The sequence below is a fragment of the Kitasatospora sp. NPDC001540 genome (genome assembly GCF_042894345.1).
Taxonomy (GTDB): Bacteria; Actinomycetota; Actinomycetes; order Streptomycetales; family Streptomycetaceae; genus Kitasatospora; species Kitasatospora phosalacinea_C.
Genome location: NZ_JBIAVO010000018.1, coordinates 57,091 through 112,033 on the forward strand (window position 1 = coordinate 57,091; position 54,943 = coordinate 112,033).

At 74.7% G+C, this 54,943-nt stretch carries 56 protein-coding genes, 2 tRNA genes and 1 pseudogene (2 of these 59 running past the window's edge); 33 read left to right on the forward strand and 26 right to left on the reverse strand.

What is annotated here, in order from left to right:
* The 5 genes from ACFY00_RS21500 to ACFY00_RS21520 form a co-directional block, all read right to left on the reverse strand.
* On the reverse strand, positions 1-493 hold the 5' portion of the coding sequence (locus tag ACFY00_RS21500) for an SDR family NAD(P)-dependent oxidoreductase (protein ID WP_388033049.1). It extends 986 nt beyond the left edge of the window; the window shows 493 of its 1,479 coding nt (coding positions 1-493); the start codon lies at positions 491-493; its stop codon lies beyond the left edge, outside the window.
* A gap of 40 nt (positions 494-533) precedes the next feature.
* Positions 534-607, reverse strand: a tRNA-Ser gene (locus tag ACFY00_RS21505).
* A gap of 11 nt (positions 608-618) precedes the next feature.
* A tRNA-Ala gene (locus ACFY00_RS21510) sits at positions 619-693 on the reverse strand.
* Between the two features lie 92 nt (positions 694-785).
* Positions 786-2,522, reverse strand: a complete 1,737-nt coding sequence (locus tag ACFY00_RS21515) for an AMP-binding protein (RefSeq protein WP_388033050.1) — start codon at positions 2,520-2,522, stop codon at positions 786-788.
* Positions 2,523-2,713: 191 nt separating this feature from the next.
* Positions 2,714-3,079, reverse strand: a complete 366-nt coding sequence (locus ACFY00_RS21520; protein WP_388033141.1) for a VOC family protein — start codon at positions 3,077-3,079, stop codon at positions 2,714-2,716.
* A gap of 434 nt (positions 3,080-3,513) precedes the next feature.
* On the opposite strand from ACFY00_RS21520, the gene ACFY00_RS21525 reads away from it, so the two are divergent.
* Complete coding sequence (locus tag ACFY00_RS21525; protein WP_388033051.1) at positions 3,514-5,610, forward strand: SpoIIE family protein phosphatase; 2,097 nt, start codon at positions 3,514-3,516, stop codon at positions 5,608-5,610.
* Positions 5,611-5,617: 7 nt separating this feature from the next.
* On the opposite strand, the gene murQ is transcribed toward ACFY00_RS21525, so the two are convergent.
* The gene (gene murQ, locus ACFY00_RS21530; RefSeq protein ID WP_388033052.1) at positions 5,618-6,607 is read right to left on the reverse strand and encodes an N-acetylmuramic acid 6-phosphate etherase; all 990 of its coding nucleotides are present in this window, start codon (positions 6,605-6,607) and stop codon (positions 5,618-5,620) included.
* 193 nt (positions 6,608-6,800) lie between these two features.
* Between murQ and ACFY00_RS21535 the strand changes: the two genes are divergently transcribed.
* The 3 genes from ACFY00_RS21535 to ACFY00_RS21545 are packed head-to-tail and all read left to right on the forward strand — an operon-like array spanning position 6,801 to position 7,959.
* The gene (locus ACFY00_RS21535) at positions 6,801-7,220 is read left to right on the forward strand and encodes a phage holin family protein (RefSeq protein ID WP_388033053.1); all 420 of its coding nucleotides are present in this window, start codon (positions 6,801-6,803) and stop codon (positions 7,218-7,220) included.
* Positions 7,217-7,696: a DUF3618 domain-containing protein gene (locus ACFY00_RS21540; RefSeq protein ID WP_388033054.1), complete on the forward strand. Its 480-nt coding sequence runs from the start codon at positions 7,217-7,219 to the stop codon at positions 7,694-7,696. The genes ACFY00_RS21535 and ACFY00_RS21540 overlap by 4 nt, the downstream gene beginning before the upstream one ends.
* Complete coding sequence (locus ACFY00_RS21545; RefSeq protein WP_285733137.1) at positions 7,693-7,959, forward strand: DUF4235 domain-containing protein; 267 nt, start codon at positions 7,693-7,695, stop codon at positions 7,957-7,959. Before ACFY00_RS21540 ends, ACFY00_RS21545 begins: the two co-directional genes overlap by 4 nt.
* 70 nt (positions 7,960-8,029) lie before the next feature.
* Here the strand turns inward: ACFY00_RS21545 and ACFY00_RS21550 are convergent, their stop codons facing one another.
* On the reverse strand, positions 8,030-8,893 hold the full coding sequence (locus tag ACFY00_RS21550; protein WP_388033055.1) for a hypothetical protein: 864 nt from the start codon (positions 8,891-8,893) through the stop codon (positions 8,030-8,032).
* Positions 8,894-9,053: 160 nt separating this feature from the next.
* Here ACFY00_RS21550 and ACFY00_RS21555 point away from each other — a divergent pair, with 160 nt between their 5' ends.
* Entirely contained in the window at positions 9,054-10,031 is a 978-nt protein-coding gene (locus tag ACFY00_RS21555; RefSeq protein ID WP_388033056.1) for an aldo/keto reductase, read from the forward strand.
* Positions 10,032-10,253: 222 nt separating this feature from the next.
* A complete protein-coding gene (locus ACFY00_RS21560; protein WP_388033057.1) occupies positions 10,254-11,771 on the forward strand; it encodes an ArnT family glycosyltransferase in 1,518 nt (505 codons plus the stop codon).
* 12 nt (positions 11,772-11,783) lie between these two features.
* Here ACFY00_RS21560 and ACFY00_RS21565 read toward each other — a convergent pair whose 3' ends face one another.
* Positions 11,784-12,635: an alpha/beta fold hydrolase gene (locus ACFY00_RS21565; RefSeq protein WP_388033058.1), complete on the reverse strand. Its 852-nt coding sequence runs from the start codon at positions 12,633-12,635 to the stop codon at positions 11,784-11,786.
* Positions 12,636-12,741: 106 nt separating this feature from the next.
* On the opposite strand from ACFY00_RS21565, the gene ACFY00_RS21570 reads away from it, so the two are divergent.
* Complete coding sequence (locus tag ACFY00_RS21570; protein WP_388033059.1) at positions 12,742-13,152, forward strand: winged helix-turn-helix transcriptional regulator; 411 nt, start codon at positions 12,742-12,744, stop codon at positions 13,150-13,152.
* 34 nt (positions 13,153-13,186) lie between these two features.
* Here the strand turns inward: ACFY00_RS21570 and ACFY00_RS21575 are convergent, their stop codons facing one another.
* The 7 genes from ACFY00_RS21575 to ACFY00_RS21605 all read right to left on the reverse strand — a co-directional run bounded on the left by ACFY00_RS21575 (position 13,187) and on the right by ACFY00_RS21605 (position 20,074).
* Positions 13,187-14,137 (reverse strand): DUF5996 family protein, encoded by a 951-nt coding sequence (locus ACFY00_RS21575; RefSeq protein WP_388033060.1) that lies wholly within the window; start codon positions 14,135-14,137, stop codon positions 13,187-13,189.
* A gap of 149 nt (positions 14,138-14,286) precedes the next feature.
* The gene (locus ACFY00_RS21580; RefSeq protein WP_388033061.1) at positions 14,287-15,048 is read right to left on the reverse strand and encodes a DUF6193 family natural product biosynthesis protein; all 762 of its coding nucleotides are present in this window, start codon (positions 15,046-15,048) and stop codon (positions 14,287-14,289) included.
* A gap of 48 nt (positions 15,049-15,096) precedes the next feature.
* Positions 15,097-16,761 carry a condensation domain-containing protein gene (locus tag ACFY00_RS21585; RefSeq protein WP_388033062.1) on the reverse strand — a complete coding sequence of 555 codons (1,665 nt, stop codon included), beginning with the start codon at positions 16,759-16,761 and terminating at the stop codon, positions 15,097-15,099.
* A 4-nt stretch (positions 16,762-16,765) separates the two neighbouring features.
* Positions 16,766-17,644, reverse strand: a complete 879-nt coding sequence (locus ACFY00_RS21590; RefSeq protein WP_388033063.1) for an aminoacyl--tRNA ligase-related protein — start codon at positions 17,642-17,644, stop codon at positions 16,766-16,768.
* Positions 17,645-17,695: 51 nt separating this feature from the next.
* Positions 17,696-18,568, reverse strand: coding sequence for a hypothetical protein (locus ACFY00_RS21595; protein WP_388033064.1), 873 nt, complete (start codon positions 18,566-18,568; stop codon positions 17,696-17,698).
* Between the two features lie 5 nt (positions 18,569-18,573).
* Positions 18,574-18,903: an acyl carrier protein gene (locus ACFY00_RS21600; protein WP_388033065.1), complete on the reverse strand. Its 330-nt coding sequence runs from the start codon at positions 18,901-18,903 to the stop codon at positions 18,574-18,576.
* A 238-nt stretch (positions 18,904-19,141) separates the two neighbouring features.
* On the reverse strand, positions 19,142-20,074 hold the full coding sequence (locus ACFY00_RS21605) for a 3-oxoacyl-[acyl-carrier-protein] synthase III C-terminal domain-containing protein (RefSeq protein ID WP_388033066.1): 933 nt from the start codon (positions 20,072-20,074) through the stop codon (positions 19,142-19,144).
* 230 nt (positions 20,075-20,304) lie between these two features.
* Here ACFY00_RS21605 and ACFY00_RS21610 point away from each other — a divergent pair, with 230 nt between their 5' ends.
* The 3 genes from ACFY00_RS21610 (at position 20,305) to ACFY00_RS21620 (ending at position 23,497) form a co-directional block, all read left to right on the forward strand.
* Positions 20,305-21,510 carry a glycosyltransferase gene (locus ACFY00_RS21610; RefSeq protein ID WP_388033067.1) on the forward strand — a complete coding sequence of 402 codons (1,206 nt, stop codon included), beginning with the start codon at positions 20,305-20,307 and terminating at the stop codon, positions 21,508-21,510.
* A gap of 227 nt (positions 21,511-21,737) precedes the next feature.
* Entirely contained in the window at positions 21,738-22,694 is a 957-nt protein-coding gene (locus ACFY00_RS21615; protein ID WP_388033142.1) for an ATP-binding cassette domain-containing protein, read from the forward strand.
* A 38-nt stretch (positions 22,695-22,732) separates the two neighbouring features.
* Complete coding sequence (locus ACFY00_RS21620) at positions 22,733-23,497, forward strand: ABC transporter permease (protein ID WP_388033068.1); 765 nt, start codon at positions 22,733-22,735, stop codon at positions 23,495-23,497.
* A 76-nt stretch (positions 23,498-23,573) separates the two neighbouring features.
* On the opposite strand, the gene ACFY00_RS21625 is transcribed toward ACFY00_RS21620, so the two are convergent.
* The 4 genes from ACFY00_RS21625 to ACFY00_RS21640 are packed head-to-tail and all read right to left on the reverse strand — an operon-like array spanning position 23,574 to position 27,942.
* Complete coding sequence (locus ACFY00_RS21625; protein ID WP_388033069.1) at positions 23,574-24,893, reverse strand: PLP-dependent aminotransferase family protein; 1,320 nt, start codon at positions 24,891-24,893, stop codon at positions 23,574-23,576.
* Positions 24,890-25,864: an alpha/beta hydrolase gene (locus tag ACFY00_RS21630; protein ID WP_388033070.1), complete on the reverse strand. Its 975-nt coding sequence runs from the start codon at positions 25,862-25,864 to the stop codon at positions 24,890-24,892. The genes ACFY00_RS21625 and ACFY00_RS21630 overlap by 4 nt, the downstream gene beginning before the upstream one ends.
* The gene (locus ACFY00_RS21635) at positions 25,864-26,772 is read right to left on the reverse strand and encodes a class I SAM-dependent methyltransferase (protein WP_388033071.1); all 909 of its coding nucleotides are present in this window, start codon (positions 26,770-26,772) and stop codon (positions 25,864-25,866) included. Before ACFY00_RS21635 ends, ACFY00_RS21630 begins: the two co-directional genes overlap by 1 nt.
* A gap of 51 nt (positions 26,773-26,823) precedes the next feature.
* A complete protein-coding gene (locus tag ACFY00_RS21640; protein ID WP_388033072.1) occupies positions 26,824-27,942 on the reverse strand; it encodes an alpha-hydroxy acid oxidase in 1,119 nt (372 codons plus the stop codon).
* A gap of 188 nt (positions 27,943-28,130) precedes the next feature.
* Here ACFY00_RS21640 and ACFY00_RS21645 point away from each other — a divergent pair, with 188 nt between their 5' ends.
* The 12 genes from ACFY00_RS21645 to ACFY00_RS21700 all read left to right on the forward strand — a co-directional run bounded on the left by ACFY00_RS21645 (position 28,131) and on the right by ACFY00_RS21700 (position 39,945).
* Complete coding sequence (locus tag ACFY00_RS21645) at positions 28,131-29,537, forward strand: class I adenylate-forming enzyme family protein (protein WP_388033073.1); 1,407 nt, start codon at positions 28,131-28,133, stop codon at positions 29,535-29,537.
* A 145-nt stretch (positions 29,538-29,682) separates the two neighbouring features.
* Positions 29,683-29,952, forward strand: a complete 270-nt coding sequence (locus tag ACFY00_RS21650; protein WP_388033074.1) for an acyl carrier protein — start codon at positions 29,683-29,685, stop codon at positions 29,950-29,952.
* The gene (locus ACFY00_RS21655) at positions 29,949-30,275 is read left to right on the forward strand and encodes an acyl carrier protein (protein ID WP_388033075.1); all 327 of its coding nucleotides are present in this window, start codon (positions 29,949-29,951) and stop codon (positions 30,273-30,275) included. Before ACFY00_RS21650 ends, ACFY00_RS21655 begins: the two co-directional genes overlap by 4 nt.
* Positions 30,272-31,384 carry a beta-ketoacyl-[acyl-carrier-protein] synthase family protein gene (locus ACFY00_RS21660; protein ID WP_388033076.1) on the forward strand — a complete coding sequence of 371 codons (1,113 nt, stop codon included), beginning with the start codon at positions 30,272-30,274 and terminating at the stop codon, positions 31,382-31,384. The genes ACFY00_RS21655 and ACFY00_RS21660 overlap by 4 nt, the downstream gene beginning before the upstream one ends.
* 102 nt (positions 31,385-31,486) lie before the next feature.
* Positions 31,487-32,083 (forward strand): hypothetical protein, encoded by a 597-nt coding sequence (locus ACFY00_RS21665; RefSeq protein ID WP_388033077.1) that lies wholly within the window; start codon positions 31,487-31,489, stop codon positions 32,081-32,083.
* Positions 32,084-32,173: 90 nt separating this feature from the next.
* Positions 32,174-33,826: a class I adenylate-forming enzyme family protein gene (locus ACFY00_RS21670; RefSeq protein WP_388033078.1), complete on the forward strand. Its 1,653-nt coding sequence runs from the start codon at positions 32,174-32,176 to the stop codon at positions 33,824-33,826.
* A complete protein-coding gene (locus ACFY00_RS21675; RefSeq protein ID WP_388033079.1) occupies positions 33,823-35,091 on the forward strand; it encodes a beta-ketoacyl-[acyl-carrier-protein] synthase family protein in 1,269 nt (422 codons plus the stop codon). Before ACFY00_RS21670 ends, ACFY00_RS21675 begins: the two co-directional genes overlap by 4 nt.
* A complete protein-coding gene (locus ACFY00_RS21680) occupies positions 35,088-36,089 on the forward strand; it encodes a VOC family protein (protein WP_388033080.1) in 1,002 nt (333 codons plus the stop codon). Before ACFY00_RS21675 ends, ACFY00_RS21680 begins: the two co-directional genes overlap by 4 nt.
* 16 nt (positions 36,090-36,105) lie before the next feature.
* A complete protein-coding gene (locus ACFY00_RS21685) occupies positions 36,106-37,101 on the forward strand; it encodes a phytanoyl-CoA dioxygenase family protein (protein ID WP_388033081.1) in 996 nt (331 codons plus the stop codon).
* Positions 37,098-38,090, forward strand: coding sequence for a thiamine pyrophosphate-dependent dehydrogenase E1 component subunit alpha (locus ACFY00_RS21690; protein ID WP_388033082.1), 993 nt, complete (start codon positions 37,098-37,100; stop codon positions 38,088-38,090). The genes ACFY00_RS21685 and ACFY00_RS21690 overlap by 4 nt, the downstream gene beginning before the upstream one ends.
* Positions 38,087-39,049, forward strand: a complete 963-nt coding sequence (locus ACFY00_RS21695) for an alpha-ketoacid dehydrogenase subunit beta (RefSeq protein WP_388033083.1) — start codon at positions 38,087-38,089, stop codon at positions 39,047-39,049. The genes ACFY00_RS21690 and ACFY00_RS21695 overlap by 4 nt, the downstream gene beginning before the upstream one ends.
* A gap of 113 nt (positions 39,050-39,162) precedes the next feature.
* On the forward strand, positions 39,163-39,945 hold the full coding sequence (locus ACFY00_RS21700) for a DUF3050 domain-containing protein (RefSeq protein WP_388033084.1): 783 nt from the start codon (positions 39,163-39,165) through the stop codon (positions 39,943-39,945).
* A gap of 85 nt (positions 39,946-40,030) precedes the next feature.
* Here the strand turns inward: ACFY00_RS21700 and ACFY00_RS21705 are convergent, their stop codons facing one another.
* Both ACFY00_RS21705 and ACFY00_RS21710 read right to left on the reverse strand, forming a co-directional pair.
* Entirely contained in the window at positions 40,031-41,224 is a 1,194-nt protein-coding gene (locus ACFY00_RS21705; RefSeq protein ID WP_388033085.1) for a globin domain-containing protein, read from the reverse strand.
* A 112-nt stretch (positions 41,225-41,336) separates the two neighbouring features.
* The gene (locus tag ACFY00_RS21710; RefSeq protein WP_388033086.1) at positions 41,337-41,867 is read right to left on the reverse strand and encodes an RrF2 family transcriptional regulator; all 531 of its coding nucleotides are present in this window, start codon (positions 41,865-41,867) and stop codon (positions 41,337-41,339) included.
* 224 nt (positions 41,868-42,091) lie between these two features.
* Here ACFY00_RS21710 and ACFY00_RS21715 point away from each other — a divergent pair, with 224 nt between their 5' ends.
* Complete coding sequence (locus tag ACFY00_RS21715; RefSeq protein WP_388033087.1) at positions 42,092-43,624, forward strand: carboxyl transferase domain-containing protein; 1,533 nt, start codon at positions 42,092-42,094, stop codon at positions 43,622-43,624.
* A 93-nt stretch (positions 43,625-43,717) separates the two neighbouring features.
* On the opposite strand, the gene ACFY00_RS21720 is transcribed toward ACFY00_RS21715, so the two are convergent.
* The gene (locus tag ACFY00_RS21720) at positions 43,718-44,164 is read right to left on the reverse strand and encodes an aldo/keto reductase (RefSeq protein WP_388033088.1); all 447 of its coding nucleotides are present in this window, start codon (positions 44,162-44,164) and stop codon (positions 43,718-43,720) included.
* Here ACFY00_RS21720 and ACFY00_RS21725 point away from each other — a divergent pair.
* From ACFY00_RS21725 to ACFY00_RS21735, 3 genes are read left to right on the forward strand one after another with little or no spacing between them, the layout of a single operon-like run.
* Positions 44,070-45,065: an AAA family ATPase gene (locus tag ACFY00_RS21725; RefSeq protein WP_388033089.1), complete on the forward strand. Its 996-nt coding sequence runs from the start codon at positions 44,070-44,072 to the stop codon at positions 45,063-45,065. The genes ACFY00_RS21720 and ACFY00_RS21725 overlap by 95 nt on opposite strands.
* A 10-nt stretch (positions 45,066-45,075) precedes the next feature.
* Complete coding sequence (locus tag ACFY00_RS21730; RefSeq protein ID WP_388033090.1) at positions 45,076-45,543, forward strand: DUF6183 family protein; 468 nt, start codon at positions 45,076-45,078, stop codon at positions 45,541-45,543.
* The gene (locus ACFY00_RS21735; protein ID WP_388033091.1) at positions 45,534-46,304 is read left to right on the forward strand and encodes an SAM-dependent methyltransferase; all 771 of its coding nucleotides are present in this window, start codon (positions 45,534-45,536) and stop codon (positions 46,302-46,304) included. Before ACFY00_RS21730 ends, ACFY00_RS21735 begins: the two co-directional genes overlap by 10 nt.
* Positions 46,305-46,429: 125 nt before the next feature.
* On the opposite strand, the gene ACFY00_RS21740 is transcribed toward ACFY00_RS21735, so the two are convergent.
* Both ACFY00_RS21740 and ACFY00_RS21745 read right to left on the reverse strand, forming a co-directional pair.
* The gene (locus ACFY00_RS21740) at positions 46,430-46,957 is read right to left on the reverse strand and encodes an HAD domain-containing protein (RefSeq protein WP_388033092.1); all 528 of its coding nucleotides are present in this window, start codon (positions 46,955-46,957) and stop codon (positions 46,430-46,432) included.
* A 373-nt stretch (positions 46,958-47,330) separates the two neighbouring features.
* Positions 47,331-48,449: an alpha/beta hydrolase family protein gene (locus ACFY00_RS21745; RefSeq protein WP_388033093.1), complete on the reverse strand. Its 1,119-nt coding sequence runs from the start codon at positions 48,447-48,449 to the stop codon at positions 47,331-47,333.
* 214 nt (positions 48,450-48,663) lie between these two features.
* On the opposite strand from ACFY00_RS21745, the gene ACFY00_RS21750 reads away from it, so the two are divergent.
* The 5 genes and pseudogenes from ACFY00_RS21750 (at position 48,664) to ACFY00_RS21770 (ending at position 52,079) form a co-directional block, all read left to right on the forward strand.
* Entirely contained in the window at positions 48,664-49,110 is a 447-nt protein-coding gene (locus ACFY00_RS21750) for a MarR family winged helix-turn-helix transcriptional regulator (protein ID WP_388033094.1), read from the forward strand.
* A 188-nt stretch (positions 49,111-49,298) separates the two neighbouring features.
* Entirely contained in the window at positions 49,299-50,648 is a 1,350-nt protein-coding gene (gene cbiE, locus ACFY00_RS21755; protein ID WP_388033095.1) for a precorrin-6y C5,15-methyltransferase (decarboxylating) subunit CbiE, read from the forward strand.
* A complete protein-coding gene (gene cobM / locus ACFY00_RS21760) occupies positions 50,645-51,385 on the forward strand; it encodes a precorrin-4 C(11)-methyltransferase (protein WP_285733053.1) in 741 nt (246 codons plus the stop codon). The genes cbiE and cobM overlap by 4 nt, the downstream gene beginning before the upstream one ends.
* A gap of 68 nt (positions 51,386-51,453) precedes the next feature.
* Positions 51,454-51,573: pseudogene (locus ACFY00_RS21765) on the forward strand (DUF5959 family protein); the annotation flags it as partial.
* 116 nt (positions 51,574-51,689) lie between these two features.
* A complete protein-coding gene (locus ACFY00_RS21770) occupies positions 51,690-52,079 on the forward strand; it encodes a DUF5959 family protein (RefSeq protein ID WP_388033143.1) in 390 nt (129 codons plus the stop codon).
* Here the strand turns inward: ACFY00_RS21770 and ACFY00_RS21775 are convergent.
* A complete protein-coding gene (locus ACFY00_RS21775; RefSeq protein ID WP_388033096.1) occupies positions 51,970-53,115 on the reverse strand; it encodes an FAD-dependent oxidoreductase in 1,146 nt (381 codons plus the stop codon). The genes ACFY00_RS21770 and ACFY00_RS21775 overlap by 110 nt on opposite strands.
* Positions 53,116-53,244: 129 nt before the next feature.
* Here ACFY00_RS21775 and ACFY00_RS21780 point away from each other — a divergent pair, with 129 nt between their 5' ends.
* Together ACFY00_RS21780 and ACFY00_RS21785 are read left to right on the forward strand one after the other, a co-directional pair.
* Positions 53,245-53,898 (forward strand): TetR/AcrR family transcriptional regulator, encoded by a 654-nt coding sequence (locus tag ACFY00_RS21780; protein WP_388033097.1) that lies wholly within the window; start codon positions 53,245-53,247, stop codon positions 53,896-53,898.
* 155 nt (positions 53,899-54,053) lie between these two features.
* The gene (locus tag ACFY00_RS21785) at positions 54,054-54,473 is read left to right on the forward strand and encodes a hypothetical protein (protein ID WP_388033098.1); all 420 of its coding nucleotides are present in this window, start codon (positions 54,054-54,056) and stop codon (positions 54,471-54,473) included.
* Between the two features lie 154 nt (positions 54,474-54,627).
* On the opposite strand, the gene ACFY00_RS21790 is transcribed toward ACFY00_RS21785, so the two are convergent.
* Positions 54,628-54,943: the 3' portion of a carboxymuconolactone decarboxylase family protein gene (locus ACFY00_RS21790; protein WP_388033099.1), read on the reverse strand. Its footprint extends 134 nt past the window's final position; 316 of the gene's 450 nt are visible here — the last part of the coding sequence; its start codon lies beyond the right edge, outside the window; it ends in the stop codon at positions 54,628-54,630.

Consider the following 54,943-nt stretch of genomic DNA (forward strand, 5'->3'; position numbering starts at 1 on the left):
CCAGGTCGGTGCTGAGCGCGCGGCGGGCGGTGTGGTCCTGCGCGCAGTCGGGGCACAGCCGGTGGTAGAAGGCGTCGAGTTGCCGGTAGTGCTGCTTGCAGACGTAGCAGCGCTGCGGGCGGCTGAGTTCGCCGATCGGGGCGGGTTCGGCGGCGGTGGGCAGCGGGGCGTCCTCGCGGCGGCCGGTGCCGCCGGTGGCGGTGGCGCCGACCAGGGCGGCGTCGGCCCGGGCGGTCTCGGTGCGGCGGCTGCGGCGGCGGGCGTGCCGGCCGTCGCGGACGAAGGACTCGGCGCCGCGCTCGGCGCGCAGCCGGACCGGGTGGTCGGCGGGCAGCTGCCACAGGCGCCCCAACGTCCGCTCGAAGGCGTCGAGTTCGGCCTCGTCCGGCGCCTCCGGCAGGCTCGACGGCCGGTGCGACGACTGGCTCGGCGGCTGGCTCGGCGGGGGACTCGTCGGGGAGTCCGGCGAGAGGCTCGACGGGGGCGTGCTCATCGGGCGGTCCTCCGGGGCGGCGGTGCGGGGGCGACGGGGGTGGGCCCGGCCGGATTCGAACCGGCGTGTTCCGCATGAGCAATGCGGCGCGTCCGCCTCTGCGCTACGGGGCCCGTCGTCGGGCCTCCCGGGGGCCGGATTCGAACCGGCGTGATCCGCCATGCCATAGCGGCGCGTCTGCCTCTGCGCCCACGCCCGGGAGGTGCAGTGATCCTAACCGCGCGCCCGGGGCGGGCGGAAACCCTTTTCCGCCCGCCCCGGCCCGGCCGTCCTCGGCCCGCCCCGACCGTCCTCAGCCCTGGCGCAGTTCCGGGAAGTCGGTGTCCCAGTACTCGTTCGGGTTGCGGCCCTCGCCGCGCTGCGCCTCGTGGGTGCGCAGTTCGACCCGGCGGATCTTGCCGGAGATGGTCTTCGGCAGTTCGCCGAACTCCAGGCGGCGGATCCGCTTGTAGGCGCTGAGCTTCTCGCGGGTGAACTTCAGGATGTCGCGGGCGAGTTCGGGGCTCGGCTCGCGCCCGTCGACCAGCAGCACGTACGCCTTGGGGACGGCCAGGCGCAGCGGGTCGGGCGAGGGGACGACGGCGGCCTCGGCGACGGCGGGGTGCTCGATCAGGACGCTCTCCAGCTCGAACGGGGAGATCCGGTAGTCGCTGGCCTTGAAGACGTCGTCGCTGCGCCCGACGTAGGTGATGTAGCCGTCGGCGTCCCGGGAGGCGACGTCGCCGGTGCGGTAGTGGCCGTCGCGCATGGCGTCGGCGGTGCGTTCGGCGTCGCCCTTGTAGCCGCGCATCAGGCCGAGCGGGCGGCGGTCCAGGTCGAGCGTCAGCTCGCCCTCCTCGGCGGGCTTGCCGTCCGGGTCGAGCAGGGTGACGTGGTAGCCGGGCAGCGGGCGGCCCATCGAGCCGGGCTTGACGGGCTGGCCGGGGCTGTTGCCGATCTGGCAGGTGGTCTCGGTCTGGCCGAAGCCGTCCCGGATGGTCAACCCCCAGGCGGCGCGGACCTGTTCGATCACCTCGGGGTTCAACGGCTCGCCCGCGCCGACGAGTTCGCGCAGTTCGGTGCGGTGCGCGGCCAGGTCGGCCTGGATCAGCATCCGCCACACGGTGGGCGGCGCGCACAGCGTGGTGACCTTGCAGCGGGCGATCACGTCGAGCAACTGCTGGGCGTCGAAGCGGCCGTAGTTGAACACCAGGACGGTCGCCCCGGCGTTCCACGGCGCGAACAGGTTGCTCCAGGCGTGCTTGGCCCAGCCCGGCGAGGAGATGTTCAGGTGCACGTCGCCGGGGCGCAGGCCGATCCAGTACATGGTGGACAGGTGGCCGACCGGGTACGAGGCGTGGGTGTGCTCGACCAGCTTGGGCTTGGAGGTGGTGCCGGAGGTGAAGTACAGCAGCAGCGGGTCCTCGGCCAGCGTCACGCCCTCCGGGGTGAACTCCTCGGCGGCGTCGTCGACCTGCGCGTAGTCGTGCCAGCCCGCGGGCGCGCCCGGGCCCACCGCGATCCGCAGCGGCGCGCCGGGCAGCCCGGCGAAGCGGTCGGCGACCTCGGCGGCGGCGATCACGGCCCGCACCTCGCCGCGCTCCAGCCGGTCGGCGAGGTCCTCGGCGGACAGCAGCAGGGTCGCGGGGATCAGCACCACGCCCAGCTTGATCGCGCCGAGCATCACCTCCCACAGCTCGCTGACGTTGCCCAGCATCAGCAGCACCCGGTCGCCGCGGCCCAGGCCGAGCCCGCGCAGGTGGTTGGCGACCCGGTCGGAACGGCGGGCCAGTTCGTCGAAGCTGTGCACCCGCTCGGTGCCGTCCGGCTCGACCACCCAGAGCGCGGGCCGGTCGTTGCCGCGCGCCATCGGGTCGAAGTGGTCCAGCGCCCAGTTGAACTCGCCGAGTTCCGGCCACTCGAACTCCCGGTACGCCGCCTCGTAGTCCTCGGCGTGCCGCCACAGCACCTCGCGGGCGGCCCGGAAGTTCGCCGCCGACTCGGCCGCGCCGGGCAGCGCGCGGGGTCGGACGTTCTCGGCAGCGCCCATGGCTCTGGCTCCTCTGTTTCTCGGTACCGTCAGCCCCCATGTTTCCCCAGGCCACGGGCGTGCGGTACCCCCGTCGGGAAACAAGTTTCCACCCGGGTAACGACGCGGGGCACGCTCGGGGCACCGGAGGCGCTCCGGAAAGCGGACGCGGCGCGTGCAGCGGGCGCGGCGCGTTCACCGGTCCGGCGCGTTCAGCGGTCCGGTGCGGACGCTTCGGGTTGCAGGAACTCCAGCCGGTTGCCGCAGTTGTCGTGGGCGTAGAAGCGGCGGTGGCCGGGGAAGGCGCCGTCCCAGGTCACTTCCACCCCGGCGGCGGTGAGCCGTTCGGCGAGGCCGTCGAGGTCCGTCACCCGAATGCCCGGGTGGGCCTTGCGGGCGGGTCGGAAGTCCTCCTCCACGCCCAGGTGGATCTCCAGGTCGTCCGCGCGCACCCACAGCCCGCCGCGCGCGGCCAGCACCGGTGGCTTGGCCAGCTCCGTCATGCCGAGGATGCCGACGTAGAACGCCCGGCACGCGTCCTCGCCACCGGGCGGGATGGCGAGCTGCACGTGGTGCAGCCCGAAGCCGCTGCCGGTCGGGCAGCTCCGGCCGTAGTCCCGCTCCGGGGTGCTGTGCTCGTTCAAGGAACCTCCGACGACGTCCGCGGGAGGCCGGACCGCGCCCCGGGCGGGACGGGCTCCGGCGCTCCGCCCCGATTCTGGCCACGGCACCGGTGCCGATCAAGGGGTGCGCGCTCCGGCACCTGCTCCGGCGCTTGCCGCAGCGGCGCTTGTTGCCGCGCTTGTTGCGGCGCTTGTTGCGGCTCGCAGCGCCGGGCCGTCGCGCAGTCGCGCAGGGCGTCGGCGGTGCGTTCGGCGTGCCACCGTCGGCCGGGGCGCGACCAGCGGGCGGGGCGGTTCCACGGCGTGGCGGTTTGAGGCGGTCACGTCCGGGGGCGATGCTGGGGGACGACGGCCTGGCGGGTGCTGCCTCCGAGAGGGGATGGACGGACATGGCGACTCGGGTTCCGGGCCGGGCGGCGACCGCGACGGTCGACGGCGGCGGGGCGGTCACCGGCTGGTCGGTGGCGGCGGAGCGGTTGACGGGGTTCGGGGCGGGGCAGGTGCTCGGACGACCGGCCGTCGAGCTGCTGGCCGGGCGGGCGCCGATCTCCTTGCTGCGGGCGGTGGTTCGGCGCGAGCCCTTCAGCGGGATGGTCCGGCTGTGCCGCTCCGAGGAGGAGCCGGTCTCGGTCGAGCTGGGCGTCGTCCCGGTGCGGACGGCGCGCGGTGAACCGGCCTGGGTGCTGTCCGCGCTTCCGCTGCAGCCGCTGTCGCAGCCGTCACCCGGCGGGGCGGCCGCGTCCACGACGGCGGTGGCGGGGGCCGGAACGGAGGCGGGGGCGGCCTCCTCGGAGGAACGGGCCCGGCGGCGGCTGGCGTTGCTGAGCGAGGCCGGACTGCGGATCGGTTCGACCCTCGAAGTGGAGCGCACCGCACAGGAGTTGGCGGACGTCGCGGTCGAGGGCTTCGCGGACTTCGTGGGTGTCGACCTGCTCGACTCGGTGTTCGGCGGCGGTCCGCCGTCGAACGCGGGCCTGGTGTTCTACCGGGTGGCGCAGCGCTCGGTGCTGCCGGGCAGCCCGGAGTCCGTGATCGCGCTCGGCGCGGGGGACGTGATCGTGCCGGACTCGCCGATGGCCCGGGTCCTGGCCTCGGGCCGCCCGCTGCGCACCGACTACCACGACCCGGAGATCCGTTCCTGGCTCACCCAGGAGCCCGAACGGGAGCGCCTGGCCAAGGAGTTCGGCATCCACTCCTCCCTGCTGGTGCCGCTGACCGCCCGCGGGACGACGCTCGGCGTGGCGATCTTCCTGCGGCACCGTTCCCCGGAGCCCTTCGACGAGGACGACCTGCTGCTGGCGACGGAACTGACGGCGCGCGCCGCGCTGTCCGTCGACAACGCCCGCCAGTACACCCAACAGCGCGACACCGCACTGGCGTTGCAGCGCTCCCTGCTGCCCAGCCGGACGCCCCGGCAGGCCGCCGTCGAGGTCGCCTTCCGCTACCTCCCGGCGGGCGGCCGGGAGGGGGTCGGCGGCGACTGGTTCGACGTGATCCCGCTGTCCGGCGCCCGGGTGGCCCTGGTGGTGGGCGACGTGGTCGGCCACGGCGTGCCCGCCTCCGCCGCGATGGGGCGGCTGCGCACGGCGGTCCGCACCCTCGCCGACATCGACATGCCGCCGGACGAACTCCTCACCCACCTCGACGACTTGGTGCTCCGGGTCGACCTGGACGAACTCCCCGAGGGCGGCACCGCCTGGGCCGGCAGCAGCGTCGGCGCGACCTGCCTGTACGCGGTGTACGACCCGGTCACCCGCTCCTGCGCGATGGCCCGGGCCGGGCACCCCGGCCCGGCCCTGGTCGGCCCGGACGGTGCCGTGACCTTCCCCGAACTCCCCGCCGGTCCGCCGCTCGGCCTCGGCGGACTCCCGTTCGAGGCAGTCGAGTTGGAGGTGCCCGAGGGCAGCGTGCTGGCCCTGTACACCGACGGCCTGCTGCGCGCCTCGGAGCTGCGCGGCGACCCCGGACTCGGCCTCGACCGGCTCGGATCCGCGCTCGCCGCCTCCGCCGACTCGCTGGAGGGCCTCTGCGACCAGGTCCTGTCCGCGACCCTCGGGCCGGACGCCCCGACCGACGACGTCGCGCTGCTGCTGGCCCGCACCCTGGCCCTGCCCGCCCGGGACGTCGCAGACTGGCCACTGCGCCACGACCCGTCCGAGGTGGCCCGGGCCCGCAAGCTCGCGACCGCGAAGCTCACCGACTGGGGTCTCGAAGAGGCGTCCTTCGTCACCGAGTTGGTGGTCAGTGAACTGATCACCAACGCCGTCCGCTACGGCCGCCCGCCGATCGGCTTCCGGCTGATCCGGGACGGCGGCGTGCTGATCTGCGAGGTCTCCGACGGCAGCAGCACCGCCCCGCACCTGCGCCGCGCCCGCACCGAGGACGAGGGCGGCCGCGGCCTGCTGCTGGTGGCCCAGCTGTGCCGCAACTGGGGCACCCGGCACACCCCGCGCGGCAAGACCATCTGGGCCGAGCAGGAACTCTGACCGACCGTCAGTCGGCGACTTCGCGTCGGGCTTCGTGCACGGCTTCGTGCAGGGCTTCGTGCAGGGCATCGCGCAACCGACCCCCGTTGCGGGCCAGCAGGGCAGCGGCGGCGGGCGCGTCCACGCCGGTGAGCAGCAGCAGGATCGCGTCCTTGACCCGACCCCCGGTGGCCGTCAACGCGGCGTCCGCGTCGGCCGGTTCGGCCTCGGCGGCGAGGGCGACGATCCGGCGGGCCCGGGCCCGCAGCTTCTCGTTGGTCGCCCGGACGTCGACCATCAGGTCGCCGTAGGTCTTGCCGAGCCGGACCATCACCAGCGTCGAGACCATGTTGAGCACCAGCTTCTGTGCCGTCCCGGCCTTCAACCGGGTGGAGCCGGCCAGCAGTTCGGGCCCGGTCACCACCTCGATCCGGTGCTCGGCGGCGTCCCCGAGCGCGGAGCCGCGGTTGCCCGCCAGTGCGACGGTGAGCGCCCCGAGCCGCCGGGCGTGCTCGACCGCGGCCAGCGCGTACGGGGTCCGGCCGGAGGCGGAGACGCCGACCACCGTGTCGGCGGCGGTCAGCCGCAGCGCGTCCAACTCCGCGACGGCCGCCGCCCGGTCGTCCTCGGCGTCCTCGACGGCGGTCGTCAACGCGGCCGGACCACCCGCGACCAGTCCGACCACCAGCCCCGGCTCCGTCCCGAACGTCGGCGGGCACTCGCTGGCGTCCAGCACCCCGAGCCGCCCCGCCGTCCCCGCCCCCGCGTACACCAACCGTCCGCCCCGGCCCATCCGTTCGACGATCGCCTCCACCGCCGCCGCGATCTCCGGCACCACCGCCCCGACCGCCTCCGGCACCGTCCGGTCCTCGGCGTTCATCATCCGGGCCAGCTCGACCGTCGACAGCAGGTCGATCCCCGCACCGCCGCTGCGCCGTCCCTCGGTCGCCAGCCCGGGGAGCGAGCGCAGAACGTCCGGGTCGTCCGGGTGCCGGGAGGTGTGCGGGGTGTCTGCCACGGGCCCACCCTAGGTCTTCGGCGGTGGCACGGCGGTTGGACGCACCGGGCCCGGCGGGTCCCGGGGCGGGAGGGCCGCTGCGGGCCGTGGTTCCTGGTGGATGGGCTGCGGGATCAGGGGTAGGCGCGTGCGGGCGGGGAGCGGTCCCCGGTCCGACGAGCACGGACGAGCACGGCAGGAGAGGAGGCAGGCCATGAGCAGCAGCATCGGGAGCGGTACCCGGCACGGTGGTGAGGAGCCGGTGGGCGCACTCGTCACGCGGGCGTCGCAGCAGCTCTCGGAACTGGTCCGGGAGGAGATGCAACTGGCCCGGGCGGAGCTGACCGAGAAGGGCAAGCGCTACGGCCTGGGCGGCGGGTTGGTCGGCGGGGCCGGCCTGGTCGGCATCCTGTCCGCCCAGGCCGTGGTGGCCGCGGCGATCGCCGCCCTCGCACTGGTCCTGCCGGTGTGGGCGTCGGCGCTGATCGTCGCGGCCCTGCTCGCCGTGGTGGCCGCGGTGCTGGCGCTGGCCGGCAAGAAGCAGGTCGCCAGGGCCGGCGGCCCCGCGCCCGAACAGACCATCGACAGCGTGAAGGCCGACGTGGCCGAGATCAAGGAGAGGGCACACCGATGAGCGAGGGCACACCGACGGGCCAGCCGCTCCAGGGCGACGAGTCCGCGCAGACCGACCGGCTCCGCGAGCAGGTCGAACGCACCCGCGAGGAGCTCGGCCGGACGGTCGAGGCACTGGCGGCCAAGGCCGACGTCAAGGAGCAGGTCAAGGAGAAGGCGGCCGAGTGGAAGGAGCAGGCCGCCGGGACGGCCGCGCACCTGACCGACCAGCTCCGGGAGAAGGCCGGACGGGCCGCCGAGCTGGTCAAGGACCGGACCCCGGACCCGGTGCTCGACAAGGCCGGCCAGGCCGCGGCCCAGGTCCGCGACACCGCGGCCCAGGCGGGGCACCTGGCGGCCGAGAAGACCCCGGACCAGGTCCGCGAGAAGGCCGCGACCGTCGCCGCGGCGGCCCGGGCCAACCGGACCCCGCTGCTGGCCGGGGCCGCGGTGCTGGTGGTCACCCTGTTCCTGCTGCGCGGCCGGAAGCACAAGTGAAGGCGGTCACGGTCCTGTACAAACCGGTCGGCCTGACCCTCGGCGTCGTCGGCGGCCTGCTCGCGGGCGTCGCCTTCCGGCAGGCGTGGAAGGCGATCGGCCACGACGACGACGCCCCGGACGCCACCGACGAGGACCGCACCTGGCGGGAGGTGCTGCTCGCCGCGGCCCTCCAGGGGGCGATCTTCGGCCTCGTCAAGGCCGCCGTCGACCGCGGCGGGGCCACCGCCACGCGGCGCCTCACGGGCACCTGGCCCGGCTGACCTCCGCTCCGGGCCTCAACTGGCATCCGGGCCCGCTCCGTCCCGGGACGGAGCGGGCCCGGACCGCGTTTCAGCGGCCGGGGTGGAGGCGGGCGACCAGGGCGCGGTGGCGGACCCGCCGGGCACGGCGGTCCTCGGCTTCGGCGAGGACCGCCGCGACGGCCGGGGCGCCGGGGTCGAAGGGGGCGGGAGCGAAGCGGGCGGGGGCGCGGCGGGCGTGCTGCTGCCAGTCGTCCCGGTGGAAGCGGACCGTCCAGCCCGGCCAGAGCCGTGGCACCTCGTACGCCTGCGGGGTGGCGGGGAGGGACCACCAGTCGAGGCGGCGGCGTTCGGGGTCGAGGTGGACGCCGGATTCGACGTGCAGGCGGCAGGTGCCGTGGTCGGGGGCGTCCGCCAGGCGGTCGAGCAGGGCGGGGCCCTCGCGGGCGGGGTGGTCGAAGGCGGCGGAGGCGACGTGGCAGCGGCCGGTGTCGAGGGTGACCAGGATGCCGCCCGGGTCCGGTCCGGTGAGTTCCTCGTCGTCCGGGGCGAGGAACGGGGCGGGGTCGAGGGGGGTGCCGCGGCGGCGGACGTGCTCCGGGTCGAGGCCGAGGTGGGTGCGCAGCTCGGTCGGGCCGTCATACAGGGGGCGGACCGTCCAGCCCGGCCAGGCGGCCCGGATCAGGGCCAGGGTGGCCGCGCGGTGCCGGAGTTCGGCGCTCGGGCCCTCCCAGGTGAAGAACAGCAGGGTCTTGCGGCCGAGGTCGAGCAGCACCCCGCCGTGGGCGAGGTCGTCGTCCAACCACCAGTCGTCCCGGCGCAGTTCGGGGAGCGTGCCGAGCAGGGCGTCCGGTCCGTCCAGCAGGTCGAGGTCGATCCCGACGGCCCAGCCGGTGCGGTGCAGTTCGTGCGTGCCGTCCTCGTGGACCACGACGATATTGGCCTTCTCTCCCATCGGGCCAGGATGCGGGGGCGGAGCGGCGGTGGCCAGCGGTTTTCCGGGACCGCCACGCGGGCCGAACCGTTCGGTTTGGTTGCGGCGGCCGTCCGGCGTACGCTTCGAGCCGGGCCAAACCGAACGGTTCGGTTCTGGATTCTGCGCACAGGAGGCTCCCATGCAGCAACGGACGCTCGGTACCCAGGGCCTGACCGTCTCCGCGATCGGCTACGGCGCGATGGGGCTGACCATGGCGTACGGGCCGGGCGACGAGCAGGCGGGTGTCGCGGCCGTGCGGCGGGCGTACGAGTTGGGCGTGACCTTCTTCGACACCGCGGAGCTGTACAACTGGGGCGCTCGCTCGAACGAGGAACTGCTCGGCCGAGCAGTGAACAGCTTCCGCGACCAGATCGTGCTGGCCACCAAGTTCGGCTTCGCCCGCACCGAGCGGGGGCTCGGCTTCGACAGCCGTCCGGAGAACATCCGCAAGGTCGCCGAGAACAGCCTGCGCGCACTGGGCACCGACCGACTGGACGTGCTCTACCAGCACCGGGTGGACCCGGCCGTCCCGATCGAGGAGGTGGCGGGGGCGGTCAAGGAGCTGATCGACGCGGGCAAGGTCAGGTACTTCGGCCTGAGCGAGGCGGGCCCGGAGACGATCCGGCGCGCGCACGCCGTGCAGCCGGTGTCGGTGCTGCAGACCGAGTACTCGCTGTTCGAGCGGGACGTCGAGCGGGTCTTCCCGACCCTGGACGAGTTGGGCATCGGCTTCGTCGCGTACTCGCCGCTCGGCCGCGGCTTCCTGACCAGCAGCAGCAGGCCCGCCGGGCAGTACGACCCGAGCGACATGCGCAACCACGACCCGCGCTGGCAGCCCGGCGCCTACGAGCGGAACCTCGCCGCGGTGGCCCGCCTGGGCGAGCTCGCCGCCGAGCAGGGCACCACCGTCCCGCAGCTCGCCCTCGCCTGGCTGCTCGCCCGCGGCCCGCACGTCGTCCCGATCCCCGGCACCCGCAGCGCCGCCCGGATGGCGGAGAACGCCCGCGCCGCCTGGATCACCCTGGACGCCGAGGACCTGGCCGCCGTCGACGCGATCCTCCCCCACGGCGGCTTCGGCGCCCGCTACCAGGCGGACAGCCTCCCCGTCTGGTCCTGAGCGCCCCGCGCCGAGGGGGCGGCTCAGCCCTCGGAGCCGTCCGGTTCGGAGCCGTCTCCGGGTTCTTCCGGGGCGGTTTCCGGGTTGCGCCGGGTGGGCGCGGTGGGCCGACTCTGCCACACTCGCCGCATGGGCATGCGGGGGAACGCGTCCGCCGCGGCCGATGGCTCCGTGCCGCCTGCCGATCCCGCAACGGGCTTGTCCCGCTTCGCGGTTGGGCCGGTGCTCGGGGTCGCGGCCGCGGTCGTGGTGCTGCAGGCGGGGCTGGTGGGGCGGTACGGGTTCCACCGGGACGAGTTGTACTTCATGGCCGCGGGGCGGCACTTGGCGTGGGGGTACGTCGACCAGCCGCCGCTGACACCGCTGTTGGCGCGGTTGTCCACGGCGGTGTTCGGCGACGGCCCGGCCGGGTTGCGGATGGTCGCGGTGCTGCTGGGTGCGGCGACAGTGGTGCTGGTGGCTTTCGCCGCACGGGAGTTGGGGGCGCGGCGGGCCGGGCAGGTGCTGGCGGCGGCCGGGGCGGCGGTGTCGGCGATGGTGCTGGCGCTCGGGCACATGCTGAGCACGGCGAGCTTCGACCTGTTCGCCTGGACGGTGCTGGGCGTGCTGGTGCTGCGCCTGCTGCGCACCGGTGACCGCCGCTGGTGGTCGGCGATCGGCGCGGTGGCCGGGGTCGCGCTGCTGAACAAGGACCTGGTGCTGCTGCTGGCCGTCTCGCTGCTGCCGTCGATGGCCTGGTCCGGACCGGACTCCCGCTCCCTGCTCCGTGGTTGGTGGCTTCCGGCGGGTGCGCTGCTGACGCTGCTGGTGGCGGCGCCGAACCTGTACTGGGAGGCGCTGCACGGCTGGCCGCAGCTGACCGTCGCCTCGGGCATCAGCGACCAGGACGGCCTGACCAACCGGCTCACCTTCGTACCGATGCAGCTGGTGTACCTCTCCCCCGTGCTCGTCCCGGTCTGGCTGGCCGGGTTCCGTCGCCTGCGCGACGACGAACGGGTGCGCTGGGCGCGGCCGTTGGGGTACGCCTACCTGGTGCTGTGCGCGCTGGTGCTGACTCTGGGCGGCAAGCCGTACTACGCGCTGCCGCCGCTGTTGCTGGTGATGGCGGCCGGGTGCCAGCCCGTCGCGGAGCGGCTGTGGGAGCGGGGCGGACACGGGGAGCAGGAGGGGCGGGGAGAGCCGGGAGAGCCGGGCGAGCATCGGGGCGGGACGCGGCGCGGCCGGGTGCGGCTGGTGGGGTTGCTGCTGGTCGCCGCGCTGGTGAACTCGCTGATCACGCTGCCGGTGCTGGCGCCCGGGCGGTTGTCGGTGGTGTCGGCGATCTACCCGGAGTCCGCGGAGCAGGTCGGCTGGCCGGAGTTGACGGCGGCGGTGGCGGCGGGCTGGCAGGCCGTCCCGCCGGAGCAGCGCGGGCGGGCGGTGGTGTTCGCCACCGATTACGGCGAGGCGGGAGCGCTGGTGCGCTACGGCGACCGGTACGGCCTGCCGATCGCGTACTCGGGCCACATGTCCTTCTACGACTGGGGCCCGCCACCGGATTCGGCGACCGGTCCCGTCGTGCTGGTGCACCCTGCGCCGTACCCGGAGGTCGAGCGGGCCTTCACGGGGTGTCGGCAGGTCGCCGAGGTCGACAACGGGCACGGGCTGGCGAACGAGGAGCAGCACGCGCCGGTGCTGGTGTGCACGGGGACGGTCGCGCCGTGGTCCCGACTGTGGCCCCGGCTGCGGCACTTCTACTGATCAGTGCCCCGGTCACGCTGCGGCCGCGTCCTCGCCGGCCAGGAAGGGGTGCAGCAGCGCGAGCAGGACGTCCGGCCGGTGCAGCGGGATGATGTGGCCGCAGTCCTCGATGAGGTGGCCGGTCAGGTGGTCGGTGAACGGGCGGAGTTGGCGTTCCAGGGCGGGGCCGACGGGGCGGGCGCCCAGCGCCATCGTCGGCACGGTCAGGCGGGTGGTGGCGACCGCCCGCTCGATCTGCGCCGCGCTCTCGGGCAGGGCCCGGTAGTACGAGAACGCGCAGCTCAGCGCCTGGCGGCCGGTGTACGCGCGGACGAACGCGTCGCGGAGGGCGGGGCGCACGCCGTCGCCGAGCGTGCCCGCGTGCAGGAACCAGTCGACGTAGGCGGCCTCATGGCCCTCCAGCACGGTCTCGGCGAGGCCGGGCGCGGCGGCGTGGAAGCCGAACCACCACGGCGGCCCGTCGGCGAGGAACTCCTCGGCACCGGGCAGTCGGCCCAGCAGGGATTCCATGACGACCAGGCGCCGGACGAGGCCGGGGCGGCGCAGGGCGAGGAGGAAGGCCGGGGCGGTGCCCGCGTCGATGCCCACCACCGCGGCGGAGGAGACGCCGAGCGCGGCGAGGAGCGCCGCGGCGTCCTCGGCCAGGGTGCCCGCGTCGTACCCGGTGGCGGCCCGGCTGCTCGCGCCGAAGCCGCGCAGGTCCGGGGCGATGACGCGGTAGCGGTCGGACAGGTCCGCCATGACGTCCGTCCACAGCTCCCAGGTGTGCGGGAAGCCGTGCAGCAGCAGGACGGCCGGGCCCGATCCGGCGAGGGCGACGTTCAGTTCGACGCCGTTGGCGGGGACGCGGCGCAGTTCGGGCACGGCGGGGCTCCAGGTGCTGGGAGGTGAGGAATGGTGACCAGGTCACGTTAGGGAACTAGGCTGGTGCGTCCAAGACGGCACTCTCCCTTCAGGTGGTGAGCTCCAGGTGACCACGTCGCGGCCCGGTGGGGGCGACCGGCGAGTCGGTGGGCGGGGTGACCTGCTGGATCCGCTCTGCCCGACCCGCCGGCTGCTCGACCGCATCGGCACCAAGTGGACGTCGATGGCGGTGAAGGTGCTGGCCGAGGAGGCTCCGGGCGAGGTCCGTTTCGCGGAGTTGCGGCGCCGCGTCCCGGGCATCTCGCAGAAGATGCTGTCCGTCACCCTGCAGGGCCTGGTCCGCGACGGTCTGGTCGCGCGCCGCGTGGAGCCCACCGTGCCGCCCGCCGTCCACTACCGGCTCACCGGGCTGGGCCTGTCCCTGGAGGAGCCGCTCGCCGCCCTGCGGGCCTGGGCCGAGGCGCACATGGCGGAGATCGACCGCAACAACCGGCTGGCCGACGAGGCGCCCCGCTGAGCGCGCGGACCGGGTGCCCGCGCCGCGGTGGCGCTCACCGGCCGTCGGCTCCCGGGAGGGTGCGCAGTTCGCTGTCGGTGATGCCGCCGGGGCACTCGCGTTCGCGGCCCCAGCCGGCCAGGTCGGCTCCGGCGCGGTAGGCGGATTCCAGGAACTCCAGGGCGGTGTGCCAGGGGTCGGCGGCGGCGCGGACCTCCTCGTAGGTGAGCAGGGCGAGGTGGCTGCCGCGGCTCGGGATCCAGCGGGCGGCGTCGGGGCGCAGCGGGCGGGTGTCGAGTCCGGTGGGTTCGGGGGCGGTGTAGGAGTAGAACGCGGGGGCGGGGACGTTGTCGTCGCCGAACCAGAAGCCCGCGCTGATGACTTCGCGGGAGTAGGCCTCGCGGGTGACGCCGTCGGCGGCGGGCTGGTCGGTCTCGCGGTCGGAGAAGCGGGTGACGGCGAGGTCGAAGGTGTGCCAGAAGTGGTGGACGGGGCTGGTCTTGCCGGAGTACCCGGCGGCGTGCTCCTCCAGCAGCAGGGCGACCTGGCTGAGGATGTGCCAGTAGGTGGTGACGGCGGCGGGGTCGTAGCTGCGGTGTTCGTGGTCGTCGGCGAAGGGGCGGTGGGAGTCGGGGAGATCGTAGGGGTAGGGGTGGTCGGGGAGGACGTCGATGTCGAGGTGGACGAGGGCGCGCAGGGTGTCGCGGTAGAAGTCGGCGACGGAGCGCCCGGTGAGTGGGAAGGAGTCCTCGGCGCCGTCGAGGGTGCGGACGTACAGGCGGTGGTCGGTGAAGTCGAAGTCGATGGTGAAGGCGTCGCCGCCGCGGGTCGGGCCGGTGGGGCGGGTGGTGATGCCGCGGCCGGTGAGGTGGAAGGGGACGTTCCACCAGTGGTTGCGGCGGGCGCTGCCCGCGAGGCGGATCTTGCCGATGACCTGGGCGAAGCGGTGCAGCGTCTCCTTGGTGTCCCGCCAGGACTCCAGGGGCAGGGGCGGGAACAGCTCCATGGTGCGACTCCGGCGTGGGGAGGGGACGGGGGCCGCTGCCCATCCTCGCCACCGCCGGCCCGGGCCCGGGGGCGCGACGCGCCCGGGTGGGGTGCGACGCCCCCGGGTGGGGGTGCGGCTGCTCCGTCCGGACGGTGCGGGGCCGTGCGTCAGTGCAGCTCGGGAGGGAGCACGGCCGCGGCGAGGGCGGCCGCTTCGGCGGCGGTGGCGACGGTGACCGGTTCGGGGAGCGCCTCGGCGACGGCCCGGTTCCCCCGGTGGCTGCGGACCTGGTACGTCCCGTCGGCGCGCGGCTCGACGGCCACGCCCGCGTTCCCGTACGGGAAGAGGAGCGTGGTGGAGAACCACAGGACGTAGTGGCTGCTGACCGGCCGCAGGCGGCGCAGCCGGGGTTCGGCGAACGCCGCCCGCCACAGGTCCCGCACGCGGTCGGGCTCGCGGTGCCAGGGGTGGTCGAAGCTCTGCAGGCGGATCCGCCACTCGAGTTCCACCCGGTCCAGCGGGGCCCGCTCGTGGGCGGGCGCCCAGTCCTGGACGTGCAGGAAGGGTGCGGTGCGCCGGATCTCCGTCAGGTCGGCGCCCGCGAACCAGTCCGAGACCGCCCGGACGGCTTCGGTGAGGTCCGGCGCGTCGCCCATGGCCAGCGGCACCAGGCCGCGGCTCAGGGACAGGTGCGGTGCGGAGCCGTTGCGCTTCCACCGGATGCGGGCCCCGTCGGGCGCCGGTTGGTCCGAGCCGCCGCGCGCGGCCGGTCGGGGCAGCCCGCCCCGGAAGTCCGCACCGAACCAGTACAGCCGGTCGGGCGCGGGCAGCGGGAGGCCCGCCGCGGCGGCGAGTTCGGCCAGTTCGGTGCCGAACGCGGCCGCGGCGGCGTCCCGTTCGGCCTGGGTCTCGTACGTGGGGGACGGCATGGCGCGGAGTGTAGTGCGGCCGTGCCCGGTGGCGGCCGGTCGGGCCGGTCAGTCGCGTCCGGTGCCGGTGCCGTTCGGCAGGACGTAGCGCTGCGGGACCATCAGGGTGTCGCGCCAGGAGAGCGCGTCGACCACGGCGGTGTGCGCCTCGGTCGGGGTGAGCGTGCAGCCTTCGCGCACCGTGGCGGTCAACTCGTCGTTCTCCCAGGTGACTTCGACGTCCTTGACGGCCAGCACGGTGCGCAGCCGGTCGGCGACGGCGTCCAGGTCGACCCAGTTGCTGCCGACCTGCTGCCAGCGGCCCTTCTCGCGGCGGCCGACGGGCAGCTGGCTGAGGGCGGCGAGTTCGCCGTCGGGGCCGAGGGTGACGTTGCGCTGTCCGGCGAGGTCGATCAGGCGGAGCAGGGCGCGGGCGAAGTGCTCGGTCTCCTCGCGGTCGAGGACGTCGGGGTGGGCGTGCAGGCTGATCTCCAGGCAGCCGCTGGTGCGCCAGATGTTGATCATCAGCCGGGTGGGGAGCGGTTCGGTCGGGTACCAGGTCAGGTCGGGGTCGGTGGTGGGGCCGGGGCGCAGGGCGGCGATCTCCTCGGGGACGGTGCCGCTGACGTCGTTGAGCACGACGTCCCGGACGAACCGGGCGCCGCGCCGGAGGGAGGAGTCGTCGAGGATCTTCCAGAGCTGCTCGGTCTCGAAGGTGGCGTGCCAGTAGCCGGAGAGGGCCTGGGCCTGGGTGCGGCCGATCAGGGTGTCGAGGTCGGGGCAGTCGGTGTCCAGGACGAGCAGGGCGTCCTGGGCGAGGGTGCCGACGTGTTCGGCGAGGACGGCGCGGTGGCGGTTGGCGGACAGGGCGGCCATCACCACGGTGGAGCGGGCCGCGCGGTGGGCCGCCAGGGCGGCGTAACAGGCGGTCAGGACGGCGGACTTGGAGCTGTTGGTGCGCCGGACGGCCCGTTCCAGGGCGGCGGCGCCGGACGGGGTGCGGATGGCGAGGGTGTGCAGCAGGTTGTCGGCGGAGTGGACCCGGTCGTCGGCGAAGACGGCGGAGGGCTCCTCCGCCAGGATGCGCTCCCAGTGCCGGAGGGCGGCGCGGCCGCGGCGGCGGCCGCTCGCGGAGCGTTCCTGTTCGGCGACCTCGATCGGGGTGGGCCCGGCGGGCGGCGGCAGTTCGCCGCCGGAGGCGAGGGTCGTCCACTCCTTGAACAGCAGTCCGGTGGCGACGCCGTCGAGTTGGGCGTGGCTGACGACCACGCCGAGCAGGACGGGACGGCCGTCGCGGGTGAGCAGGGCGAGGCGGAGCGGGAAGTCGGCGGTGAGGTCGAACGGGTGGCAGCGCGCGTCCCAGCAGAACGCTTCGGCCCGGGCGGCGGCGTCCTCGTCCGGGTCGAGTTCGATCAGTGTGACGGCGAACTCGCCTTCCTGGAGCTGGTGTTGCGTTTCGGGGAGGCGGTCGCCGCCCGCTCCGGGGAAGACGGTGCGCAGGGCGGCGTGCCGTTCGGCGAGGGTGCGCAGGGCGTCGAGGCAGCCGGCCGTGTCGGCGTGCTCGGGGACGGTCCAGGTCGCCTGCTTGTTCAGCGAGGAGGGTTCGTTCCGTTCCCTCGAGGGCTGTTCGTTGCGCAGGCAGCGCAGCACGTTGTCCTGGCCGAGGGTGACCGGCCCTTCGGCCGCGGGCGTCTCGGACCGGAACCGCAGCACGGTGGAGCGAGTGTCCGACACTTCGTCAGTTTCCTTTCAGGGCGGTGCTGATGTCCGCGGGCCAGTCGGCGGGCCGGGTGCCGTGGGCGTGCAGCAGGGCGAGGGCGATCCGGTCGAGGCCGAAGGCGGTGCAGGCGGTGTGGCCGGTGGCGCCGTCGGCGGTGAAGTCGAAGGCCTCGCCGAAGTGGTCCTTGTGGATGTTGGCGGAGGCGACGGCCTGCGGCAGCCCGTCGGCCACCGGGACGCGCAGCTCGAACTTCAACTCCTGGGCGCGCTGGGCGGCTTGGTAGAGCTTGCGGCCGCCGCCGAAGAACGGGTCGTCGGCGAGTTCGACCGACGGCTTCAGGCCGAGGTCCTCCAGCCAGTCGGCGACCCGCCGCAGCCAGTGCTCGCGCCAGTCCTGGCAGTGCTGGGCGGTACCCGCGGTGACGAGTTCGGCCATCCGGAAGCTGCGCAGCCGCCCGGGTTCGGCGGTGGCCTCCTGCCGGAAGCACTGCGCCTCCACGCTGTAGCGGACGGGCTGTTGGAGGTCCCGTCCGACCAGGGTGGCGTACACGGGGTAGCAGGCGGCGGGCAGCAGCACCAGGTCGGAGATCTCCTGCCGGGCGTGCCAGGGGCCGGACTCGGCGATCAGCGGGGAGAGCTTTCGCCAGTCGGCGGCGCTGCCGGTGTAGCTGTGCACGGTGCCGAGCAACTGCGGGAAGGAGGCGGCGAATCCGGCGCGCTCGATGGTGGCGCGGGAGATCACGGGCGGGACGGTGAGCCGTTCGAAGGGCTCGTCGGCGGCCAGCCGGGCGATCGAGTCGCGCAGCGCGCCGAGCAGCTTCTCGTAGGCGGCGGGCTGGAGTTGGACGCCGGGCGCGGCGGTGGGCAGCGGGGTGGCGTCGTCGGGGTGGCGGGTCATGGTCGGTCTGCCTCAGGGTCGGGGGCGGGCGGTGGGCGGTGGCGACAGGGGTCACGGGGGCGGTTCCGCGGCCGTCCAGTGGGCGAGGTCGACCCGGCCGGTCTCCGGTTCGAAGTCGGCGAGCGCGAGCGGTCGGTCGGCGTACCGGGGGTCGGCGAGGGCGGCGGCGAGCGCGGCCCAACTGCCGGTGTACGGACTGCCGGGACGGGCCGCTCGGGTCTCCCGTTCGCCGGGCGGCCGGGCGTCGGCCAGGCCGGGGCCCAGCAGCAGCAGCGCGTCCTCGGGCAGTTCGGCGCACAACTCCCCGAGTGTGCGATCGACTTGGCCGCCGTGGACGCCGCTGCGGCTGTCGGTGCCGCCCAGCGCCCGACCGCCGCCGTCGGCCTCCCAGAGCAGGGCGGCCGCCGAGTGCCGGTCGGGGAGGCGGGCGGGGCGGTGCGGGCGGTGGTGCAGGTCGGCCTGTTCGACGGCGATCAGCAGGGCGCGCCGGGCACCCGCGGTGCGGGCGTACGCGTCGGCGATCAGCAGGGCGCTGAACGCGGCGCCCGCGCCCTCGTCGCAGATCGCGAAGGACAGCGGTTCGCCCGGGCAGGAATCGGCGAGGCGCAGCGCGACGGCCTGCCCCGGGCGGACGTCGGGCGTGGCGTACACCAGGAGCAGCAGGTCGACCGGGCGGGCCGGGTCGGTCAGGGCGTGGACGGCGCGTTCGGCCAGCACGTCGTAGGACTGCCCGCGGGCCCCGGCGAGCGCGTCCTCGTCGAGTGCGACCCCGTACGGGCGGGTCAGGTCGGCGGTGAAGGCGCGCAGGTCGGGGTCGGCGGCGAGCGGGGAGTGGCCGAGCAGGTCGTGGGCGTGGGCGGCGGTCAGGCGCAGCGGGGAGGCGGCGCGCGGCAGGGCGGCGGGGAGCGGCCCGCGGACGAGCACGGTCGTCAGTCCTCGGCGACGACGTGTCCGGCAACGAAGCCCGCGAGGGTGCCGACCGAGCGCAGGTCCTCCGGGTCGATGCCCTCGACGTCGATCTGCACGTCGAGGTGGTCCTCGAGCTCGAGGATGAGTTCCAGGGTGGCGGCGGAGGTCAGGCCGACCTCGTCGAACAGGCAGGCGTTCTCGCTGATCTCGGGGAGTTCGCGCTTGAGCACCTGGGGCAGCAGCAGCAGGATCCCGTCGAGGGCGCGGCCGCGCAGCTCGGGGTCGACCACGGCGGTGGCGGTGTCGGCAGCCGTGTCGGCGGTGTTCTCGGGCAGGGCGGAGTCGGTCATGGCGATCCCCTGATCTGGCCGGTGGCCCGGCGGCGGGCCGGGTACGGGCGGGTGGACTGGGTGACGTGGGCGGGTGAACCGGGTGGCGTGGACGCGCGGCGGCACGCTCTGCGGGCGTGCGGGCCGGGGCAGACGGGCGTGCGCGGGCACGCAGGCGTACGAACGTGCAGGGGTACGAACGGGCACGGGCTGTCCGTGCGTACGGTGCGGTGCGCGGTGCCCCGGCGGGGCGGGTGGGTCAGTGCTGGAGCACCATCGCGGCGAAGGTCGCGCCGATCCCGGACGCGGCGGCCAGGTAGCGGTCGCCGCGGCGGAGCAGGCCGCGAGTGGTGGCGGTGTGGTGGTTGAGCAGGATGTCGGCGGCGAAGCTGTGCCCCACCACCGGGACGTTGTCCAGCACCACGCGGTCGGGCGGGTACCCGATCCGGCGGCAGATCCGTTGCCAGGAGATCTGGTTGACGTTGTGCGGGAGCACCAGCCGGATCGAGTCCCAGCTCTCGCCGGCCTCGTCCAGTGCGGCTTCCATCACGGCCACCATCAGCTCCGGGTAGCTGCGCTGGTAGCGCTGCATCAGCTCCGGATCGTCGGCGAGTCGCCCGTCGAACTCGCCGCGCTGGTCGACCGCGTAGGACAGCACGCGGTCGCGTTCGCCTCCGGCCCGCACCAGGCAGGCGGCCGCCCCTTCGCCGAACAGGGCGGTCTCCGGGACGATGCGGGCGTCCCGGGTGAAGGTCTTCTCGCCCGCCAGGATCAGCGCCGTCGCCTCGGGGTCGGGGTCTGCCGCCAGCAGCCGACCGGCCACGTCCAGGGCCAGCAGGGAGCCGGCGCAGGCGTGGTGGGTGACGGTGAAGGCACGGGCGTGCGTCAGCCCCAGACGGCCGAGCGCGTCGTGCAGCGGGTTGTGCGGGTAGGGCGCCGCGATCGGCAGGCTGCGCGCGTGCAGCACGTACTTCACGCGGTGTTCGTTGCCGCGCAGCGGGGCCAGGGCCTTCGCTGCGGCGGTGAGCAGATCGGCCAGGTCTCCGTCCGGGTCCGTACCGATCCGGTCCAGGCCGTGGAAGCGGCGGAACAGTTTGATCTGACGGTCCGTCAACTCCAGGCGTTCCCCGACCTGTTCGATCGGTTCGGCGAGGGGTGGCAGGTGGGCGGCGACTGCCTCCAGAGCGGTCACGCGGGCTAGTATTCCGTCGCCTCACCGGCCCGCACAAGGGATCGCCGACGCTTCCTTCGCGATATCCCCTTGTGGTCTGTACCACTTCTCCCTCGTCTGCCCACGACCCGTCCCGTGGATTCGCGGCCGGCGCCGCCCGGACGCCGTGCGTTTCCGTCTCCCCCGCCGCCTTGTCACCTTGCCGCCCTGCCGCCTTGTCGCCCTGCCGCCTTCCCGAGGAGGACACCCCCGTGCCCGCAACCGTCCCCGTGGCCGCGCCCGCCACCGCCCCCCTCCCCGCTGCCCCGCTGCGGCTGCTGATCGTGGTGCCGCCACTGGCCGGGCACCTGCTGCCGGCCCGGGCGCTGGCCGCGGCCTGGTCCGCACGCGGGCACGAGGTGGCCTGGGTGGGGCCGGAGGCGGCGCTGCGGCCGTTGCTCGGGCCGGAGGCGGTGGTGCACCCGACCGGGGCCCGGCTGTTCCGCGAGCAGGCGGTGGGCGGGGCGGCGGCGGTGCGTTCGCTCTGGGAGGGGTTCGTGGTGCCGCAGACCCGGTTCACGCTGGGTGCGGTGCGGCGGGCCGTCGCGCGGTGGCGGCCGGACGTGGTGCTGGCGGACCAGCACAGCCCGGCGGGCGCGCTGGCCGCGCACGGCGCGGGCGTGCCGTGGGCGAGCTTCGCGCCGTCCTCGCTGGAGATCGGCGACCCGCTGGGCGGGGACGGCACGTTGGCGGCCTGGCGGGAGGGGGTGCTGCGCGGCCTGTGGGAACGGGCCGGGCTGCCCGCCACCGAGTACGCCGACCCGCGGTTCTCCCCCGGCCTGGTGCTGGCCCCGAGTTGCGCCGCGCTGCTGGGCCTGGACCAGCGGCGCGTCCCGGACTCGTACGCGCTGGTGGGACCGCTGCTGGACGCCCGGCCCGAGCCCTTCCCCTGGGAGCGGCTGCGGGCGGGGGGCCGCCGGGTGCTGGTCACCATGGGGACGCTCTCCGCCGAGGTGGCGGGCGGTTTCCTGGAGCGGACGGCCGCCGCGCTGGCCGGACTCCCGGACGTGCAGGCCGTGGTGGCGGCCCCGGGGGAGGTGGAACTGCCGCCGGGCGCGATCGGCTGCGAGCGCGTTCCGGTGCTGGAACTGCTTGAGCGCGGGGCGGTGGACGCCGTACTGTGCCACGGCGGGATGAACACCGTCGGTGAATCCCTCGTCCACGGGCGGCCGTTGGTGGTCGCCCCGATCCGCCACGACCAGCCGGTGACCGCCGGTCGGCTGGCCGCGCTGGGCGCGGCCGTCCGGGTCGACTTCGCCACCGCCGCACCGGAGCTGCTGCGTTCGGCGCTGCGCACCGTCCTCGACGATCCCGGCTACCGCCGTTCCGCCGAACTGGTGGGACGTCAACTGCTGGACGGAGGAGGCGCGGTGGCGGCGGTCGAACGGCTGGAGCGGTTCGCGCGCGCACCACGCTGAGCCCACCCCGCCTTCTGGTCCAGACCATTGTCGGGGAGCCGGGTCGGGCCCTAGGGTCTGCTCCGGCGTCCCTCGCCCTTCCCCGTCCTTCCCCGCCCTCCCCGCCTCCCCCGTTGCTCACCCGAGCAGGAAACCGCCCACCCGAGCGTCTCGCTGCTCGTCCGACCAGCGAACCGCTCGTCCGAGCACCCATCCGCACCCACCGACCACAGGAGTCCGGGTTGATCGTGACCAAGGGGCTGCGCAAGTCCTTCCAGCCCCGCCGCGGCGCCGCCGCCGTCGATGCGGTGCGCGGCATCGACCTGAACGTCGCGGAGGGCGAGATCTACGGCCTCCTCGGCCCGAACGGCGCAGGCAAGACCACCACGCTGCGCATGCTCGCCACCCTGCTCGTCCCCGACGGCGGCGCCGCCACCGTGGCCGGTGCCGACCTGCGCGCCGCGCCCGGCGAGGTCCGTCGCCGGATCGGCTACGTCGCCCAGGGCGGCGGCACCACCGACCAGGCCACCGCCCGCGAGGAGTTGGTCCTGCAGGCCCGGATGTACGGCGTCCGCAAGGCCGAGGCCGTCCGGCGCGCCGAGCAGGGCCTGGCCGCCTTCGACCTGGCCGAGTTCGGCGACCGGGTCTGCAAGTCGTACTCGGGCGGCCAGCGCCGCCGTCTCGACCTGGCGCTCGGCGTCGTGCACCGGCCCGAGGTGCTGTTCCTGGACGAGCCGACCGTGGGTCTCGACCCGCGCAGCCGCTCCCAGGTGTGGGCCGAGGTCCGCCGCCTGCGCGAGCAGGGCATGACGGTGCTGCTGACCACCCACTACCTGGACGAGGCCGACGCCCTGTGCGACCGGATCGGCATCGTCGACAACGGCGGCATCGTCACCGAGGGCACCCCCGAGGAGCTCAAGCAGAAGATCTCCGGCGACTCCGTCACCATCGGCCTGCCCGACGCCGAGGCCACCACCGGTGCCGAGCGCGCCCTCGCCGAACTCCCGTGCGTCCAGCGCCTGGAGGCCCTGCCCGGCGAGGACGGGCTGCGCCTGCACGTGGACTCCGCGGCCACCGCGATCCCGCAACTGCTGCGCACCCTGGCCGCGGTCGGCATCGAGCCGGAGCACGTCCAGTTGCAGCGCCCCAGTCTGGACGACGTGTTCCTGGCCCTGACCGGCCGCGCGCTGGTCCACAGCAGCTGACCCACTCCCCCTTTCGGTACCGACGCCCCGAGGTCCCCGTGAAGCTCGCCCGCGACACCTGGCTGGTCTACCAGCGCCAACTGCTCCTGATGGCCCGGTCCCCCGTGTGGATCGCCGTCGGGCTGCTCCAACCCCTGTGCTACCTGCTGCTGTTCGCCCCGCTGCTGACCTCCGCGCTGGCCGCGTCCGGCGCGCACAGCACCTCCGACGCCTACCGGATCTACGTGCCCGGCCTGCTGTCCGCGCTGGCTCTGATGGGCGGCCTGTTCACCGGCTTCACACTGCTGGGCGAGCTGCACGCGGGCGTCATCGAGCGTTCCCGGGTGACACCGGTCAGCCGGGTCGCCCTGCTGCTGGGACGGGCGCTGCGGGAGACCACGGCGCTGCTGATCCAGTCGGGGCTGATCGCCGTACTGGCGATCCCGTTCGGCCTGACGGTGGGCCTGGCCGACCTGCTGTTGGCGATGGCGCTGCTGGCGTTGATGGCGTTGATGGCGTCCTCGGTCTCCTACGGCCTGGCCCTGCTGGTGCCCACCGACGCGGCGCTCGGCCCGGTGGTCAACACCATCGCGCAGCCGCTGGCGCTGCTCTCCGGCACCCTGCTGCCGATCGCGCTGGCCCCGGTCTGGCTGCGCACCGCCGCGTCCTGGAACCCGTGCTACTGGGCGGTGGAGGGCATGCGCGCGCTGTTCGCCGGGCACCTGGACGCGCCCGAGGTGTGGCGCGGCCTGCTGCTGACCGCCCTGCTGGCGGCCGTCGCGGTGGCCTGGTCGGCCCGGTTGTTCGCCCAGCGGATCCGCTGACGGCGGGCACGCGCGGATGCAGCGCTGAGCGGGGCCCAGCGGCTGGAGTGCCGGGCCCCGCTCGGCGCTGTCCGGATCAGCCCTCCGAGGGCTGCTCCGCAACGGGCTGTTCTGCGACGAACGCGGCCAACCTCCGCACCCCCTCGGCGATCTGATCAGGCGTCAGGTAGGAGCAGGAGAGCCGCAGTTGGTGCTCGCCGCCGCCTCCGGGGTGGAAGCCGTCCATCGGCGTCCACAGCACGCCGTGCTTGCGGGCGCAGGCGTCCAGGGCCTGTGCGTCGGCCCGGAACGGCACCGTGACGACGGCGAAGAAGCCGCCGTCGGGGTGGTTCCAGGAGACGCCGGGGACGCCCCGGAAGGCGGCCTGCAGCCCGGTCAGCAGGGTGTCCATGTTGCGGGCGTAGAAGCGCCGGGCGGGCTCGTTGGCGTCGCGCAGGCGCAGGCCGCCGTCGAGCAGCATGCCGCCGATGACGGCCTGGCTGAGCGCCGAGGTGTTGACGGTGGTCATGCTCTTGAGCTTGGCGAGCTCGTCGGCGAGCAGGCCTTCGCGGCCGTCGGGTGCGGCCACCCGCTGGTCGGCGAGGACGTAGCCGACCCGGGCGCCGGGGAAGCAGGTCTTGGCGAAGGAGCCGAGGTAGACCACGTTGCCGCGGTCCCCGTCCAGGGCCTTCAGGGTGGGGCGGGCGTCCGGGGTGCGGCCGAAGAAGCCGTACGGGTTGTCCTCGATCAGCAGGACGCCGCTCTCCTCGGCGACCTCCAGCAGGCGGCGGCGGGCCGGTTCGTCCATGCTGGCGCCGCTGGGGTTGGCGAAGTCGGGGACGACGTAGCAGGCCCGGGGGCGCTTCCCTGCGGCGCGCAGGGCGTGGACGGCGGCGGCCAGCGCCTCGGGGTCGAGTCCGCCGTCGCGCCCGGCCTCCGGTACGGGGTGGACGGTCAGGTCGAGCAGCCGGGCCGCGCCGGTGACGCCGACGTAGCAGGGCGCGGAGACCAGCAGCACGTCGTCCGGCCTGGCGCACAGCGCGCGCAGCACCAGCAGCATGCCCTCCTGGGCGCCGACGGTGACCACCAGTGCCTCGGGGTCGGCGTGGATGTCCTCGTCGGCGGCCAGCGCGCGGGCGATCAGCGGGGCGATCAGGCCCTTGGTGCGCCCGTACTGGAACACCTCCTGGCGGACCTGACGGTCCGTCAGGTTCCGTTCCTCGCGCAGGTGGCGCAGGTAGGTCTCCAGGTGGCGGGGGATGTCGGCGGGGTCGAAGAACTCCTCGTACGGGCGGCCGGGGGCGAAGGAGATCGCGTCCGGGTAGCGGCCGGTGACCTCGTTGAGGAAGGTCATCGCGTCCAGCAGCGGGTCGGACAGCGAGCCGTGCAGGTCGGCGAGGGGCAGGACGCGGCTCACCGCTGCACCCCGTCCTCGGCGGCCTGCCGGGCGGCCTGGTAGGCGGACACCAGCCGTTCGGCGGCGAAGAGTTGGGCGGCTCGGCCGTCGTCGAGGACGCCGGGCATCGCGAAGAAGCCGTGCGGCATGCCGTCGTAGCGGCGCAGTTCGACGGGGACGCCCGCGGCGCGCAGGGCTTCGGCGTACTCCTCGCCCTCGTCGCGCAGCGGGTCGTACTCGGCGGTGATCACGGTGGCGGGCGGCAGTCCGGCCAGCGAGGGGGCGCGCAGCGGGGAGGCGAGCGGGTTCGCGGCGTCGGCGGGGTCGGCGAGGTAGTGGTCCCAGTACCAGGCCACCGAGTGCCGGTTGAACAGCGCCGGGTCCTCGTCCGTGCCGGGGGGCGGGACGCGGTGGTCGGTGTTGGGGTAGACCAGCAGTTGGTGCAGGATCGCGGGGCCGCCGCGTTCGCGGGCGAGCAGGGTGAGGGCGGCGGCCAGGTTGCCGCCCGCGCTGTCGCCGCCGACCGCGATCCGGGCCGGGTCGAGGCCCAACTCGGTTGCGCGGCGGGCGATCTGGTCGAGGGCGGCCCAGCAGTCGTGGACGGCGGCGGGGAAGCGGTGTTCGGGGGCGTGCCGGTAGCCGACGGCGAGGACGTCGGCGCCGGTGGCGTTGGCCAGGGCGCGGCAGACCGGGTCGCCGGTCTCCAGCGAGCCGAGGGCCCAGCCGCCGCCGTACAGGTAGAGCAGGGCGGGGCCGGGCGGGTCGGTCTCGGTGCGCGGCTTGGGTCGGTAGTGGCGCAGGGTGAGCGGGCCGCCGGGGCCGTCGACGGTGAACTCGCCGACGTGGTGGACTTCTTCGCCGCTGCCGGTGGCGGCCCGCAGGTCGGCGAGGTCGGCGGCGCGGGCCTCGGCGAGGGTGCGGGTGTACAGCGGCGGGGTGCCGGCGGCGGCGCGGCGGGCGCGCATCGCCTCGGCTTGGGGGTGCAGTGGCATCAGTGCGGTCCTCCGGGGGCGGTGGGCCCCGTGTCGGGGGCGACGGCCTCCAGGTAGATCGACTCGTCCTTGCGGAAGGCGGTGTCGAGGGCGGCGACGTCCGGTCGGGCGCCGGTCTGGAACTCCCGTCGGGTGACGGCGAATCCACCGTACCCGGCGCGATCCAGGACGTGTCGCAGCTCGGCCTCGTCGTAGATCCACCGGTGGCCGAAGTGGTAGAAGATCTGGTTCAGCATGAAGGCCCGGCGTTCGGGCATCGGGGGGCCGACCCGCATGGTGCGCAGGCGGCGGCGGTGGCGGCGGAAGAACTGCTCGCGGTCGTCGAGGTAGCCCGCGACGTACGCGGCCAGGTCGGGGGTGGTGAGGCGGAGCAGCCCGCCGGGGCGCAGCACCCGGCGGACCTCGGCGAGCCAGTGCACGGCGGTGGCGAGCGGGACGTGCTCGATCAGGTGCTCGGCGTACACCCAGTCGACGCTGCGGTCGGCGAACGGGAGGGGCTGGGTGATGTCCAGGCTGGTGTACAGGCTGCCGCCGTCGATCCGGTAGACCGGTCCGGGGCGGGTGGCGTCGGTGTCGGTGTGCAGGCCGACCAGGTCGGTGCCGAGGCCCTGGGGGTGGCGGGTGCGGAACGCGGCGAACTCGATTCCGGTGACGCCGAGCTGCTGGAACTCCTGCTGCGTGTGCGGTACTTCGGGGCGGACGAGTTCGATCGTGGCGCACCGGGCGAGGTCGTCGGTGAACGCGTCGGTGCGGGCCGCCAGGCCTTCGGGGTCCTCCCAGTCCCAGTCCGCGAACAGGTCCGCGGGGGCGGGGGGCGACTCGGGAGCGGGCTCGGGGGCGGGCTCCAGGGCGGGCTCGGGGGCGGGGGAAAGTTTCATCTCGGGGGCTTCGGATGCGGTGTGCGTCACGGGATTCTTCCGTCCTCTTCCACTGTCTTTGTCGGTACTCCGTCACGTCCCCTATATATAAGGAGCGCGGGGCGCGGCCGCCGGTGCCGGCCAGGGCGCGAGCGCGCCGCGGTCGAGGTCCGCGAGGGTGGGGCGGCCGGCCAGCACCAGGGTGTCGAGCAGCTCCTCGCGCAGCAGGTCGAGCACCGCCCGGGCGCCGTCCGCGCCGCCGTGCGCCAGGCCCCACAGCACGGGCCGGCCGACCAGCGCGGCGCGGGCGCCGAGGGCGACGGCCCTGGCGAGGTCGGAGCCGTGCCGCAGGCCGCCGTCGACCAGTACGGGGTGGTCGGCCGGGACGGCGTCCACCACCTCGGCCAGCGCGTCCGACGCGGGCGGGGTGCCGTCGAGCTGGCGGCCGCCGTGGTTGGAGACCACCAGGCCGTCCACGCCGTGCTCGACGGCGAGTTTCGCGTCCTCGGCGGTGAGCACGCCCTTGAGCAGCAGCGGCAGCGTGGTGCGGCGGCGCAGCCAGGCCAGGTCGGCCCAGGTGACGGCGGGGTCGAACTGCTGCCGGGAGTGCTCCTCGATGCCGGAGCGGCCCGGCTCGGCGTGCGAGGCGCCGCTGGTGAGCCGGGGCGCCAGGTTGGCGGCGGTCGTGCCGGGCGGCAGCGCGAAGCCGTTGCGCAGGTCGCGCAGGCGGCGGCCGACCTTGGGCGCGTCGACGGTGAGCACCAGGGCCCGGTAGTCGGCCGCCTCGGCCCGGGCGACCAGGTCGGCCAGCGCCTCCCGGTCGCGCAGCCAGTACAGCTGGAGCCAGCGCGTTCCGTCGGGGGCCGCCGCGGCGATCTGCTCCAGGGTGCGGCCCGCGAAGATGCTGACGACCAGCAGCGCCCCGGCCGCGGCGGCGGCCCGGGCGGTGGCGCACTCGGCGTCGGGGTGGGCCAGCCCGTGGTAGGCCATCGGGGCGACGCCGTACGGGGCGGCCATCCGGGCGCCGAACAGCTCGGTGCCGCAGTCGGGAGCCGAGACGTCGACCAGGACGCGCGGGCGCAGCACGTGACGGCGCCAGGCGTCCGCGTTGGCGCGGGCGGTCCACTCGGTTCCGGCCGCGCCCTCGAAGAAGTCCCAGATCGCGGCGGGCAGTCGGGCCCGGGCCAGTGCGCCGTGCTCCGCCAGGGTGAGCGGAACCATCGCGTCCGAACCTCCTGATGATCCGTCAAGTCGGGCGAAAACGAGGGACAGCGTAGGGGGCGACCGGCCACTGGTATAGACCTTGACCCTTGATGCGCTCCCGTGCAAAGGTCGGCACCGACGGGGGATCCACACTGAAGCATCACAACTTCCGACCCTTGCTTCCCACACGAGCGCGTGGAGTTGCGTTGACGCTTACCCCAACCCCGGTGCGCGGCGGCACGGTTGCCGCGGACTGGGTGGACGAGCAGTTACTCGCCGGACCGGACGGCGAACCGTGCCTGCGCTTCGGCGCTCCGGTGGCCAGGGGGACCTTGCGGGCCCTGGTGGCCGAACGGCAGCGGCAGTTGGCCGCCGCCGGGCTCGGCGAACACGGGACGGTGGCGCTGCGGATGCCGCCGTCGCCGGAGTTCGTCGCGGTCCTGCTGGCCGCGTGGCGCTCCGGCGCCCAGGCGGTCCTGCTGGACCACCGGCTGACCGCCGTCGAGGTGGACCGCGCGGTGGAGCGGCTGCACCCCCGGGTGCTGGTCGAACTCGCCGACGGGAGGCCGCAGTTCCACTCGCTTCCGGGAGGTGCCGCGGCCGCCACCGGGCACACCCTGGTGCAGCTCAGTTCGGGGTCGACCGGCCCGTCCAAGGTGATCGCCCGGACGGCCGCCGACCTGCTGCGCGAACTCGACTGCTACGCACGGCTGCCGGAGTTCCCGACCCGCGGCGAGCGCACCGTCCTGCTGTCCTCGACGGTGCACGTGCTCGGACTGGTCGGCGGACTGCTGCACGCCCTGCACGCGGGCGTGGAGCTGGTGGTGCCGCAGCGGATGACCCCCGCGGGCATCCTGGCCACCGTCGCCGGGGGCACCGCCCCGGCCACCGTGATCGGGGTGCCGTTCCACGCCGAACTGCTGGCCGCGGTCGCCGCGCCGCCCGAACTGCCGCAGCTGCGGCGGATGATCGTGGCCGGTGAACTCGTCCGCCCGCAGCTGCCCGCGGCGTTCCGCGAACGCTTCGGGGTGCCGCTGGGCACCATGTACGGGATGACCGAGACCGGCGTGATCGCCACCGACCTGTCCGGGCGCAACCATCCGGCGGTCGAACCCGTCCACGGGATGGAACTGTCGGTGGACAGGGGCGAGTTGCACATCGTCCGGCCGGAGTCCCCGTACCTGGGCCCGACCGACCCGACCCGCTGGTCGGACGGTCTGCTGCACACCCGCGACGCCGCGCTGATCGAGGCCCGTACCGGCCTGGTCACCGTCCTCGGGCGGCGCGACTCCCAGATCTCCATCGGCGGCCTCAAGGTCGACCTCAACGAGGTCGAACAGGCCCTCACCGGGCTCCCCGGTGTGGTCGAGGCCGTGGTGCTGTTCGCCGACGGCGCGATCGAGGCGTACGCCGCGACCGCCGAGGGCGTCACCTCCTCGCCGTCCGAACGGGGCGGCCCCGCCGAGCAGTTGCGCGAGCTGCTCGGCAAGGAACTGGCGGGCTACAAGCTCCCCCGCCGACTGCACCTGATGCCGCGGCTGCCCCGGACCGCCACCGGGAAGCTGCTGCGGGACGCCGCCGCCCTGCGCCGACAGGCCGACGCCGCCCGCTGATCCGCCCCTTTCCCCTTCCCCCGTTCCGGCGCGGTGCGCCGGCCCGGTGGACGGCTCCAGACACCGTCCGCCCGTCCGTCGGTGCGCCCTGCCCGGAACCCCCCTTCCTTCCCCTTCCCCTCCCGATTGCGCTGGAGATCCGTCCATGCAGGAACAGATCCGCTCGTTCGTCCTCACCACCCTGGCCGGGATGAACTACGACGTCTCGCAGGTCACTTCGGAGACCGACCTCGGACCGGCCGGCCTCGACCTGGAGTCGCTGGCCCTGGCCGACCTCGCGGTGCAGGTCGAGGAGGAGTTCGGCATCCGCTTCGAACTGGACGACATGGAGTCCACCGCACTGATGACCATCGACGAGTTCAGCGCCGAGGTCGCCGCCCGGATCGCCAAGTCCTCGGTGGGCACCGCCGGATGAGCGGCGACAGCGACACCGGAACCGGAACCCGCCTCGGCACCGGCACCCGCTTCGGCCGGGCCGAGGCGCTGGGCATGCTCGCCCGCTACGGCGACCGCTCACCCGAGCAGGTCGACGAGCACCTGGGCTCACTGGAACTGACCTGGCTGCTCGCCCAGGCCGAACAGGCCTACGGCGTGCAGCTCGATCTGGACGACGAACGGCTGGACGCCATCCGCACCGTGGACGACGCGGTGGCCGCGATCGGCGCGCAGATCGCCGACGCGGCCCACCCCTCGGGCCGCCCCTCGGCCGGTGCCGACGCGAGGACCGCCGCACCATGACACCGACCGCGCTCCGGAACGGTCCGCCGCGGCGTGCCGTCCTGGTCGGCGGCATCGGCGTGCGCTCGGCGTTCGGCGCGGGGCTCGCGGCGCTCACCGACGGCGTGCTCGCCGGGCGGCCCGCGTTCGCCCCGGTGGAGCGCTTCGGCACCGCCGGGCACCGCGCCGACCGGGCCGCCACCGGGCCGGGTTCGCCCCGGCTGGCCGACCAGCTGGTGGCGGTGCTCGCCGAGGCGGGCGCGCTCTCCGATCCGACCGAACAGCAACTCTCGTACGGTGAAGCGGAGTTCATGCTCGCCCTGCACGGCGACCGGCGGGCCGGGCCGGTCGCCGCGGAGGTCGCCGACCGCACCGGACTGCACCCCCGGGTGTACACCGGCGCGTGCGTCGCGGCGTCCACCGCGGTCGCCGACGCGGCCGCGCTGATCGCCACCGGCCGCCGCGAACGCGTGGTGGTCGCGGCCGGGTACCTGGTCGAGCCGGACACCTTCGCGGTGTTCGACGCCGGACGGGCGCTGGCCCCGGACGGCGCCGTGCGCCCGTTCAGCCTGGGACGGCAGGGCATGCTGCTCGGCGACGCGGCGGTCGCCGTGGTCCTGGAGTCCGCGCCCGCCCTGCAGCGGCGCGGCGGCCGGGCGCTCGCCCGGATCGCCGGGTGGGCCAGGACCGGGGACGCCTTCCACGTCTGCCGCCCGCACCCCGCCGGGACCGGCCTGGCCCGGGCGGTGCACGGCGCGCTGGCCCGCGCGGGCGCCGCACCGGAGGCGATCGGCTACGTCAACGCCAACGGCGCGGGATCCAAGCTCGGCGACCTCGCGGAGGCCGCCGCGCTGCGCACCGTCTTCCCCGCCGGCACCCCGCCGGTCAGCTCCACCAAGTCCGTGCACGGCCATGCCCTGGAAGCCTCCGCGCTGCTCGAACTCGCCGTCACGGTGGGCGCGTTGCGCGCCGGATCGCTGCCCGTCAACGCGGGCTGGCAGACCCCGGACCCGAACTGCCCGCTCGACCTGGTCCTCGACCGCCCCCGCCCGGCCGCCCCCGGCCTGGCCCTCAGCGTCAACGCCGCTTTCGGCGGCGCCAACACCGCGCTCCTGATCGCGTCTGCCTGAGCGGCCGCGCCACGGGCGGATCGCACCTCCGGCCCGCCCGTCCCCCCTGCCCGCCTCCGTCCGGCCGCCCCTGGCCCGGCCCGTCCTCCTGGTGGCTCCCGCATGACCGCCCCGACCTCCGTCCCCGCGCCCGTCCCCGCTCCCGTCGCCACCCCGGCGCCTCTCGCGCCCCCGGTCCCCGAGGTGGGGCCCGTCGCGGTGCCCCGGCTGCTGGCCGGGCCGTTGCGGGTGCTGGCCCGTGCCCGGTGGCCGGAGCGGCCGGGGGACGAACTGCCCGCCATCGCGGGCTTCGTGGAGTCCGCGTTCAGCCCGCTGGTGGCCGAGACCGCCGAACGCTGCCTGCGCGCCCGCTACGGTCCGCCCCCGGCCGCCGGGGCGCCGCGCACCGCGCTGCTGCTGGCCAGCCCGAGCGGCGACACCGGCACCGCGGACGCGCTCGCCCGGGCCACCGCGCACGGGCAGCGGGTCGCTCCGCTGCTGTTCTTCCAGTCCAACCCGAACGCCGTCCTCGGCCACCTCGCCGCCCGCTGGCAACTGGACGGCCCGGTCCTCGCGCTCGGCCCGGGCTTCGACGACGCACGCGAACTGCACGAGCGGGCGGCCCTGTTGATCGAGGACGGCGATGCCGAGCAGGTCCTGGTGGTGACCGCCGTCCAGGGCCCGCCCGACCACGCCACCGCCGTCCTGCTCGCCCCCTGAGCCCCCGACCTCCCCGAGAGTCACCCCCTCGCACACCGCGGCCCGCGAGGGAGCCCCCCCCTTTCCCGCACCACGAGAAGAACGGGACCGATGAGCCTCCCCAGCCTGCGCGCCACGCTGTCCGCCGACAGCTCCGTCGGCGCCGGAAACGTCCTGACCACCCGCGCCGAGCAGGGCCTCGGCCTGGACTCGCCCACCCTGACCTTCGACACCCCGGTCGACGGCCACCCGGCGCACAGCACCCTGACGCTGCGCCAACTCGACCTGGCGGTACGGGCCAGGGCCGCCGCCCTGCACGCCCGCGGGGTGCGCCGCCGCGACCCGGTCGCCGTGCAGGCGTCCGCCGCGGCCGACCAGGTGCTGTCCTTCCTTGCCCTGAGTCGGCTCGGCGCGATCCCGGCCCTGCTCAACCCGGCGCTGGACGCGGACACCTCGGCCCGCTACCTGCGCCGGTTGAACGCGACCGGGCTGCTCGCGGACGCCGCGCACGCCAAGGCCCTGGCCGACCTCGACCACGGCGTGCCGCTGCTCGCCGACACCGCCGAACTCGCCGACGACGACCCGGAGTCGGCGCCCGCCCCGTACCGGCACTGGCCCAGCGACCCGGTCGCCATCACCCACTCCTCGGGCACCACCGGCCTGCCGAAGGCGGTGCTGCACTCGCACGCCAGCCTGTACGCGGCGATCCGCCACCGCCTGCTGCTTCCCCGTCCGCAGGGCATCGACCGGGTGCTGAGCGCGCTGCCCGCCGCGCACGCCGCGACGCTGATCGCGGTCAACCTGGCGCTCAGCTTCGACGCCGAGCTGCACCTGATCTCGCAGCAGACCGGCCCGGCGGTGCTGGAGGCGATCGAGCGCTGGCAGCCGCAGGGCGTGTACGGCTTCGCCACCACCTGGGCCGACCTGGCCCGGCAGGACCTGTCGGCCCGCGACCTGTCCTCGGTGGGCCTGTGGTGGAACACCGGCGACTGCGCGCACGAGGCGCACATCCGCCGCCTGGTCGCCCGGGGTTCGCGGGTGACCGCGACCCGGCAGGGGCGGGTCCGCACCGCCGGATCGGTGTTCATCGACGGCCTCGGCTCCTCCGAGATGGGCCACTCGCACTTCCACATCACCCACACCGTCGACTCCGACCGGTACGGCCGCTGCGTGGGCCGCCCGCACGCCTTCGTCGACTGCGCGGTCCTCGACCCCGACGGCAACGAGCTCGGCCCGGGCGAGGTCGGCGAGTTGGGCACCCGCTCCCCCACCCTGTCGCCCGGCTACTGGAACGACTCGGTCACCACCCACCGCACCCGGGTCCGCGACTACTTCCTCACCGGCGACCTGATGTACCGCGACGAGGACGGCTACTACTACCACGTCGACCGGGCCGTGGACACCGTCGACCTGGGCGACGGCCGCCGCCTGCACACCGCCGCCAGCGAGGAGCGCGTCCTGGCGGCCTGCCCGGACGTGCACGACTGCACCGTGGTCGCCTTCCGCGACGGCGAGCGGACCGTCGCGGACGTGCTGCTGCAGCTCGACCCGGCCGCCGACCAGGACGCCGACCGCACCGCCGAGGTGCTCGCCGCCCTGGAACCGCACGTCGCCGCCGTGGTGCGCACCGTGCTGGCCGTCCCGGACGGGCGGATCCCGCTCGGGCCGACCGGCAAGGTCCGCAAGGTCCTGCTGCGCCAGCGCCACCTGGCCGAGAACGCCGCGGCCGCCTCCGCGGCCGCCGCCGCAGCCGAGGCCCGGTGAGCACGGTCGCCGCGCAGGTCACCGGCATCGGCTGGGTGACACCGCTGGGCCGCGCCGTCCCGGAGGCGTTCCGCGCCCTGGCGGCCGGCCGCTCCGGCCTGGTCGCGCCGCCCGCGGACCACCCGGCGGCCGGCTGGCTGCGGGTGGCGGGCATCGCCCCGCACGTCCCGGCGACCGAGGTGCTGCCGCCGACCGAGACCCGGGTCGCCGACCGCTTCCTGCTGCTGGCGCTGGCCGCCGCCGAGGACGCCCTCGCCGACGCGAAGCTGACGATCCGTCAGGACACCGACCCGGAGCGGGTAGCGGTGGTGCTGGGCACCGGCGGCGGCGGGCTGGAGAGCTACGAGCAGCAGGCCGTCGGGCGGCGCGAGCGCGGCCGGGCCGCGGTCAGCCCGTACCTGCTGCCGGGCATGCTGTCGAACATGGCAACCGCTCGGGTCGCCATCAAGTACGGCATCCGCGGCTACAGTTCGGCCGTGATCACCGCCTGCGCGGCCGGTGCGCAGGCGATCGCCGAGGGGCTGCGGCTGATCCGCGGCGGCGAGGCGGACGTGGTGGTGTGCGGTGGCGCGGAGGCCCCGCTGCATCCGACGATCGCCGCCGCCTTCGACAACTCCCGTGCGCTGGCTGCTGGTTGGGAAGACCCGACGCAGGCGTCCCGGCCGTTCGACGCCCGCCGCAACGGCTTCGTGCTGGGCGAGGGCAGTGCCGTCCTGGTGCTGGAGAGCGCCGAGCACGCGGCCGCCCGCGGCGCCTCCGGGTACGCCGGGCTGGCCGGGTGGGGCGCGGCTACCGACGCCCACCACCCGACGATGCCGCGCCCGGACGGGGCGGGAGCGATCTCCGCGATGCGGGCCGCGCTGCGTTCGGCGGGCCTGGCGCCGTCGGACGTGGACTACGTCAACGCCCACGGCACGGGGACCAAGTTGGGCGACCGGGCGGAGGCGGCGGCGCTGCGCGAGGTGTTCGGCGCGCACGACCCGTGGGTCAGCTCGACCAAGGGCGCGACCGGCCACCTGCTGGGCGCCTCGGGCGCGGTGGAGGCGGCGGTGTCGGCGCTGGCCGTCGCCGAGGGCCTGCTCCCGCCCACCCTGAACCTCGAACAGCCGGACGAGGACTGCGCGTTGCGGCACGTCCGCGGCGCGGCCGAGCACAGCGTCGTGCGCCACGCCCTGTCCAACTCGATCGCGTTCGGCGGCCACAACCTGAGCCTGTTGTTCGGGCCGCCGAGCATCACGGCCAAGCACCTCGGAGGGGACTCATGACCGGGCCGGGCATCGCGTACACCGAACTGTACGTGGAGGACGCGCACAAGTACGCCGCGCAGTTGCGCGACGACTGGGGTTTCGCGCTGTACGAGCCGGTCGCGGCCGCGCCGGGCACCGTGCAGGTGGTGGCGCACCAGGGTGCGATCCGGGTGCTGGTGACGTCGGCGGTGGAGGCCGACCACCAGGTCGCGGCGTGGGTGCGGCGGCACGGTGACGGGGTGGCGGTGGTCGCGCTGCGGCACACCGACCGGGTGGCGGCGGCCGCGGCGGCCGAGCGGGCGCTGAACGCGGGCGGCGGCTGCCTGGACGGGGCGGGCACGGTCTCCGGCTTCGGCGACCTGGCGGTGCGCTTCGCCGGGCCGGAGGACCTGCTGCCCGCGGGTGAACCGCCCGGCGAGGGGGCGCTGTCGGCGCTGGACCACGTGGCGGTGGTGGTGCCGGGCGGGCAGTTGGCCGCCTCGGTGGACTGGGCGGTGCGCGGGCTGGGCTTCCGGGAGGTATTCCGGGAGTACGTGGAGGTCGGCGACCAGGCGATGGACTCCCGGGTGGTGCAGAGCCCGTGCGGGACGGTCACCTTCACCCTGCTGGAGCCGGACACCTCGCGGGCGTCCGGGCAGATCGACGGCTTCCTGGCGGCGCACGGCGGTGCGGGCGTCCAGCACCTGGCGTACGCGACGGACTCGATCACCGCCGCCGTACGGGAGTTGGCGGCGCGCGGGGTGGCGTTCCTGAGCACGCCGGGCGCGTACTACGAGGCGTTGGAGTCGCGGCTGGGTCCGACGGCCATCCCGGTGGCGGAGCTGCGGGAGACCAACGTGCTGGTGGACCGGGACCACGGCGGCGAGCTGTTCCAGATCTTCGCCCGCTCCACCCATCCGCGCCGCACCTTCTTCCTGGAGCTGGTGGAGCGGCGCGGCGCGGGCAGTTTCGGCACCGCGAACATCAAGGCCCTGTACGAGGCGGTGGAGCGCGAGCGCGCCACCGCGGACAGCTGAGCAGAGGAGAGACGAAGTGTCCACTGCCGTCGAGCAGTTCGAGTTGACCGGACGGTTCGGGTTGACCGAGGAGGAGTCGGCGCTGCTGCCGACCGTCGAGGAGGTGCTGCAGTACGCGGAGCGCGGCTGGTACCTGTCCCGGCGGCTGTTCTCCGACGCCGAGCTGGATGCGCTGCAGGCCGCCACCGAGCGCTACTACGCGGGTGAGCGGGACCGCGAACTCCCGGCCGTCCCACCGCACCTGGCGTCCTGGAAGCCCTCGGACGGGCCGGTTCAGCGGCACAACGACTACGTGCACTACGAGCACGCGGAGATCGGCCGGATCCTGCGCAAGCCACTGCTGGGCGCGGTCGCGGCCCGCCTGGCGCAGGCGGAGGAGATCCGGCTGTTCCAGGCGACGCTGATCTACAAGCCGCCGGTGCCGGGCGAGCCCAGCAACGTGGTGCCGTGGCACTTCGACAAGCACTACTGGCAGACCTCCACCTCGCAGCGGATGCTGACGGCGTTCCTGCCGTTCCACGACTGCACGGAGGAGATGGGCACCATCACCATGGTGGACGGCAGCCACCGCTGGGAGGAGCGGCCGGGCGGTGACGACTCGACCCGGCACTTCGCGGCCCGGGACCGTTCGGAGCTGGAGCAACTGCTGCACGAGAACGCCGAGTTCAACGGGACCGAGGTGCGCACCGTGCCGGTGGAGATCCCGCGCGGGCACGTGTCCTTCCACCACTGCCGCACCTACCACGGCTCGGGCCCGAACCGGTCGGCGCAGCCGCGCCGGGCGGTGTCGCTGCACCTGCAGGACGGGGCGAACCGGTACCGCTCGTTCCTGCGGCCGGACGGTTCGCCGGTGGTGTACAACCACGACGCGGTGGTGCGGCGCGACGCGAACGGCCTGCCGGACTACGCGGACCCGGAGTTCTGCCCGGTGCTGTGGCGGTCGGAGCCGCAGCGGTCGGAGCCGGGGCGGTCGGAGCCGGGGCGGTCCGGGCTGCGGCGGTCGGACCGGTGAGCCTGCCGCACCTGGCGGACCCGGCGGGCCGCTACCGGACGATGCGGCTGATCCGCTCGTTCGAGGAGCTGGCCCTGGAGTGGGTGCGGTCGGGGCTGGTGGTCGGCGGCACCCACCCGTACAGCGGGCAGGAGGCGGTGGCCGTCGGGGTGTGCGCGGCGCTGGATCCGGCCGACCAGTTGACCTCCACCCACCGCGGGCACGGGCACGTACTGGCCAAGGGCGCCGACCCGGGCCGGTTGCTGGCAGAACTGCTGGGCCGGGTCGGCGGGTTGAACGGCGGCCGGGGCGGTTCGATGCACGCCGCGGACTTCTCGCTGGGCATCCTGGGTGCGAACGGCATCGTCGGCGCGGGCGCGCCGATCGCGGTCGGTGCGGCCTGGGCGGCGCGGCAGCGCGGTGAACCGACCGTGGTGGCCTCGTTCTTCGGCGACGGCGCGCTCAACCAGGGCGTGCTGCTGGAGTCGTTGAACCTGGCGTCGATCTGGCGGGCGCCGGTGGTGTTCGTCTGCGAGAACAACGGCTACGCGACGACGCTGCCGGCCGCTTCGGCGGTGGGCGGTTCGGCGTGCGGGCGGGCGGCGGCGTTCGGTATCCCGGCCGAGACGGTGGACGGGATGGACGTGGAGGCGGTCCGGGCGGCGGCCGAACGGGCAGTCCAGCGGGCCCGTTCGGGCGGTGGGCCGTCGTTCCTGGAGTGCCTGACGTACCGGTTCGAGGCGCACCACACGATGGAGCGGCGCTTCCGGCTGTCCTACCGCACCGCCGAGGAGGTGGCGTCCTGGCGGGAGCGCGACCCGCTGGCGTCCGGCCTGGCGGGGGCCACGGCGACCGGTCTGCCGGGGGCCGCGGCGATCGACCAGGAGGTTGCCGAACTCCTTTCCGAGGCAGCGAAGTTCGCGCTAGCCTCGGCGGAGCCAGATCCGGCGACGGCCACTGACCACCTGTACGCGAGCGGGCTGCGGCCCCGGTCGGGAGCGGCACTGTGACGCTGTTGTCGTACGCCAAGGCGATGAACCGGGCACTGGCGGACGCGCTGGAGGCCGACCCGGCGGTGTGCGTGTTCGGCGAGGACGTCGGCGCGGGCCTGGCCGGGCTGACCCTGGGCCTGCAGCAGCGCTTCGGCGCCGGGCGGGTGGTGGACGTGCCGCTGTCGGAGCAGGCGTTCACCTCGGCGGGCATCGGGGCGGCGCTGAACGGGATGCGTCCGGTGGTCGAGTTGCAGATCCCGTCGCTGCTGTTCCTGGTGTTCGAGCAACTCGCCAACCAGGCGCACAAGTTCTCGCTGATGACGGGCGGGCAGGCCCGGGTGCCGCTGACCGTGGTGGTGCCGGGTTCGGGTTCCCGCAGCGGCTGGGCGGGGCAGCATTCGGACCACCCGTACGGCCTGTTCGCGCACGTCGGCATCAAGACGCTGGTGCCCGCGACGCCCACCGACGCGTACGGGCTGCTGAGTTCGGCGGTCCGGGACGACGACCCGGTGGTGCTGTTCGCCCCGGCGGGCGCGCTGGGGGTGCGCGAGGACGTGACGGCGCCGCTGGTGCCGGTGCCGATCGGCGAGGCCCGGATCCACCGGGCGGGCAGCGACGTGACGGTGGTCGCGGTCGGTCACCTGGTGCACCAAGCCCTTTCCGTGGCCGAGGAGTTGGCGGGCGAGGCCTCGGTGGAGGTGCTCGATCCGCGCACCCTGTACCCGCTGGACCGCTCCGCCCTGGTGGAGTCGCTGGGGCGCACCGGCCGCCTGGTGGTGGTCGACGACTCCAACCGCTTCGCCGGTTTCGCCGCCGAGGTGCTGGCCGTCGCCGCCGAGGAGTGCCGCCTGCTCGCCCCGCCCCGCCGGGTCACCCGCCCGGACGGCGCGGTCCTCCCGTTCGCCCCGGCCCTGGACCGGGCCCTGCAGCCGGGCGACGGGCAGCTGCGGGACGCGATCCGGGCCGTCCTGAAGTAACTGCCCCTCGGGGCAGTCGTTCCACGAGTCGCCCTCACTGCTGCGTCCACCCGCGTAGTGTCCACGCACCCCGTCCCCGCCACACCGCACCACACCACACGAGGAGAGCAGTCATGAGCGACCGCTACCACTGGGACCGCAGCCACCCCGGCCTGACCGCCCTGCGCGAGTCGATCGAGGAGGTCCGCCGCGAGGTGGTCTCCCACCCGATGTACCTGTCGCTGGACAGCCTGGAGAAGGTGCGGACCTTCCAGCAGACCCACGTGTTCGCCGTCTGGGACTTCATGTCCCTGCTCAAGTGCCTGCAGCGGCAGTTGACCTGCGTGAGCCTGCCGTGGCTGCCGGACGGCCCGACCGCGAGCCGGCGGCTGATCAACGAGATCGTGCTGGTCGAGGAGAGCGACGAGCTCGGCGACGGCTACATCAGCCACTTCGAGCTGTACCTGGACGGCATGGTCAGGGCGGGCGCGGACACCGCCCCGGTCGAGGCGTTCCTGGCGGCGCTGCGCCGCGGCCTGCCGGTGGCGCAGGCCGCGAAGGAGGCCGGGGTCCCGGAAGCGGCGGCCGCGTTCACGGCCGTCACCTTCTCGATCATCGAGGACGCGCCGGTGCACTGCCAGGCCGCGGCGTTCGCGTTCGGCCGGGAGGACCTGATCCCGGAGATGTTCGAGCAGGTGGTCCGGATCGACGACGCCGACGGCAGGTTGGGCGTCTTCAAGGACTACCTGGCCCGGCACATCGAGGTGGACGGCGAGCAGCACACCCCGATGGCGATGCAGATGCTGATCGACCTGTGCGGCGACGACGCCGAGCGCTGGGAGGAGTGCGGGGCGACGGTCCGCGCCGCGCTGCGGGCCCGGGTCGAGCTGTGGGACGCGATCACGGCCGCGCTGTGACACCGTGAACGCCGCGCGGCACGGCGGCCCGGCCCGGCCCCGGAGCGGTTCCCGCTGCTCCGGGGCCGGGCCGGGCCGTCGGCGGTCAGGACCGGCCGAGCCACAGGTCGGGCCCGAACACCTCGTAGTGGATGTCGGCGGCGGGCACGCCCGCGGCGAGCAGCTGGGTGCGGACGGCACGCATGAACGGGAGCGGACCGCACAGGTAGGCGACGGCGTCGGCGGGCACGTCCAGGCCGGTCAGGTCGACCAGGCCGGTGCGCTCGGCGGGCCACTCGCCCTCGGGGCGCTCGTACCAGACGTGCGCCTCGCCGCCGGGGAGCTTGGCGACCAGCTGGGCGTACTCGTCCCGGAAGGCGTGCGCGGACTGCTGCCGGTCGCCGTGCACGGCGAGCACCCTGCGGGTGGCGCCGGTCTCGGCGAGGTGGGCGAGCATGCCGACGATCGGGGTGCAGCCGATGCCCGCCGATGCGAGCACCAACGGCCGCTCGCCGTCCTCCAGTCGGACGTCGCCGAACGGGGCGCTGACCAGCAGCACGGAACCCTCGTCGACGTGCCGGTGCAGGTGCTGGGAGACCTCGCCCGCCGGGTCGCCGTCGACCTTCTTGACGGTGATCCGCAGGCCGCCCTCGGGCTGCCCGGACAGGCTGTACTGGCGGATCTGCCGGGCACCGTCGGCAAGTTCGACCTGCACCGAGACGTACTGACCGGGCCGGTGCGCCGGAACGGGCCCGCCGTCGGCGGGGCGCAGCAGGAAGGTCGCGACGTCGGCGGTCTCGGCGGTGCGGGCGACCACCGTGTACGGGCGGCGCTCGCCGCGGGTGCCGCTCTCCTCGTACAGGCGGGCCTCGACGGCGATCAGCGCGTTCGCCATCAGCCAGTACACCTCGTCCCAGGCCGCGGCGACCTCGGGGGTGACGGCGTCGCCGAGCACCTCGACGATCGCGGCGAACAGGTGGGTGTGGACCACCTGGTACTGCTCGGCGGTGACGCCGAGCGAGGCGTGCTTGTGGGCGATGCGGGCGAGCATGGCGTCCGGCCGCTGGTCCGGGTGCTCGAGCAGGGCGGTCGCGAAGGCGGCTATCGACCCGGCCAGGGCCTGGCGCTGGCTGCCGTCCGCCTGGTTGCCCCGGTTGAACAGGTCGCGCAGCAGTTCGGGGTGGGCCGCGAAGAGCCGGTCGTAGAACGAACCGGTGATCTCCCCGATGGCCGCGCCCACCGCGGGCAGGGTGGCGCGCACGGTCTCCGCGGACTTCTCGGACAACATCCGAAACTCCAAACTCGCATCTAAGATGCGTATTTAACGGTGTGGAAGAACCTACTGCTGAGAACTGCTCTTGCGGGCTCGCCGCCACCGGCCGGGCCCGCCTCGATGCTCGTCCGGCGCGCGGCTAGGCGGAAGGGCCGAACGGCCCAGGCCCCGGCGGGCCGGACGGCGCACCACCGGGCTCCGGCACGACCGGCACGACCGGCAGACCGAGCAGGACGGGGCCGTCCGGCCCGCCCGGCCCGGCGCCCGCGCCCTCCCCGCCGACCAGGTCGTCCACGGTCAGCGGGTCGAGCGAGGCGTAGAACGCCTCCTGCGCCCGCCGCAGCGCACCGCGCAGCCGACAGGCGTGGCGCAGCGGACAGGGCGACTCGTCCTCGCAGCCGACCACGTCCCCGACGCCCTCCAGCTCCCGGACGATCCGGCCGAGCGATCCGGTGCGCCCGGCGGCGGTCAGGGCGAGCCCTCCGCCGCGGCCGCGCCGGGCCTCGACGATGCCCAGGTGCTGGAGCCGGCTGACCACCTTCGCCGCGTGGTGGTAGGGGACGCCGACCGCCTCGGCCACCTCGCGGGTGGTCGGGGTCTGCTCCTCGTCCAGCACCGCCAGGCGCATCGCGATGCGCAGGGCGATGTCGGTGCTCTTGGTCAGCCTCACGGGCCCGACTCTAGCCAATTGCGCATCTTGGATACCAATTAGCCCGGTGTCTGCTGCGTCACGCCCCGCCGCGTCGGCGCCCGCGCCCGCGCCGCCCTCTCCGCGCCGCGTGCCGGTGATCCTGCTCACCACCGTGCGGCGCGCCCGCCGAGGGCCCCGTCCGCCCGCTAGCCTCGGCGACGCGCCCCCCTCCCACTCCCCCGCTCCCCGCCCCGGAGGCCCCGGTGACCGCACGTCAACTGCTCGACCTGCTGGTCGACCCCGGCACCTTCCGCAGCTGGGACGAGCCGGTCACCACCGAGTACGCAGACCCCGACTACCGGGACGCCCTCGCCCGTGCCCGCGAACGCACCGGCCTGGACGAGGCGGTGCTGACCGGACGCGCCCTGCTGGACGGGCGGCCGGTGGCCCTGGTCGCCTGCGAGTTCGGCTTCCTCGGCGGCTCGATCGGCGTGGCCACCGCGGAACGGATCACCCGGGCCGTGGAGCGCGCCACCGCCGAACGGCTGCCGCTGCTGGCCCTGCCGGTCTCCGGCGGCACCCGGATGCAGGAGGGGTCGGCCGCGTTCCTGTGCATGGTGCGGGTCACCGCCGCCGTCCACGCGCACCGCAGCGCCGGGCTCCCCTACCTGACCTACCTGCGCAACCCCACCATGGGCGGGGTGTTCGCCTCCTGGGGCACCCTCGGCCACCTGGTGCTGGCCGAACCCGGCGCCCGGCTCGGCTTCCTCGGCCCCCGGGTGTACGAGGAGCTGCGCGGCGAACCGCTGCCACCGGCCGTCCAGCGGGCCGAGACGCTCGCCGCCCACGGGCGGCTGGACGCGATCGTCCCACCGGAGCGGCTGCGCACCTTCCTGGCCCGCGCCCTCGGCATCCTCACCGCCCGCCCCGACTCCGCCGCGCTGCCCACCTCCGCCGCGCCGCCGCTGTCCCGCTCGGTCGTGGACGTCCCGGCTGTGAGTGCCCCGAGCGTGGACGTGTCGACCGTGGACGTGTCGGCCGTGGACGTGCCGGCCGTGGACGCCTGGGAGTCGGTGCTGCTCAGCCGCCGCCCCGACCGGCTCTCCGCGCTCGAACTCCTGCACCACACCGCCGAGTCCTTCCTCCCGCTGGACGGCGACAGCGCCCTCGTCCGGGGCCTGGCCCTGATCGGCGGGCAGCCGGTCATGGTCGTCGCCCAGCAGCGCCGGGGCGCCGACGAGCCGCAACTCCCGGTCACCGCGGCCGATCTGCGGGCCGTCCGGCGACAGGCGCAGATCGCCGAGGAACTGGGACTGCCCCTGCTCACGGTGGTCGACACCACGGGCGCGGAACTCTCCGTCGAAGCCGAACTCGACGGCGTGGCACTGGAGATCGCGCACTGCCTGACCACCCTGGTCGGTCTGCGCACCCCGGTGCTGGCCGTCCTGCTCGGCCAGGGCAGCGGCGGCGGCGCGCTCGCCCTGCTGCCCGCCGACCGGGTGCTGGCCGCCCAGCACGCCTGGCTGGCCCCGCTGCCGCCGGAGGGGGCGTCCGCGATCGTCCACCGCGACGGCGAGCACGCGCCCCAACTCGCCCGCGCCCAGGGCATCACCGCCACCGACCTGACCGCCACCGGGCTGGTCGACCTGGTCGTCCCCGAGACCTCCGACCCGGCCGACCTCCGCGAACGCCTCGCCGCCGCCGTCACCACCGCCCTCGCCGAACTCGTCCGACTCCCGGACGCCGAACGCCTCGCCGCCCGCGCCGCCCGCAACCGCTGCCTCGGCGGCCGGTAGGGCAGGACCGGTGGGGCAGGGTCGGTGGGCAGCGCCAGTGGCAGCGATCGGCCCGTTCCGCCTGCGGAGAAGACTGAACGCGGGGCCGCCCGGTCACTCCGGCCGGGAGGCCCCGTCCAGCCGGGCGATCGCCTCGGGCGGCAGAACCAGGGTGAACCCGGCCAGGTTCTCGGCGAGTTGGCCGGCCGTCCGGGGGCCGATCAGCACCGAGGCGACGCCCGGACGGTTCCGCACCCAGGCGAGCGCGACCGCCGCCGGGGTGGTGCCGAGTTCGGCCGCGAGTTCCACCACCTGCCCGGCGATCTCCAGGTTGCGGTCCGTGAGCATCCGGCCGCCGAAACCGTCCCGTCCCGGCCCGGCCCGCAAGGGTTCCACCACCTCGATGCGCGCCGTCGCCGACGGGCCCGTCCGTGCGCCGGGCCCTGCGCACCGGCAGGATGGACCCGTGCCGAAGAACCCGCCGGAATCGACGCAGCGCCACCTGCACCAGCGCCTGAACCGGCACGCCCGGGAACGCTGGCCGCAGGTGGCCGCCGTCACGGTCCGCTTCCGCGCAGGATTCGCCTACGTGGGAGCCGAGTTGGCCGACAGGACGCGCCTGCCGCTGTGCCGCCTGCGCTTCACCGGCGCCCTGCACACCTGGGGCTTCGCCCTCCCCTTCCCCCTTCCCTCCCGCCGCCCTCTCGCCGCCCGCCCTCTCGCCGCCCGCCCCGGCTACCGGGAGGCCCTCCTGCCCGGCGGAGCACAGGCCGGCACCCCGGAGGAAGCCCTCGACTGCGCGGGCGGCCTCCTCCTCGACGCCCCGCCCCTGCCACCGGTCATCCGGGTAGCGGCCGGTCTCGTCGTCCTCGTCGGCCCACCGGCCTCGGGCAAGACCAGCTTCGTCCGGGCACTGATCGGGAGCGGGCGGATCGACGCGGAGGCCGTGGTGTCCAGCGACGAGATCCGCGCGGAACTCTTCGGCGCCGCGTCCGCCGAGGCGGAATCCGACGCGGCGGACGCCCGGGTCTTCGCGGAACGCGACCGCAGGATCGTCGCCCGGCTCGCCACCGGCCGCAGCGTGATCGCCGAGTCGACGAACGTCACGCCGGAGGCCCGCGCCCGGCTCATCGCCATCGCCCGGCGCTTCCACGCCCCGGTGACCGCGCTGCGCTTCGACCCGGACGTCGCCGACCTGCTCCAGCAGCACGCCCAACGGAACCGCACCGACCTCACCGCCGCGGACGTCCGCGCCTACGCCGCCGTCATGGCCCGGGACGCCACCGCCGACCGGCTCCGCGCCGAGGGCGCGGCCGCCGTCCACGACGTCCCCGGACGCCGCCGAGCGACCTCGCCCGCCGAGGCCGCCGCGCTCTTCTCCTTCGCCCGACACCTCCCGGCGGCGTTCCCCCGGCCCGCCCACCCCGCTCGTCCTGCCCACCCCGCCCCGGACCAGCAGTAGGGTCTTCCGCGTGGCCCCCGCCCACCTGGACGCCTTCCGCCGCCTGTTCGACCTGATCGCGGCCGCACCCGGTCCCACCCCTGAGTCCGAGTCCATCGGCCTCGCGCTCGACCTGCTGACGATGCTGCCGCACGGCACCTGGCGGGACTTCCGGCACCAGGCGTCCGCGCTCGTCGCCGACCGTCCCGCCACGAGCCTCGCGGCGGCGTTCACCGGGCCCGCTACCGAACAGCTACGACTCTGCCTGGTAAGGGAGTTGGAGCTGCGCGGGACCGACCCGGCGGACGTTCCGGAGATCGTCGCGTGGGCGGCGCACCGGCAGCGCACCCGCAGGTGGACGATCCGCTCGCGGTCCTTCGGGACGTCGCGCAGGTCGAGCGGCTCGTCCAGACCGACCGCGCGGGCCGGGCGGGGCAGCACCCCAGGTGAAAACGGGTTGCGTCCCGGGTGGACGATCAGCTTGGGTCCGTGTTCGTGACCACCTTGAACGATCTCGTACGTCCGGACCGCTATCCGCGTTCCTCTCGTTACGACCCCGCCTGGCTGCTCGACCTGGACATGGGTCCGAACCCGTTGTGGCTGCTGGAGGACCTCGCCCGGAACCTTGATCTGCGCTCGGGGATGCGGGTTCTCGACCTCGGTTCCGGCAAGGGCGCCACATCGGTGTTCCTGGCCCGCGAGTACGGCGTCCAGGTCGTCGCGGCCGACTTGTGGATCGCTCCCGAGGACGCGGCGACCGTCTTCACCAAGGCGGGTGTCGGCGACCGGGTGGAGGCCGTACGAGCGGAGGCCCACGCTCTACCGTTCGAAGCGGAGAGCTTCGACGCCATCGTGAGCGTGGACGCTTTCGAGTACTTCGGCACGGCGGACAGCTACCTCCCCTACCTGCTGCGGTTCCTCCGTCCCGGCGGGCAGCTGGGCATGGCGACTCCCGCCATGACGCGGGAGGTCCGAGAGCTCGGGGCCATTCCCTCCCACATCAAGAAGGTGGTCGGCTGGGAGGCGATTGCCTGGCACACGGCGGAGTGGTGGCGCTTCCAGTGGGAGATCACCGAGCTGGTGGAGGTCACGTCCGCGCACCTGCAGCAAGACGCCTGGCGGGACTGGCTGTTGTGGGCCCGGGCAGGCGCCGGACACCAGCCGGACGGGCGGAACGCGAACCAGCCCGTCATCGACATGCTCACCGCAGACGCCGGGGAGTTCATCTCCTTCGCCCTGGTGACCGCACGCAAGGTCTGAGAGTTTCCCGCCGTCCGGGCCGGACGCAGCGAAGCGGGCGCGGCACAGCCCGATCGGCCGAAGATCGAGCCGCTGCTCCGAGAACCCCCTTGTGTGCCTCGTGCGCCATCCGAGGCGCCGCCCGCTCACCCCGGGCCGCGCAGCCACTCCTCCAGGACGGTGAAGTCCTCCTCCGTCAGGCCCAGTTGGGGATCGACCCGGAGCAGCAGCGCGGGACCGGCGTGGCGGGCCGCCACCCATGCGCGGTCGGCCGCCCCGATCTCGTCGTCCAGCCAGGCGAACGCCGTCCCGTCCGCGTGCTCCACCAGCAGGGGCGTCTTCCAGTGCACCCCGTACGGGGGTTCCGCGTCGTCCCCCTCCTCCTCCAGTACCGGTAGCGGCGGCAGTCCGAGCAGCGGTGCGACGCAGGTGTTGGCCTCGTGCTGCCAGGTGGTGGCCCACACCGGGCGGCAGGGCAGCGCCGCGATCCGCGCCCCGTGCCGGGGGTCGATCCTGGCCAGCAGCGGGTGCCCGGCGGCCTCCGCGCCCAGCACTTCGCGGATCCGGCGCTCCGTCAGGTGCTCCGGCTGCCGCCCGGGCGGCCCGCCGAACGGGATCAGCGGGCCGTCGACGTCGAGGTACAGCAGCGGCAGCGGTGGCTCCAGCGACTCCATCCCCGCATTCTCCCCGCGCTCTCCCCGCCTTCTCCCCGCGCTCTCCCCGCCTTCTCCCCGCTCGACCGCTTCCCCTCGCCTCACCGCTTCAACCGGTGACTCCCCGCGATCACGTAGAAGTCGGCGGTGGGCGCCGCGCACTTCGCGGCCACCGGCGGAGCAGCCGGGTCGTTGAAGTCCGGGACGCCCGACCAACCCACCCGCGCCCCGACCGTCAGGCTGGTTGCGCACTTCCTCCGCGCCTCCGAGCGGCACGCGGAGGCACCTCGACGATCGCAGCCGTTGCCGGCCCCTCGCGTCCGCCAGAGGGAAGGAGACCGGGCCACCCGCTCGGAGGAACCCGTCCGTCCCGGCCTCGTCCGGGCGGTGGCGTTCAGGCCGTGGGAGTGGCCAGGGCGTCCGCGAGCCAGTCGGTGGTGTCGGGGAGCCAGTCCGGCAGGGCGTTGCCGAGCAGGTGGTTGCCGTGCGGGACGTGGAGGAGTTCGGCGTGCGGGAGGTCGGTGACGAGGGCGTCGGCGTTGGTGACGCCGGGGATGCGGTCCCGGCCGCCCTCGACCAGCAGGAGCGGGAGGCGGCGCAGCCGGGGCGCCAGCGCGGCCAGGTCGATCCGCTCGACGAAGTCCCGGGCCGCTGCCGCGTCCTCGCCGCAGCGGCGGGTGAGGGTCGCGGTGACGAACGGGACCAGCGCGTCCCAGTCCAGCCGGTACGGCCCGCTGACCAGTGCCGCCGCCCGGACGCGCGGGTCGTGCGCGGCGAAGTCCGCGGCGAGGTAGCCGCCGAGGCTGAGCCCGATGACCCCGATCCGCCCCGGATCGACCACCGCCCCGCCCTGTTCCCCCTCCTCTCCCTGCTCTCCCAGGACGTGGTCCAGGGCCCGGCGGAGTGCGTGCCGGTGGTCCGGGCCGAGCGCGGGCCCGGCGGCCAGGACCCCCTGCCCGGGACCGTCGACGGCCAGGACCGCGAGCCCGCGGTCGAGCAGGGCATCGGCCGGGCGGTGGAACTCCTCCTTGGCGGAGTCCATTCCGGGCACCAGCACCACCAGGGGGACCCCCGCCCCGTCCCGCCGCGCCGTCGCCGTCCGTTCCGGCAGGCGCAGCCACCCCGCGTAGCCCTCGCCGGAGATCCGCCGGGCCGCGGGTTCGAGCAGGAGGAGGGCGTCGCCCATCGAACGGTCCGCCTCCGCGGCGACGGCGGCGGCGCGCTCCCGGTCCGGGTCCGGCAGCAGCGCGGCGAGGTGGAACCAGCGGGCCGCCAGCCGGTGGTGGTGCCCGGCGGTCCGGGTCCGGCCTCGCCCGGCGGCCCGTTCGGCCCGGGCCCGGTGGGCGAGGGCGGCCGTCCGGCAGGCGTCGGGCCAGTCGAGCAGCGAGTCGATCGGCGCGATGACGCGGTCGTACTCGTACGGGTCGATGCCGGCGCCGTGGGCGCGCGGGCGGGTCTCGGCGACGAATCCGGCCGCCGCGTCGGTGGCGGTGGGGAAGGAGAGGGCGGTCATCGGGGTGCGGTCCTCCGGGGTGTGACGTTCCTGTCGGAGTTGGAGATCGATAGGTCGACAAATCCATCAGCGTGCGGTGGCGCGCAGTAGCGGAAACATCGCGCTCAGCAGTCGGGATTCGACGATCGCCGATATCAACGGCGTTCATCATCATCAATACATTGACGAGTGTCAACGAGACTGATTGACGCCTACCGCCCTGTAACATCTCCGCATGGGAATGCCCGCCGCTGACCGTCTCGGCATCGATCTGCACCGCGCCGACCTGGAGTTGATGGCCGCGAAACGCCTCGCAGTGGATCCCGCGGGGCTGACCGTGCCGCAGTACGCGGCGCTGTACGTGCTCGCCGACAGCCCGGGTATCAGCGGGGCCGCGCTGGCCCGCTCCTGCCAGGTCACCCCGCAGGCGATGGCCGTGCTGCTCAAGCACCTCACCCAGCGCGGACTGGTGGAGCGGGCGCCGCACCCCTGGCACCGCAACGTGTTGGAGACCCGGCTCACCGACCGCGGCCGGGCGGCCCTGGAGTTGGCCGACGAGCGGGCCACCGAGGTCGAGCAGTGCCTCGCCGACGAGTTCACCGAGGCCGAGCAGGAGCAGTTCCGCGCCTTCCTCCAGCGCGCCGAACGGGCCCTGCGCCACGCCGCCGCCGACCTCGGCTGACCCGCCACCCGCCACCCGCCACAGCCCCGCCACAGCCCCACCGCAGCCCCACCGCAGCCCTGCCTCATCGACCGCGCCCGCCGGTGTGGCCAATGTCGCACGGTGGATCTCCGCAGCTCGTGGGGGGTACGGCGGTCGGCTGCGGGTAGGCTGCGGCTGCCCCGTCCCCGAGCCGTGAGGAGTTGCGCGTGTCTGCGATCACCGTCGTCGGGGTGGGTGCCGACGGCTGGCCGGGGCTCTCGGGCGCGGCGCGGGAGGCGCTGGTCGCGGCGGACGCGGTGCTCGGCGGGGCGCGGCAGTTGGCGTTGCTGCCGGAGGAGGTGACGGCGGATCGGGTGTCGTGGCCGTCCCCGTTGCGGCCGTCGGTACCGGGGCTGTTGGAGCGGTTCGCGGGGCGACGGCTGGCGGTGCTGGCCAGTGGCGACCCGATGTTCCACGGGATCGGCCGGACGCTGCTGGAGTGCGGCGTCCCGGCGGAGTCCCTGCGGGTGCTGCCGCATCCGTCCTCGGTGTCGCTGGCGTGCGCCCGGTTGGGCTGGCCGGTGGAGGAGGCCGAGGTGGTGACGCTGGTCGGCCGACCGGTCGAGTCGCTGCACGCGGCGCTGTACCCGGGCCGTCGACTGCTGGTGCTCAGCGCGGACGCGTCGACGCCCGCGCGGGTGGCGGAGCTGCTGGCCGCCCGCGGCTACGGGCCGAGCCGGGTACGGGTGTTGGAGCAGCTGGGCGGTCCGGCGGAGGCGGTGCGCGAGGGCGTGGCGGAAGGCTGGTCGCTGCCGCCGGGGGATCCGCTGAACCTGCTGGCGGTCGACTGCGTCCTGGATCCGGCCGTTGCGCCGGACGCCCCGAGGCAGCAGTTGGTGCCCGGTCTGCGGGACGAACTCTTCGAGTCGGACGGGCAGTTGACGAAGCGTCATGTCCGGGCGGCCACGCTGGCGGCGCTCGGCCCGGCGCCGGGCGAGCTGCTGTGGGACGTGGGTGGCGGTTCGGGGTCGATCGGTATCGAGTGGCTTCGGGCGCACCGCAGTTGCCGGGCGGTCAGTGTGGAGCGGGACCCGGCGCGGGCGGAGCGGATCGTCCGCAACGCGGCGGCGCTCGGCGTACCCCGGTTGCGGGTGGTCCGGGGGGCGGCGCCGACGGCGCTGGCGGAGCTGACGGCCGAACTGGGCCGCCCGGACGCGGTGTTCGTGGGTGGCGGGCTGACAGTCCCGGGGGTGCTGGAGGCGTGCTGGGCGGCGCTCGGCCCGGGCGGGCGGCTGGTCGCGAACACGGTGACGCTGGAGTCGGAGGCGCTGTTGACGCAGTGGTACCGGCGCCACGGCGGCGAGTTGGTGAAGCTGGCGGTCGCGTACGCGGTGCCGGTGGGCGGGTTCACGGGGTGGCGGCAGTCGATGCCGGTGACCCAGTGGAGCGTCGTCAAGGGCACCGACGCGGCCCCGGCGGCCGACACCGGCGCAGCCACCAACGCGAGCACGAGCGGGAACGGGAACGGGAACGCCGGAAAATCCGGTGCGGCCGAGGTTGTCGGAGGAGCGAAGTGACGGTCTATTTCATCGGTGCCGGTCCGGGCGCGGCCGATCTGATCACGGTGCGCGGCCAGCGCACCCTGGCACGCTGCGGGGTGTGCCTGTACGCGGGCAGCCTGGTGCCGCCGGAGCTGCTGGCGGACTGCCCGCCGGACGCCCGGCTGGTCGACACCGCCAACCTGGACCTGGACCAGATCCTGGCGGAGATCGTCCGCGCGCACGGCGAGGGCCTGGACGTGGCCCGGTTGCACTCCGGCGACCCGTCGGTGTTCTCGGCGATGGCCGAGCAGATGCGTCGGCTGGACGCGGCGGACATCCCGTACGAGGTGGTGCCGGGCGTGCCCGCGTTCGCGGCGGCCGCGGCGGCGCTGAAGCGGGAGTTGACGGTGCCGACGGTCGGGCAGACGGTGATCCTGACCCGGGTGGCCCGGCAGGCGACGCCGATGCCGCCCGGCGAGGAGCTGTCCGTGCTCGGCAAGAGCGGCGCGCTGCTGGTGCTGCACCTGGCGGCCCGCTACGTGGACAGCGTGGTCGAGGAGTTGCTCCCGCACTACGGGCCGGACTGCCCGGCCGCGGTGGTCGCGATGGCCAGCCGCCCGGACGAGTTGGTGCTGCGCGGTACCCTCGGCGACATCGCCGTCCAGGTGAAGGCCGCGGGCGTGCTGCGCACGGCCGTCATCATCGTCGGCCGCACGCTGGCGGCGACGGAGTTCCGCGACAGCCACCTGTACTCGACCACCCGGGCCCGCTGAGCCTGCCGCCCGGTCGCCGGTCCGAGGCCCGCGGCTCCTCCTCCTCGCCACCGGCGGCGGACCTGGACCTGGTCGACCTCCGGGACGGCGACAACAGCTTCCGGGTACGGGTGCCGGGACGCCGGATGCCGGGCGTGCTCCACCTCCACGACCTGCTCGACGCGGAGGTCCTCGTCGCGAGCAGCATCGTCACGGGCGCCTCCCCGTCGCGTTGTCCCCCTCCGACCTGGACGGGTGGGGCCGGGCCCTGGACGCGCTCGCGTCCGGCCGGGAGGTCGCCTGACTGGAGGACGGCAGCCCGGAGATCAGGGTCCGGCCGTTCGACGAGGAGCACGGCGCGCCGACCGTCCTCGTCGAGGACCTGGGCCGGTCGTGCGTCTCCGTGCTCCTCCCGCTCTCGCTGGGGGCGGGGTGGATCGACGAACAGCGCAGGCTGCTCGCACAGGTCCGGCGGGCCTGGCCGAGCGAGGTCCACCGGCCCGCCCCGGGCGTCCACGAGTGGCGGCGCCGACCCGCCCCGCGGGGCCGTTCACCTGAGGTCCGCGGCCCACGGACCGCAGCCCACGAATCGCGTTCACCGGGGTTCACCGGGTGCCGGACGGCGCGTGCTCCTGCTGGTGGGGCTCGGCGGACAGCAGTCCTTCGGCGGCCCCGTCCAGGAGGCGCTGCATGTCGGCGGAGCGGGGCAGCATGACCGCCTCGTAGGCGCGGACGGCTTCGGCGACGGTGTCGTGCCGGGCGAGGGCGAGGGCGAGTTCGCAGGCGTCGAGCATGGCGAGGTTGACGCCGACGCCGAGCGGGGGCATCAGGTGGGCGGCGTCCCCGAGGAGGGTGACGGCGGGATCGTGCTGCCAGGTGTGCGGGACGGGCAGGGCGTGGATGGGGCGGTCGACGTAGCGGCCGTCGTTGTCGGTGAGGAGTCGGCGCAGGGACGGCGACCAGTGGCGGTAGCGGTCCAGGAGGAGGGCGCGGACGGCGCCGGTGTCCTGGACGGTGCGACCGGCCGCGGCGATCCAGTCGGCGGGGACGCGCTGGATGGCGTACACGCGGAGGTGGTCGCCGCTGCTGCGCTGGGCGAACAGGGCGCGTTCGCCGTCGGCCGCGGCGGCGCTGCCGGGGCCGACGAGTGCGGCGAGTTCGGGGTGGCGGCGGTCGACGTCGTGGAACCAGGCTTCGAGGAAGCTGATGCCGGTGTAGCGGGGGGTGGCCGGGGAGAGGACGCGGCGGACCCGGGACCAGGCGCCGTCGGCGCCGATGACGAGGTCGGCCTCGGTCACGGTGCCGTCGGCGAAGTGCAGGTGGCGGGGGCCCGCGGCGGGTCCTTCGACGGACCGCAGGGTGCGGCCCCAGCGGACGGTGCCCGGTTCGAGCGAGCCGAGGAGCAGGTCGCGCAGTTGGCCGCGGTCGATCTCGGGCTTGATCCGCTCGCCGTCCGCGGGGACGTGGTGGAAGCCGATCTCCCCTGTGGTGGCGTCGAGTTGGCGCATCTCCTGCGCCTCGGGGCGGGACAGGCGGAAGAAGTCGTCGAGCAGTCCGGCCTCGCGCAGGGCGATCTGGCCGTTGTCCTCGTGCAGGTCGAGCGTGCCGCCCTGGTCGCGGGCGTCGGGGCCGTGGTCGCGGTCGTGGACGGTGACGGCGAGGCCGTGGCGCTGCAGGATGCGGGCGCAGGTCAGGCCGCCCGGTCCGGCGCCGATGACGGCGATGCGGGGGGCGGGTGCGGTGGTGGTCATGGTGGTTCTCCCTTCGGACGGACGCCCGGTGGCGCTCCGTGGGGTCGCACCCCCAGAAGAGCACAACGACTACAAAAGTGCAACGAGTCAACTTTTGAACCCGGTCAACCGTAGGGGTAGACTGCCCCCATGCCCAGCACCCCACCGCCATCACCCCCGCCGCCGCCACCGCCACCGCCGACGTCTCCGCCCCCGCCACCGCCGCCCGGGCGGCGCGAGCGCAAGAAGGCCGCCACCCGCCAGGCCATCGCCGACGCCGCACTGCGCCTGTTCCTGGAGCGCGGCTACGACGAGGTCGGCATCCGCGAGATCGCGGACGCCGCCGACGTCTCCACCACCACGCTGTTCAAGCACTTCCCGTCCAAGGAGACCCTGGTCTTCGACCGGGAGACGGACCAGGAGGCCGCACTGCTGGCCGCCGTCCGCGAACGTCCCCCCGGCCGGTCGATCCCGGCCGCCCTGTGCGACCACGCGCTGCGCCACCGCCGGGCCGCCACCGACGGCGACCCCCGCTTCGCGGCCTTCCTCGGCCTGGTGAACTCCACCCCCGCCCTGCGCGACTACCACCAGGCCATGTGGCTGCGCCACACCGCCGCGCTCGCCGCGGTGATCGCCGAGGAGAGCGGCCGCCCCGCCGACGATCCGCTCTGCACCGCACTGGCCCACTTCGCCCTGGAGGCCCCCCGGGCCGCCCAGGCCCACGACGACGTCCGCAGCGCCATGGTCCGCGCCTTCGACCTGCTCGAACACGGCTGGAACTCCCTTGCCGCACCCGCCTCCTAGCCCCTCCCCCGCCCGGGCCCTCCCGGCCGGGGGAACGGCGGTGGGCCCGCAGCGTCCGCCTTCCGGCGACCTTTGACGGGCCATCCCGGCCGTCCGCCAGGTGGCCTCGAGCACCCGGCGAAGGACGGGCCCGGTCGTTGCGGCAGGATCAGGTCGTGCCGATCCGCCGCCCCGCCTTCCTCCAGCGCCTGCGCAGGCGCCCGCACCGGCAGGCCCCCCACGTCAGCCCCGTGGACTTCCCCTGCCTGCTGATCGACGACGACGGTCTGATGCTGCCGTGCGCGGACGACGACGAACTCCAGCAACTGACCGAGCCCGACTTCACCGACGAGATCACGGCCGCCTTCGACGCCTCGGCACGGCCCCTCCAGGTCCATCTCGTCGGCGAGCGGCGAGCCATCGCCCTGCGCCCGGTCGGAGAGCCCGACCCGGATGCCCTGGTCGCCCACGTGACGGCGTACTTCCACCACTGGACCGATCGGACGGCACCCATCCCCGCAGAGCCGACGCACATCTGCGTCACGCATGTCGCAACTGTCGTCCGCGACACGCCCACCCGCCGCAGGCGCCCCTGAGGCGGATGCCACCCCCGCCGACCGACTTCAAGCCCGCTTGCCGACGGGATGGAGCCAACCGCCGGTCGAAGGCCACCGGACTTGCTGACGGCTCAGTCGGCGAACACGTCCTGCCGGAGGCTGCGAACCCGGCCTCCGGCAGGACGTGTTCGACTCACCAGGTCCTGCCCGCCTGCTCCCGGATCGTGTGGTTGATCCGGTTGAAGAAGTTGGTCATGGCGATCTCCAAGGTGATCGCACCCAACTGCTCCGCGGTGAAGTGGTCGGCGGCGGCCTCCCAGATCTCGTCGGTCACGCCGGTGGCGCCGTCCTGGATGCGGGTGGCGGCCTCGCTCAGCGCGAGCGCCACCCGCTCCTGCTCGGTGAAGAAGGGCGTCTCGCGCCACGCGACCACGTGGTGCAGCCGCTCGTCCGTCTCACCGGCCTTCTTCGCAGCCGAGACGCTGGCGAAGACGCACGGCGCGCAGCCG

Bases quoted from the DNA above. Each gene is read 5' to 3' on its own strand.
- ACFY00_RS21555 (WP_388033056.1), top strand. From the start codon at position 9,054: ATGCAGCAACGGACGCTCGGTACCCAGGGCCTGACCGTCTCCGCGATC.
- ACFY00_RS21600 (WP_388033065.1), bottom strand. From the start codon at position 18,903: ATGACCGACTCCGCCCTGCCCGAGAACACCGCCGACACGGCTGCCGAC.
- ACFY00_RS21775 (WP_388033096.1), bottom strand. From the start codon at position 53,115: ATGACCACCACCGCACCCGCCCCCCGCATCGCCGTCATCGGCGCCGGA.
- ACFY00_RS21650 (WP_388033074.1), top strand. From the start codon at position 29,683: ATGCAGGAACAGATCCGCTCGTTCGTCCTCACCACCCTGGCCGGGATG.
- ACFY00_RS21640 (WP_388033072.1), bottom strand. From the start codon at position 27,942: ATGGTTCCGCTCACCCTGGCGGAGCACGGCGCACTGGCCCGGGCCCGA.
- ACFY00_RS21655 (WP_388033075.1), top strand. From the start codon at position 29,949: ATGAGCGGCGACAGCGACACCGGAACCGGAACCCGCCTCGGCACCGGC.
- ACFY00_RS21515 (WP_388033050.1), bottom strand. From the start codon at position 2,522: ATGGGCGCTGCCGAGAACGTCCGACCCCGCGCGCTGCCCGGCGCGGCC.
- ACFY00_RS21665 (WP_388033077.1), top strand. From the start codon at position 31,487: ATGACCGCCCCGACCTCCGTCCCCGCGCCCGTCCCCGCTCCCGTCGCC.
- ACFY00_RS21750 (WP_388033094.1), top strand. From the start codon at position 48,664: ATGGGAATGCCCGCCGCTGACCGTCTCGGCATCGATCTGCACCGCGCC.
- ACFY00_RS21700 (WP_388033084.1), top strand. From the start codon at position 39,163: ATGAGCGACCGCTACCACTGGGACCGCAGCCACCCCGGCCTGACCGCC.
- ACFY00_RS21660 (WP_388033076.1), top strand. From the start codon at position 30,272: ATGACACCGACCGCGCTCCGGAACGGTCCGCCGCGGCGTGCCGTCCTG.
- ACFY00_RS21590 (WP_388033063.1), bottom strand. From the start codon at position 17,644: ATGACCCGCCACCCCGACGACGCCACCCCGCTGCCCACCGCCGCGCCC.
- ACFY00_RS21525 (WP_388033051.1), top strand. From the start codon at position 3,514: ATGGCGACTCGGGTTCCGGGCCGGGCGGCGACCGCGACGGTCGACGGC.
- ACFY00_RS21540 (WP_388033054.1), top strand. From the start codon at position 7,217: ATGAGCGAGGGCACACCGACGGGCCAGCCGCTCCAGGGCGACGAGTCC.
- ACFY00_RS21550 (WP_388033055.1), bottom strand. From the start codon at position 8,893: ATGGGAGAGAAGGCCAATATCGTCGTGGTCCACGAGGACGGCACGCAC.
- ACFY00_RS21630 (WP_388033070.1), bottom strand. From the start codon at position 25,864: ATGCCACTGCACCCCCAAGCCGAGGCGATGCGCGCCCGCCGCGCCGCC.
- ACFY00_RS21670 (WP_388033078.1), top strand. From the start codon at position 32,174: ATGAGCCTCCCCAGCCTGCGCGCCACGCTGTCCGCCGACAGCTCCGTC.
- ACFY00_RS21740 (WP_388033092.1), bottom strand. From the start codon at position 46,957: ATGGAGTCGCTGGAGCCACCGCTGCCGCTGCTGTACCTCGACGTCGAC.
- ACFY00_RS21580 (WP_388033061.1), bottom strand. From the start codon at position 15,048: ATGCCGTCCCCCACGTACGAGACCCAGGCCGAACGGGACGCCGCCGCG.
- ACFY00_RS21745 (WP_388033093.1), bottom strand. From the start codon at position 48,449: ATGACCGCCCTCTCCTTCCCCACCGCCACCGACGCGGCGGCCGGATTC.
- ACFY00_RS21535 (WP_388033053.1), top strand. From the start codon at position 6,801: ATGAGCAGCAGCATCGGGAGCGGTACCCGGCACGGTGGTGAGGAGCCG.
- ACFY00_RS21780 (WP_388033097.1), top strand. From the start codon at position 53,245: ATGCCCAGCACCCCACCGCCATCACCCCCGCCGCCGCCACCGCCACCG.
- ACFY00_RS21680 (WP_388033080.1), top strand. From the start codon at position 35,088: ATGACCGGGCCGGGCATCGCGTACACCGAACTGTACGTGGAGGACGCG.
- ACFY00_RS21575 (WP_388033060.1), bottom strand. From the start codon at position 14,137: ATGGAGCTGTTCCCGCCCCTGCCCCTGGAGTCCTGGCGGGACACCAAG.